This is a genomic window from Streptomyces sp. NPDC033270, assembly GCF_055576575.1.
The window spans coordinates 121,619-171,618 of the sequence record NZ_JBVIRA010000005.1; the positions used below are offsets into that span (position 1 = coordinate 121,619).

At 71.5% G+C, this 50,000-nt stretch carries 46 protein-coding genes (1 of these 46 cut by a window edge); 28 read left to right on the forward strand and 18 right to left on the reverse strand.

Features of this window, described 5'->3' with window-relative positions:
• Together ACZ5XZ_RS10480 and ACZ5XZ_RS10485 are read left to right on the forward strand one after the other, a co-directional pair.
• Positions 1 to 139 carry the end of a DUF5994 family protein gene (locus tag ACZ5XZ_RS10480; protein WP_468976224.1) on the forward strand. The gene continues 296 nt to the left of window position 1, outside the view, so only the last 139 of its 435 coding nucleotides appear in the window; its start codon lies beyond the left edge, outside the window; its stop codon occupies positions 137 to 139.
• A gap of 340 nt (positions 140 to 479) precedes the next feature.
• Complete coding sequence (locus ACZ5XZ_RS10485; protein ID WP_468976227.1) at positions 480 to 1,004, forward strand: DUF6344 domain-containing protein; 525 nt, start codon at positions 480 to 482, stop codon at positions 1,002 to 1,004.
• Positions 1,005 to 1,211: 207 nt separating this feature from the next.
• On the opposite strand, the gene ACZ5XZ_RS10490 is transcribed toward ACZ5XZ_RS10485, so the two are convergent.
• Genes ACZ5XZ_RS10490 through fabI form a run of 3 tightly spaced genes read right to left on the reverse strand, consistent with a single transcriptional unit; the run spans position 1,212 to position 4,006 of the window.
• Positions 1,212 to 2,720 carry a class I adenylate-forming enzyme family protein gene (locus ACZ5XZ_RS10490; RefSeq protein WP_468976230.1) on the reverse strand — a complete coding sequence of 503 codons (1,509 nt, stop codon included), beginning with the start codon at positions 2,718 to 2,720 and terminating at the stop codon, positions 1,212 to 1,214.
• Positions 2,717 to 3,229, reverse strand: coding sequence for a MaoC family dehydratase (locus ACZ5XZ_RS10495; RefSeq protein WP_468976233.1), 513 nt, complete (start codon positions 3,227 to 3,229; stop codon positions 2,717 to 2,719). Before ACZ5XZ_RS10495 ends, ACZ5XZ_RS10490 begins: the two co-directional genes overlap by 4 nt.
• Before the next feature lie 6 nt (positions 3,230 to 3,235).
• On the reverse strand, positions 3,236 to 4,006 hold the full coding sequence (gene fabI, locus ACZ5XZ_RS10500; RefSeq protein ID WP_468976235.1) for an enoyl-ACP reductase FabI: 771 nt from the start codon (positions 4,004 to 4,006) through the stop codon (positions 3,236 to 3,238).
• Between the two features lie 353 nt (positions 4,007 to 4,359).
• Here fabI and ACZ5XZ_RS10505 point away from each other — a divergent pair, with 353 nt between their 5' ends.
• Together ACZ5XZ_RS10505 and ACZ5XZ_RS10510 are read left to right on the forward strand one after the other, a co-directional pair.
• Positions 4,360 to 4,608 (forward strand): acyl carrier protein, encoded by a 249-nt coding sequence (locus tag ACZ5XZ_RS10505; RefSeq protein WP_468976611.1) that lies wholly within the window; start codon positions 4,360 to 4,362, stop codon positions 4,606 to 4,608.
• A 683-nt stretch (positions 4,609 to 5,291) separates the two neighbouring features.
• On the forward strand, positions 5,292 to 5,813 hold the full coding sequence (locus ACZ5XZ_RS10510; protein WP_468976238.1) for a 4'-phosphopantetheinyl transferase superfamily protein: 522 nt from the start codon (positions 5,292 to 5,294) through the stop codon (positions 5,811 to 5,813).
• Between the two features lie 43 nt (positions 5,814 to 5,856).
• Here the strand turns inward: ACZ5XZ_RS10510 and ACZ5XZ_RS10515 are convergent, their stop codons facing one another.
• Positions 5,857 to 7,098: a helix-turn-helix transcriptional regulator gene (locus ACZ5XZ_RS10515; protein WP_468976240.1), complete on the reverse strand. Its 1,242-nt coding sequence runs from the start codon at positions 7,096 to 7,098 to the stop codon at positions 5,857 to 5,859.
• A 415-nt stretch (positions 7,099 to 7,513) separates the two neighbouring features.
• Between ACZ5XZ_RS10515 and ACZ5XZ_RS10520 the strand changes: the two genes are divergently transcribed.
• Together ACZ5XZ_RS10520 and ACZ5XZ_RS10525 are read left to right on the forward strand one after the other, a co-directional pair.
• Entirely contained in the window at positions 7,514 to 8,755 is a 1,242-nt protein-coding gene (locus ACZ5XZ_RS10520) for an aldehyde dehydrogenase family protein (protein ID WP_468976242.1), read from the forward strand.
• On the forward strand, positions 8,752 to 10,473 hold the full coding sequence (locus ACZ5XZ_RS10525; RefSeq protein WP_468976245.1) for a thiamine pyrophosphate-binding protein: 1,722 nt from the start codon (positions 8,752 to 8,754) through the stop codon (positions 10,471 to 10,473). Before ACZ5XZ_RS10520 ends, ACZ5XZ_RS10525 begins: the two co-directional genes overlap by 4 nt.
• Positions 10,474 to 10,855: 382 nt before the next feature.
• Here ACZ5XZ_RS10525 and ACZ5XZ_RS10530 read toward each other — a convergent pair whose 3' ends face one another.
• Positions 10,856 to 11,686, reverse strand: coding sequence for an ABC transporter permease (locus tag ACZ5XZ_RS10530; RefSeq protein ID WP_468976248.1), 831 nt, complete (start codon positions 11,684 to 11,686; stop codon positions 10,856 to 10,858).
• Between the two features lie 14 nt (positions 11,687 to 11,700).
• Complete coding sequence (locus ACZ5XZ_RS10535) at positions 11,701 to 12,369, reverse strand: DUF1707 SHOCT-like domain-containing protein (protein WP_468976250.1); 669 nt, start codon at positions 12,367 to 12,369, stop codon at positions 11,701 to 11,703.
• 369 nt (positions 12,370 to 12,738) lie between these two features.
• Here ACZ5XZ_RS10535 and ACZ5XZ_RS10540 point away from each other — a divergent pair, with 369 nt between their 5' ends.
• Positions 12,739 to 13,986, forward strand: a complete 1,248-nt coding sequence (locus ACZ5XZ_RS10540) for a helix-turn-helix domain-containing protein (protein ID WP_468976253.1) — start codon at positions 12,739 to 12,741, stop codon at positions 13,984 to 13,986.
• A gap of 60 nt (positions 13,987 to 14,046) precedes the next feature.
• On the opposite strand, the gene ACZ5XZ_RS10545 is transcribed toward ACZ5XZ_RS10540, so the two are convergent.
• Complete coding sequence (locus tag ACZ5XZ_RS10545; protein ID WP_384424094.1) at positions 14,047 to 14,226, reverse strand: DUF5708 family protein; 180 nt, start codon at positions 14,224 to 14,226, stop codon at positions 14,047 to 14,049.
• A gap of 542 nt (positions 14,227 to 14,768) precedes the next feature.
• Between ACZ5XZ_RS10545 and ACZ5XZ_RS10550 the strand changes: the two genes are divergently transcribed.
• The 15 genes from ACZ5XZ_RS10550 to ACZ5XZ_RS10620 all read left to right on the forward strand — a co-directional run bounded on the left by ACZ5XZ_RS10550 (position 14,769) and on the right by ACZ5XZ_RS10620 (position 31,468).
• A complete protein-coding gene (locus ACZ5XZ_RS10550) occupies positions 14,769 to 16,028 on the forward strand; it encodes a beta-ketoacyl-[acyl-carrier-protein] synthase family protein (protein WP_468976256.1) in 1,260 nt (419 codons plus the stop codon).
• A 79-nt stretch (positions 16,029 to 16,107) separates the two neighbouring features.
• Positions 16,108 to 16,932 carry a GNAT family N-acetyltransferase gene (locus ACZ5XZ_RS10555; RefSeq protein ID WP_468976259.1) on the forward strand — a complete coding sequence of 275 codons (825 nt, stop codon included), beginning with the start codon at positions 16,108 to 16,110 and terminating at the stop codon, positions 16,930 to 16,932.
• A complete protein-coding gene (gene lanKC, locus ACZ5XZ_RS10560) occupies positions 16,929 to 19,586 on the forward strand; it encodes a class III lanthionine synthetase LanKC (RefSeq protein WP_468976262.1) in 2,658 nt (885 codons plus the stop codon). Before ACZ5XZ_RS10555 ends, lanKC begins: the two co-directional genes overlap by 4 nt.
• A gap of 9 nt (positions 19,587 to 19,595) precedes the next feature.
• Complete coding sequence (locus ACZ5XZ_RS10565) at positions 19,596 to 19,673, forward strand: class III lanthipeptide (RefSeq protein ID WP_355782455.1); 78 nt, start codon at positions 19,596 to 19,598, stop codon at positions 19,671 to 19,673.
• Between the two features lie 117 nt (positions 19,674 to 19,790).
• On the forward strand, positions 19,791 to 19,886 hold the full coding sequence (locus tag ACZ5XZ_RS10570; protein WP_393485503.1) for a class III lanthipeptide: 96 nt from the start codon (positions 19,791 to 19,793) through the stop codon (positions 19,884 to 19,886).
• A gap of 67 nt (positions 19,887 to 19,953) precedes the next feature.
• A complete protein-coding gene (locus ACZ5XZ_RS10575) occupies positions 19,954 to 20,040 on the forward strand; it encodes a class III lanthipeptide (protein WP_199812551.1) in 87 nt (28 codons plus the stop codon).
• Positions 20,041 to 20,133: 93 nt separating this feature from the next.
• The gene (locus tag ACZ5XZ_RS10580; RefSeq protein ID WP_468976265.1) at positions 20,134 to 21,957 is read left to right on the forward strand and encodes an FAD/NAD(P)-binding protein; all 1,824 of its coding nucleotides are present in this window, start codon (positions 20,134 to 20,136) and stop codon (positions 21,955 to 21,957) included.
• A 192-nt stretch (positions 21,958 to 22,149) separates the two neighbouring features.
• Entirely contained in the window at positions 22,150 to 22,626 is a 477-nt protein-coding gene (locus ACZ5XZ_RS10585; RefSeq protein WP_468976267.1) for an SseB family protein, read from the forward strand.
• Between the two features lie 2 nt (positions 22,627 to 22,628).
• On the forward strand, positions 22,629 to 23,240 hold the full coding sequence (locus ACZ5XZ_RS10590; RefSeq protein WP_468976270.1) for a hypothetical protein: 612 nt from the start codon (positions 22,629 to 22,631) through the stop codon (positions 23,238 to 23,240).
• A complete protein-coding gene (locus ACZ5XZ_RS10595; RefSeq protein ID WP_468976272.1) occupies positions 23,237 to 28,057 on the forward strand; it encodes a putative T7SS-secreted protein in 4,821 nt (1,606 codons plus the stop codon). Before ACZ5XZ_RS10590 ends, ACZ5XZ_RS10595 begins: the two co-directional genes overlap by 4 nt.
• A 4-nt stretch (positions 28,058 to 28,061) precedes the next feature.
• Positions 28,062 to 28,385, forward strand: a complete 324-nt coding sequence (locus ACZ5XZ_RS10600) for a hypothetical protein (RefSeq protein ID WP_468976275.1) — start codon at positions 28,062 to 28,064, stop codon at positions 28,383 to 28,385.
• A gap of 308 nt (positions 28,386 to 28,693) precedes the next feature.
• Entirely contained in the window at positions 28,694 to 28,888 is a 195-nt protein-coding gene (locus ACZ5XZ_RS10605; protein WP_468976614.1) for a hypothetical protein, read from the forward strand.
• Between the two features lie 587 nt (positions 28,889 to 29,475).
• Positions 29,476 to 29,862 (forward strand): hypothetical protein, encoded by a 387-nt coding sequence (locus tag ACZ5XZ_RS10610; RefSeq protein ID WP_468976278.1) that lies wholly within the window; start codon positions 29,476 to 29,478, stop codon positions 29,860 to 29,862.
• A gap of 464 nt (positions 29,863 to 30,326) precedes the next feature.
• A complete protein-coding gene (locus tag ACZ5XZ_RS10615) occupies positions 30,327 to 30,656 on the forward strand; it encodes a hypothetical protein (RefSeq protein WP_468976280.1) in 330 nt (109 codons plus the stop codon).
• A gap of 83 nt (positions 30,657 to 30,739) precedes the next feature.
• The gene (locus tag ACZ5XZ_RS10620; RefSeq protein ID WP_468976283.1) at positions 30,740 to 31,468 is read left to right on the forward strand and encodes a glycine-rich domain-containing protein; all 729 of its coding nucleotides are present in this window, start codon (positions 30,740 to 30,742) and stop codon (positions 31,466 to 31,468) included.
• 323 nt (positions 31,469 to 31,791) lie between these two features.
• Here the strand turns inward: ACZ5XZ_RS10620 and ACZ5XZ_RS10625 are convergent, their stop codons facing one another.
• Complete coding sequence (locus tag ACZ5XZ_RS10625) at positions 31,792 to 32,499, reverse strand: response regulator (RefSeq protein WP_468976616.1); 708 nt, start codon at positions 32,497 to 32,499, stop codon at positions 31,792 to 31,794.
• 240 nt (positions 32,500 to 32,739) lie between these two features.
• A complete protein-coding gene (locus tag ACZ5XZ_RS10630; RefSeq protein WP_468976286.1) occupies positions 32,740 to 33,960 on the reverse strand; it encodes a sensor histidine kinase in 1,221 nt (406 codons plus the stop codon).
• 308 nt (positions 33,961 to 34,268) lie between these two features.
• On the opposite strand from ACZ5XZ_RS10630, the gene ACZ5XZ_RS10635 reads away from it, so the two are divergent.
• The 3 genes from ACZ5XZ_RS10635 to ACZ5XZ_RS10645 all read left to right on the forward strand — a co-directional run bounded on the left by ACZ5XZ_RS10635 (position 34,269) and on the right by ACZ5XZ_RS10645 (position 36,619).
• Complete coding sequence (locus tag ACZ5XZ_RS10635; RefSeq protein ID WP_468976288.1) at positions 34,269 to 35,105, forward strand: 4'-phosphopantetheinyl transferase family protein; 837 nt, start codon at positions 34,269 to 34,271, stop codon at positions 35,103 to 35,105.
• Between the two features lie 242 nt (positions 35,106 to 35,347).
• Positions 35,348 to 36,067, forward strand: a complete 720-nt coding sequence (locus tag ACZ5XZ_RS10640) for a transglycosylase family protein (protein WP_468976291.1) — start codon at positions 35,348 to 35,350, stop codon at positions 36,065 to 36,067.
• 177 nt (positions 36,068 to 36,244) lie between these two features.
• Entirely contained in the window at positions 36,245 to 36,619 is a 375-nt protein-coding gene (locus ACZ5XZ_RS10645) for a hypothetical protein (protein WP_468976294.1), read from the forward strand.
• Between the two features lie 85 nt (positions 36,620 to 36,704).
• Here ACZ5XZ_RS10645 and ACZ5XZ_RS10650 read toward each other — a convergent pair whose 3' ends face one another.
• Positions 36,705 to 37,112: a hypothetical protein gene (locus ACZ5XZ_RS10650; RefSeq protein WP_468976297.1), complete on the reverse strand. Its 408-nt coding sequence runs from the start codon at positions 37,110 to 37,112 to the stop codon at positions 36,705 to 36,707.
• Between the two features lie 168 nt (positions 37,113 to 37,280).
• Complete coding sequence (locus ACZ5XZ_RS10655) at positions 37,281 to 37,568, reverse strand: hypothetical protein (protein WP_468976618.1); 288 nt, start codon at positions 37,566 to 37,568, stop codon at positions 37,281 to 37,283.
• 83 nt (positions 37,569 to 37,651) lie between these two features.
• Between ACZ5XZ_RS10655 and ACZ5XZ_RS10660 the strand changes: the two genes are divergently transcribed.
• The 3 genes from ACZ5XZ_RS10660 to ACZ5XZ_RS10670 all read left to right on the forward strand — a co-directional run bounded on the left by ACZ5XZ_RS10660 (position 37,652) and on the right by ACZ5XZ_RS10670 (position 41,207).
• Positions 37,652 to 38,845, forward strand: a complete 1,194-nt coding sequence (locus tag ACZ5XZ_RS10660; RefSeq protein WP_468976620.1) for a site-2 protease family protein — start codon at positions 37,652 to 37,654, stop codon at positions 38,843 to 38,845.
• A 33-nt stretch (positions 38,846 to 38,878) separates the two neighbouring features.
• A complete protein-coding gene (locus ACZ5XZ_RS10665) occupies positions 38,879 to 39,619 on the forward strand; it encodes a PP2C family protein-serine/threonine phosphatase (RefSeq protein WP_468976299.1) in 741 nt (246 codons plus the stop codon).
• A gap of 88 nt (positions 39,620 to 39,707) precedes the next feature.
• The gene (locus ACZ5XZ_RS10670; protein WP_468976302.1) at positions 39,708 to 41,207 is read left to right on the forward strand and encodes a protein kinase domain-containing protein; all 1,500 of its coding nucleotides are present in this window, start codon (positions 39,708 to 39,710) and stop codon (positions 41,205 to 41,207) included.
• A gap of 75 nt (positions 41,208 to 41,282) precedes the next feature.
• Here the strand turns inward: ACZ5XZ_RS10670 and ACZ5XZ_RS10675 are convergent, their stop codons facing one another.
• From ACZ5XZ_RS10675 to ACZ5XZ_RS10705, 7 genes are all read right to left on the reverse strand, one after another.
• A complete protein-coding gene (locus tag ACZ5XZ_RS10675) occupies positions 41,283 to 42,482 on the reverse strand; it encodes a carboxylate-amine ligase (protein WP_468976305.1) in 1,200 nt (399 codons plus the stop codon).
• A gap of 73 nt (positions 42,483 to 42,555) precedes the next feature.
• Positions 42,556 to 44,118, reverse strand: coding sequence for a serine/threonine-protein kinase (locus ACZ5XZ_RS10680; protein WP_468976308.1), 1,563 nt, complete (start codon positions 44,116 to 44,118; stop codon positions 42,556 to 42,558).
• A gap of 177 nt (positions 44,119 to 44,295) precedes the next feature.
• A complete protein-coding gene (locus ACZ5XZ_RS10685) occupies positions 44,296 to 45,687 on the reverse strand; it encodes an MATE family efflux transporter (protein WP_468976310.1) in 1,392 nt (463 codons plus the stop codon).
• A 3-nt stretch (positions 45,688 to 45,690) separates the two neighbouring features.
• Positions 45,691 to 46,719, reverse strand: a complete 1,029-nt coding sequence (locus tag ACZ5XZ_RS10690; protein ID WP_468976313.1) for a cysteine synthase family protein — start codon at positions 46,717 to 46,719, stop codon at positions 45,691 to 45,693.
• Positions 46,720 to 46,778: 59 nt separating this feature from the next.
• Positions 46,779 to 48,152, reverse strand: coding sequence for a type III PLP-dependent enzyme domain-containing protein (locus tag ACZ5XZ_RS10695; protein ID WP_468976315.1), 1,374 nt, complete (start codon positions 48,150 to 48,152; stop codon positions 46,779 to 46,781).
• Positions 48,143 to 49,171 carry an ornithine cyclodeaminase family protein gene (locus ACZ5XZ_RS10700; protein ID WP_468976317.1) on the reverse strand — a complete coding sequence of 343 codons (1,029 nt, stop codon included), beginning with the start codon at positions 49,169 to 49,171 and terminating at the stop codon, positions 48,143 to 48,145. Before ACZ5XZ_RS10700 ends, ACZ5XZ_RS10695 begins: the two co-directional genes overlap by 10 nt.
• A gap of 29 nt (positions 49,172 to 49,200) precedes the next feature.
• Positions 49,201 to 49,875 (reverse strand): TauD/TfdA family dioxygenase, encoded by a 675-nt coding sequence (locus ACZ5XZ_RS10705; protein ID WP_468976622.1) that lies wholly within the window; start codon positions 49,873 to 49,875, stop codon positions 49,201 to 49,203.
• Positions 49,876 to 50,000 lie beyond the last annotated feature (125 nt).

A 50,000-nucleotide genomic window follows, 5' to 3' on the forward strand; every position in this document is an offset into this window, starting at 1 on the left:
CGGCCCGGACACCATCTGCCTGGTCTCCCCCGGCCACGGCCGCTGGGACCTCCTGATCATCCCGCCCGACACCCCCGAACCCGAGGCCGTCCGCATCATGGCCGAGATGGCCCGCACAGGGGAGCCGGCACCGGCCTGAGCCGGCAGACCTGCCATATCCCAGGAATCCGCCGCACGCATCCGCGGCGCTCGCCCCGTGTGCGCGAAGGGGCCGCGAACCGGTCGCCCGAGCGGCCGGCGACCCGTCGCCGACCTGCTGTCCGAGGGCGGCGGCTACTGCGTACGGGTGGTGTTCATCCGAAGAACGCCGATCCGGGGGCGTCGGTCCGTGAATCCTCCCATTGCGTACTCATCATAAGAAAACGCAACAGAAGCGGCGCAACGTAAGCGATACGAGCGGAGCTCCGCAACTGCAGCGGTGCAGGAGAAGTAGCGGCAACGGATCTCACGGGCAGATCCAGATCGAAAGCGAGGGGACCATGGCTGCGACCAAGGTCATGAAGTTCTGGGCGGTGTGCCTGGCGATGCTGGGCAAGCTGCTGGCGTCACTGGGCGTCTCCGCGGCGGCGTCGGCTGCGCGCCGGGACGCCGCGCTGTACGAGCGGACCCTGGGCGACGCGAACGCGGACTCCGACGCCCCGGGCGACGAGACGCCCAAGGCGGTGCACCGCGCCGAGCCGGACCACGACCCGGGAACGGGCACGTGCAAGGTGCCTGCCTCCCGTGCCGTGCCCACCGTGCCCGGACCACGTGGCGTGCCGGTGATCGGCCCCTCCGCGTCCAACCTGCGGATGTTCGCCCGGCCGGAGCTGCCGCCGACGATCAAGCAGCGGATCAGCGCCGAGGCGCACGGGGCCTCGCCCGGCCTGCGCAGCCGCTGCATCCGCGGCATGGAGCCGCTGCCCGCCGCAACGGTCGACGCCGCGCTGCACTCCGACGTGGACGCGCGCTCCGCGGTCATCCCGGCGGCCCGTCGTCACACGCCCATCACCCGCAGCATCTGAGCCGGTCAGCGGCAGTTCTTGAGAACGAGACCGGAAACCGCCCTGGACGCAGAACCGGGCACAGAACCGGGCAGAGCCGGACGCAGAGCAGGCCACAGAACCGGTGAAGGCTCCGAGATGTTTCACGTGAAACGCCCGCAGAGCCGCCCACGGTCACGCAGCAGCAGACACCCACAGACCTGAACCACCCCCACAGCGCCCGGAGTTCTAGCGGCCGCCCCCCTGCCGGGGCACCGGTTCCGGACCCACTCCCAGCTCCAGCCCCAGCTGAGCACGCAACGCGCGCGTGTCCGGCTTGCCGTTGGCCGTGAGCGGGAAGTGGCCCACGACATGAACCGCGTTGGGCTGTTCGTACTCCGCGAGGTGCTCGACGAGCCGCCGGCGCCAGGTGAGCGGAGCCTCGCCCTCGGGGTCCGCGACGACGAAGTGCAGTGCGCTGCCGCGGCGTTGGTCCGCGACCGCCAGCACCTTGACCGGGCGCCCGCAGGCCTCGGCACGACGCTCCAGGCTCTCGGGGTAGAGCGTGAAACCCAGCCGGTGCACGGCCTGATTGCGGCCCACCACCCGTACGGTTCCCTCGGTGTCGACGCTGCCCAGATCGGCCGTCGGATACCAGGCGTCCGGATCGACGGGCGTGAGCGAGCCGTCCTCCTGGAGGTAGCCGGCCATCAGCCCGGGGGAGCGCACCTCGATGACGCCCAGCTCGCCGGGGTCGGCAGCGGTGCCGTCGGGGCGCAGCACGCGCAGCCGCACGCCGGGCAGCGGACGCCCGCAGCCGTGCGGTGCGTCGGGCGTGGCCAGCGCGACGTTGCCGAGTTCCGTCAGGCCGTAGCCGTCCAGCAGCGGGCGGCCCATTGCCGTGCGGAAGGACTCCGCCAGCGGGGCGGGCAGCGGTGCCCCGCCCACGCCCCAGAGGCGGACGCCCGCGAGCCCGGCGCGCACCTCGGGCCGGCGCCGCACCACGCCCAGGAGCGAGTGGTAGGTGGAGGGAGCGGCGTCCACGGCGGTGGCGCCGTGCGCGGCGGCCTGGGTGACGGCCGCGTCGAGCCGCTGGTAGGGCGTGACCAGCAGGGTGCAGCGGGCCAGCCACCACAGCAGGATCACGGAGAGCCCGTACTGGTGGGAGAACGGCAGCAGCGGGGCGAGGACGTCGTCCGCGCGGTAGCCCATGGCCTGGATGGTGCGCAGTGAGTTGTCGAGGACCGCGTGGCCGGGCTTGACGATGCCTTTGGGGCGCCCGGTGGTGCCCGAGGACCACAGGACCAGCGCGTCGGGGCGGCGGAACCAGGGCGTCAGGTCGACCTCGGCCGGGGGCGGCGGCGGAGCGTCGGCGGCGAGCCCGGGGTAGTGGACGACGCGCCGGTCGGGGATGCCGGGGAAGCCGGTGGCGTGGTCGGCGGCGGTGACCAGCCAGCGGGCGCGGGCCTGGCGGGCGGCCGCGGTGGCGTCGGCGCCGGAGAGCCGGTGGTCGACCGGGATGAGCGAGGTGTCCAGCCGCATCAGGGCCAGCAGCGTCACGACGTAGTCGACGCTGTTGTCGCCCTGGACCAGGACCCGGTCGCCGGAGCGGAGCCCGAGGCGGGCAAGGGCGTGGGCGGTGGTCTGCACCCGGCGGGTGAGCGCCGGTCCGTCGAGCCGGCCGGTACCGCCGAGCGAGGGCGCGGTCCCGTCGACGAGCCGGGCGGCGGCGACCGGAGGGGCGATGGTGTCGGTCATGGGTGCTCCGATCCCGTGGGGTCGAGGGGGCGCGGGGGACGGGGCCGTCTTCTGCCCGGCCTGGGCTGGGCGGGAGGCGGGCCGGTGGCGGCCCGGCACAGCAGTGCGGAGGTGGTGGTGGCCACCCACAGGCCGGCCGCGTCATGGAACTCGCAGTCCAGCGTCAGCAGTTCACAGCCCGCGAGGGCGGTGGCCTCGGTGAGGCGGACGGTGGCGTGGAGGGTGTCCCCGGCGTGTGCGGGGCGGGCGTGGCGCAGCGACTGCGAGCGGTGCACGGCGCCGTCGAGGGTGGTGATCTGGGGCCGTGCGCTGAGCAGGGCGTCCTCGGCGCGTGCGGCGAGGGCGGCGAGGTAGGTGGGCGGGGCGATGGTGTCCGGGTGGCCGAGGGCGCGTGCGGCGTCGGGGTCGGTGTACGCGGGGTGGGGGTCGCCGAGCGCGGCGGCGAAGGCGGCGATCCGCTCCCGGTCGATGGCGTACGGGCCGCAGCGCAGGCTCGTGGGCTGCGTCATCGGCCGTCAGTCGCCGATCATGTGGCGGCCGCCGTCCGCGTGCACGATCTCGCCGGTGGTGGCGGGTAACCAGTCCGACAGCAGGGCCACGCAGGTACGGGCCACCGGCCCTGCGTCCTCGGGGTCCCAGCCCAGTGGCGCGCGGGTCGCCCAGCTCTTCTCGAAGGACGGTCCGTCGCCGCCGATGCCCCGTGCGGCCAGGGTGCGCAGCGGTCCGGCCGCGACGAGGTTGGCCCGTATGCCCTGTCCGCCGAGGTCGCGCGCCAGATAGCGCGAGCAGGCCTCAAGTCCCGCCTTGGCGACGCCCATCCAGTCATATCCCGGCCAGGCGCGGGAGGCGTCGAAGTCCACACCGACGACCGAGGCGCCGGGGCGCAGCAGCGGCCGGCAGGCCATGGTGAGCGCCACCAGGGAGTAGGTCGAGGTGTGCAGCGCGGCGGACACCTCGCGCCACGACGCGGTCAGAAAGCCGCCGTCCAGGCAGGCCGCGGGGGCGTTGGCGACGGAGTGCAGCACACCGTCGAGCCCGTCGAGGTGGGCGCCGACCCGGTCGGCGAGCGTGGCGAGCTGGGCCTCGTCGGTGACGTCCAGCTCCACGACAGGGGGCTCCTGCGGGAGCCGCCGGGCGAGCCGGGCCACCAGGCTCGGCCGCCCGTACGCGGTGAGGACGATCTTGGCGCCCTGTTCCTGGGCGAGCCGCGCCACCGCGTAGGCGATGGAGCGTTCGGTGATCACACCGGTGACAACCAGCCGCTTTCCGTCGAGCAGACCGCCCATTGCGGTTCCTCCGTCTGACTCGTCATCGACTTCAGAGTCACTGAAGATAACTCAGAAGCATTGTCCTGGCTTGGTCTTGATAGATCGTCATTGACAACCTATCGGACCTCCAGTTGACTAGAACTGTCAAGTGCAGTCAAAGGAATGACTCTGATGTCACGCCTTCCGGCCGGTGGTGTAGGCGCATGGCCTCGAACCAGCGCCGGACCGCCTCGGACCGCGCCGGCTTCGGCCGCCCCGGCCGCCGTGCGCCGCACGCCTTCACACCCCGTGCGATTCCCGTGCGACCCCCGAGCCTCGCGGCCGACCGGTGACGCACTCCCCCGTTCCGCAGAGAGGTGACCGCCGTGACCATCCCGACCCGCGAAGAGATCGTTGTTCAACTCGCCGAGATCCTGCACGAGGTGGCCGGCGTCCTGCCGGCCGAGGTGACCGAGGAGAAGTCCCTGGTCGAGGAGTTGGACGTGGACTCCCTGGCGATGGCGGAGGTCATCGTCGTCGCCGAGGAGCGTTTCGGGATCGCGCTGCCCGAAGAGGAGATGAAGGACATGCGCACAGTTTTGGACATAGTGCTACGAGTCGAGAAGCAGCTGGCGTCCTGATCCCGGCGGCACCGCGAACACCGCCCGGTACCCGATCGGCGCGCTCCTGCCGGGCCGCCCGTCCGGCAGGAGCAGCTTTGCCCCAGGCGCATGAATAAAAGTCAGTGTCCCCCTTCTCCTTGGCGTATCGGCGGCCCGCCCGCCGCGCACCCCCCGGAAAGGCCGCAGATCACCCGGCGCTCCCGTCGCCGTGAACCGGAGAAGGCGGCCCCCTGACGAGGGCTCGACATGGCGAAATCTGGTAATGCCCGCGAGTAAACCGAAGTTGATTTCCGGTCGTCACTTGTTGACGCAGGCATAGGCCAGGGCTACCTTGAGGATCTCCGGAGGGAAAACCAAATCGACTCACTGCACTGCTTTCCCGGATACGACGGTCCGCGGAAAGGAGACATGGTGCGAGGGGATCTATGCGGGGGGACCAGTCTTTCCATGGCGTGCATTCACTCAACCATGACAACGGCCGCGACGACGGCAGCGCAAGCGGCGGCAGCGGTCACGCCGAGGGCCCGCGCGACACGGCCAACCCACCCGACTGGTACGGAAGTTGGGACCCCGCCCGCTCCCCTGAATTAGCCGACGGCGGTTTACATATCTTCTCGCCCACGACCGGCGATATTCGAGAGAACGACTGTTTGACGGCCTTTCTCGGTCGATTACTGCATTGTCCCCCACGCGATATTCCGGTGATCCGAGACGGCTTCGGCCGGCCGGCGTTCGCCGAACCGCCCACCGGCACCGGCTGGCCCCCGGGCGCCCGCCTTTGCCTCGGCATCACCGCCGACCCCGGACGGCAACTCCTCGCCCTGATGCGGGACCTCCCGGTGGCCCTGTCCGTGCACACCGTTCCATCCGGCCCCGTCCGCGATCTGCTGCTCCCCTTCACCGCGTCGGAACGCCGGCACATCCAGGAGGTGCCCGCGGACCGGCGGGCGCACCGGCTGGCCCAGCTGTGGACCCGTAAGGAAGCGGCCCTGCGGTTGACCGGACCGGGCGGGCTGGCCACCGTCGACGAGATCGACGCGCTGAGCGAGGCGCGGGACGGCAAGGTCGTGATCCCGGCGTCCCGCGCACACCCCGGCGGCGTCGCCTACGTCCACGATCTGCCCGCCGGCCCGCAGACGGTGGCCTGCGCGGCCACCACCGCTCCCGCACCCGGCGTGCGCATGTGGCAGCCCGACTCCCCTGAGGCGCAGCCGAAGACGTGACGCCGTAGGCCGGCCGTCCGGCGCCGGCTCGGGTAGACGCCCCCTACGGCATCAGCACCGCGTGCGGATCCGGCCCCTCGCCCGTGCGGCCGCCGGCGCTCAGCTCACGCCAGCTCTCCAGCGCCAGCCGGAAGGCGCCGGCCTGCTCGTACCCCTCGGCGGCCAGCTTGAAATCGGCCTCCGCGGCCTCCTCGGAGCGGTCGGCGCGATGGGCGCGGGCCAGATGGAGCAGACAGCGGGCGCGGTCCAGGGGCGGGAGTTCACCGGCGCCGAGGTCGATCGAGGCGGCGTGCTCGGCGGCCGCCATGGCGTCGTTGTGGCGCAGTGCCGCGGCCGTCTCCAGCAGGGCCAGCCAGGTCCCGCCGGACGGGGTGTCGACCAGCGCCGCGGCCTGCCGGGCCCGCGCCATCAGGGCGTCCGCCTCGTCGGCCGGACCCGCCGCGAGCGCCAGCAGCGTACGGGCCCGGGCCAGCCGCAGCCGGAGCCGTACGCCGTCCGTCGCGGCCAACTGCTGCTCCGCCTCGGCGAACAGCTCCAGCGCACGGTCCGCCTGCCCGCCCAGATACCGCGCACCGGCCACCGCCCACAGGGCGCTCGCCCGCAGTTCACCGGCCGGCAGGCTCGCGATCTCCTCGCCCAGCTCCGCCCCGAGCTGCTCGGCGCGGTTCCACTCCCCGCTGTCGACGGACGCGGACAGCAGCGCCACCCTGGCCTGCGCCCGCTCCGGGCGGCCGGACTCCAGCTCGCCGGTGACCCGCACCGCCTCCTCCGCGTAGCGCACGCCGTCCGAGAGGCGGCCCGCGCAGCGCAGCAGTTGGGAGAGCTCGACGGCGACCCGGGCGTGCAGCACCGGGGCGGAGCGGGTGAGCGGGTCGTCCAGCAGCCGGCGCAGGGCGGCCTCATGGCGCTCCGGTTCGTCGAGCCGGCCCAGGACGCCGGCCAGCTCCCAGTGCGCCTCCCAGCGCACCTCGTCCTGATCGGCCCCGGCCTGCTCCACCACCGACTCCAGCTGGCGCCGCGCCGCCGGCCAGTCGCCGGCCAGCGAACTGGCGCGGGCGGCCACCAACTCGCCTACCAGGCCCAGGCGCTGGGCGAGCCGGTCCCCGGCATCCTCGGTGGCGCTGAGCGCCTCGACCGTCGTGCCGAGCCGTTCGGCGATGGATCGGGCGATCTTGGCGCTCGGGATTCTGCGGCCGTTCTCGACCAGCGAGACATAGCTGGGGGAGAGATCGTCCCCGGCGAGGTCCCCCTGGGACAGACCCTGAGCGCGCCGGACCTCCCGCACTCGCTTCCCGAAAGCAGGCTGCTCAATCACCAAGAAAATCGCTCGCAGTTGAGTTGGGGGGACGGACAGTGACGCTCTGTGGACGGCTCCGTACGGAGGGAGCCAGATGACGGGGAGTCTACTCATCGGGCGCCCGCGCGGGGGCGCCCGCGGGCGACCTTCCCCCGGTCGAGGAGTCACTTTTTGTCATGCTCGGAGGTCGGTATTCCCCTTGCCTCGGTGCGGGTATTGCGACAGATGAGAGGCCGGTTCGAGGTCCTCGCGCAGGGAGATCGGGGGAGTGGTGGGCGCCGGGCGGCAGCCAGGACTGGCACCGCTTGTCACATGGGCTAGTCGAGTGCATTGACTTTGCTTGACAATAAATGACAATTGGCTGACGCTGACCCTCCATGGACTACGCCCCGAGGAGGGACATATGAGCTCCGCTCCCGCATGGCCGACCGTGGCCGCCGAGCCGGAGGGCAGCATCGAGCGCCGACGTGCGGCGGCCGTGCACCGGGTCCGGGACTTCCTGGTGAACGACACCGGCACCGTGCACGACCTGCTGTGCGAGATCTCCACCCACCGCGCCGCGCGCTACGAGATCGAGTCGACCGTCGCCACCCTCGACGGGGCCTTGGACGAGGTGGCCGCCCACCGGCCCGGCCGGGTCCCCCGCCTGGCCGCCTTCATGCCGTCGAACGTCATCCTCTACTCCTACGCCCTCTACCTCCTGGTACCCGCCCTCTACACCGACCGCCTGGTCTTCCGCCCCTCCAGCCGCGTCAAGGACCAGATGCGCCGGCTGCACACCCTGCTCGCCGAACGGCACGGCCTGCCGATCACCCTCACCGGCGCCAGCCAGCGCGAGTTCCTGCACGACCACGTACTCCCCGCCGACGTCGTGGTCTTCACCGGTGCCTACGCCAACGCCGAGCAGATCCGCGCCCAGCTCTCCCCCGGCCAGCTGTTCGTCTTCCTCGGCTCCGGCGTCAACCCGTTCGTGGTCGCCCCCGGGGCCGACCCCGAGCAGGCGGCCCGCGACGCGATCGCCATCCGGGTCCTCAACACCGGCCAGGACTGCCTGGGCCCCGACCTCTTCAGCGTCCACGAGTCGCTGCTCGACCCGTTCGTCGACGCCCTGGTCAGGGAGCTCAAGGGCCTGCGCTACGGCCCGTACACCGACCCCGAGGCCGACTTCGGGCCGATCTTCTACGACAGCGCGCTCGCGGACGGCGCGCAGTTCCTCGCCGGCAACCGCGGCGAGATCGTGCACGGCGGGCACGTCGACTTCCGCGCCCGCCGCCTCGACCCCACCGTCGTCGTCGGCACGGAGGTCACCCCGCGCACCCACGTACCGGAGTTCTTCGCCCCGATCTTCAACGTCGCCGGCTACCGCGACGAGGACGCCCTCGCCGCGACCCTCACCACCGGCATGTTCACCGAACGCGCCCTGGGCTCCAGCGTCTACGGCCACGCCCCCGCCCTCGTCGAGGCGCTGCGCCGGCGCACCACCGTCACCCTCGACACCACCCTGATGTCCATCGACGACGGCAACGCCCCCTTCGGCGGCTACGGGCGGATGGCCAACTACATCTCCGACGGCCGGGAACTGCACGCCGAGCCCGTACTGCTCTCCAAGGCCGTAGCCGCCCACCGCCCGGGAGGCGGCCGATGACCGCACGGACCCACCCCACCGCCTGGGCCGCGATCGCCGACCACCTCCGCCACCTCGGCACCACGGCGGTCTTCGGGCTGCCCGGCGACGACATGGCGCTGCTCGGCGAGCTGGAGCCGTCCGACACCACCGTGGTGCTCTGCCGCGACCAGCGCAACGCCGTGTTCATGGCGACCGGTTACGCGCTCGCCGCCGGCCGCCCCGGGGTCTGTGTCATCGGCAAGGGCCCGGCACTGACCAACGCGCTCACCGGCGTCCTGGAGGCGCGCTCGGCCGCCGCACCGCTGATCCTGATCGCCGACGGCACCCGGCTCGACCGGCTGGGCACCGGCGCCTTCCAGGAGCTGGACCAGCTCACCGCGGTCCGCCCGTACGTGAAGTGGGCGACCCGCGTCGACCACGCCGAACGGCTGCCCGCCGCGCTGGAGAAGGCCGCCGCCGTCGCCGTCAACGGCACCCCGGGCCCCGTCTACCTGGAGCTCGCCGAGCAGGTCGCGGCGGAGCCGGTCGCCCGCAGCGGGCCCTGGCGCCCGGCCGCGCCCCAGCGGCCGGCCCCCGACCCGGTCGCGCTGACCGCCACCGCGGAGCGGATCGCCGCCGCCGAACGGCCGTTGCTGCTGGTCGGCGGCGGCGCCCGGCACCGCAACACCGGCCGCCGCATCGAGCGGCTCGCCGAGCGGCTCGGCGCCGGGATCTTCACCACCGCCTCCGGCCGCGGCACCGTCGCCGAGGACCACCCCCTCTACTGCGGCGTCAGCGGCCTCTACACCGTCGCCCCGATGGACGCCCTGTGGCGCGAGGCCGGTCTGGTCATCGCGCTGGGCAGCCGTCTGGAGGAGACCGCCACCTTCGGCTGGCCGGACGGCACCGGACAACTCCCGGTCATCCAAGCCGTGTTGGGCGAAGAGAGCCTGGTCATGGAGCGGCCCGGGGCGTATGTCCTCGGGGACGCCGGACGGATCGTGGACGGCTGGGCGGAACTGCTGGCCGGCCACCGGCCGGGTGGCCACTGGCCGCAGCGGGTCCGCACGGCGAAGGCCGCGCTGGCGCGGCGCGCCGCCGACCGGGCGGAGGCGGCCGCGAAGGCGGCGCCCGAGGGCACCGTGCCCGTCGCCCGGGTGCTGGCGGCCCTCGACCGCGCCGTGCCCGCCGACCGGGTCCTGGTCCAGGAGAACGGCCTGCAGGACATGTGGTCGTACTTCTTCCCGCACTACGCGCTCGGCGCCGGCGGCGGCTCCGTGGTCCCCAGCGAGCAGACGCCGCTGGGCTTCGGCGCGGCCGCCGCCGTCGGCGTACGGCTGGCCGAGCCGGCCGGGCGGCCGGTGGTCGCGGTGGTCGGCGACGGCGCGTTCAACCTGTTCCGCGGCGAACTGCCCACCGTGGCCGACGCGGGCGCCGCCGTCCTCTACGTCGTCCTCGACAACGGCGGCTACGGCTGGCTCCAGTCCAACCTCGACCGCGTCTCCGGCCCGACCTCGCGCTTCGCCTTCACCACGCCCCGCCCCACCGGCACCGAGGGCCTGGCCGGCGCGTACGGCCTCGGCTACCGGCGGGTGACGACCGCCGACGAACTGCCCGCCGCACTGGCGGACGCCTGGCGCCGGGTCGCCGCGGGGACCACCGCGGTGGTCGAGGTGGCGGTCGCGTTGACCGACACCCCACCGGGGATGACCGGTTCGGCGGGCGACTTCCCCGAGCGGGAGGGCGCACAGCCTTAGGGGGCTTCCCCTCGGGGGGCGGGGCTTGTCCGAGGGGGCGGGGGCGGGGAGGCCCTGAGGTGTGGGGGAACAGAACCCGTAGGGGACGCGAGGGCCCCCTGCGGGGCCACAACGTGGGGAGCCGAGGCGGTATTCCCGGAGCCCGCATGCGTTCGCCGATTCCCCGGTTCCCCGGTTCCAGGAGGCCCGGAGGCTCGGAGGCCCGGAGGTTCGGAGGCCCGGCCGACATTCACGTGCCGACTTTCGCCTGCCGACGTTCGCGTGACCCGGCTCCCTCTGGCCCGGGGGTGGCCGGGAGGGGGCCGGGTCACGGCTTCTTCGTACGGTGGGTGCCACGCCGGGGGCGTGCACGGGGATGCACCACGTTCCGTACGGATCGGTGTCAGGTCTTGGTGCGGAACTTGGCGACGGCCAGTGGCGCGGTGGCCGCCGTGAGGCCCAGCGACCACACCAGCGTCCAGGTCACCGGGCCGGCCACCGGGCCCTCGCCCAAGGCGAGTCCGCGGGCCGCGTCGGCCATATGGGTCAGGGGGTTGACACGGGTGAAGGCCCGCAGCCAGTCCGGCATGGTGGCCGGCGAGACGAAGATCGAGGAGCCGAACTGCAGCGGCGTCAGGACCAGCACCGACAGGCCCTGGATCGACTGTGCGGTGCGCAGCGTCAGGCCCAACAGCATGAAGGTCCAGATCAGCGAGGTGCCGAAGACGGTGGTCAGGCCGATCGCGGCCAGTACGCCCGGCCAGCGGCCGCTGAAGTCGAAGCCGAGCACCGCGGTGGCCAGCAGCAGGACCGCGATGGCGACCAGCATCCGGCCGGTCTCCACCACCACCTTGGCCAGCAGCACCGAGGAGCGGGCGATGGGCATCGTACGGAAGCGGTCCATCACGCCCGTACGGAAGTCGTCGTTGACGCCGAGGCCGACGGCCATCGCGATGGTCATCCCGAGGATGACCATCAGCCCCGGCATCAAAAACGCGGTGTACTGCGCGTGGGAGCCGCCGATCGAGCCGCCGAAGACGAAGACGAACAGCACCGTCAGCACGATCGGCATCAGCAGGGCGTCGGTCATCGACGACGGGTTCTGCCGGATCTGCAGGAGATTGCGGCGGACCAGCGCGCCGGTGTGCCGGGCCGTGGCCCGCAGGCCGATCCGGCCCTCGTCGGCGAGGTCCGCCGGCGGCGCGGTGCGGGGCAGGGCCCGATACGACGTCACGGCTTCCCCTCCGGTCAGGCCGCCCGGCCGCGGCGCTCGTCGAGCCACTTCTGCCAGTAGGTGCGCCGGTCGGAGCTGGGGTGGGCGACGACGATGTCGCCGAGGACGGCGGAGCCGGTGATCCGCACGCGCGGAGTGACGGCCTCCGGGCCGGAGTGCGCCCGGGTCAGATCGCGTACATCGCCGAAGACGTTGCCGCAGTTCATCTCGACCCGCACGCCCTCGGGGAGGAGGAGATGCACATCGCCGATCAACGCGCGGGCGGTGATGGTCAGTTCGCCGGTCGGTGGCGCGGGCGAGGCGCACAGGTCGAGGGTGACGTCACCGAAGACCGCGGTGGCCTCGATGCCGTGCGTCAGCGAGGGGCTGTGGTGGACGAGGTCGCCGAACAGGGCGCGGAAGGTGCGCTGTCCGGTCTCGGAGCCGGCCGACTCCGGGGGTGTCACATGCGGCAGGTCCTCGCCGATGGACAGCAACTCCTCGCGGGTGCGCGCCAGATACGCCGCCTCGGACCGCTCGGCCAGTTCCTCCAGGGTTAACCGGCCTTCCGCGGTGGCCTCCCTGAGCCGTTCGACCATGTCCTCGCGCTCGGCGTCCGAGGCCAGTACCGCACGCGAGGAGGTGCCGGCGGCGGGCGGGGAGGCCGGATCCTTGTGCAGATCGGGGCGTTGGGGCTGCGTCATGGAGGGTGCCTCCGCAGGTTCCGGCGGTGAAGGGGTGGTGAGGGCTTCATCCGACCACGTCAGGGCGGGCCCGGGCATCGCCGTGGGGTAGTACATCGAAAGGTTGACCCCGGGATCCGGCGCACACAGTTCGGTGTACTCGACGGCCGGTTTTCCGGTCCCGGTCGAGGCCTTTCCGACCCCGACCCATCGGCCAGGCCCTAGTCGGCGAAATGATCTCGGTAGCCCTGGTGAAGACCGGTGAAGGAATCAAAACTTCGGTCGACTTCTTCTTGACTCGTTGGTAAAGTGCCCAGCACTCATTGTGACTCGCCGATTTGGTGCAGCCGGCAGGAGTCATCCACCGTTGAAATCCGGAGGGTTTGTCGAATGCCTGAGCTGGCGGACACCGGGCGGCGGATCAAAGAGCTTCGGGTCAGCGCGGGAATGACACAGCACGACCTTGCCGGGTCCGAAATGTCGTCCAGCTACATCTCGCTCGTCGAACGCGGTAAGCGCATTCCCAGTGGCCGGGCACTCAGGATCCTGGCGGCCCGCCTCGGGGTCGGGGTGGACGAAATATCCGCGGCCGGTGAGCCGGTGGAAAGCCCCGGCCGGGTGCGCAGGCTCGACCTGGTCGGACGATTGGTGGCGGCCCGCCGGCAATGGGAGGGCGGCGACGCCGAGGGGGCGCTGTCGGAATTCCGCGCACTGGCCGAGAGTGATCCGGCCGGCCGGCAGGACGACGTATTTACCGAGGCGCAGCTCGCCATTGCCGAAATACTGGGCACCCTCGGCCGCGCCGACGAGGGCGCCGAGGTCCTGCTGCGGATGCTGGACGCGCTCGCCCCCGCGCCGTACGCCGAGGCCCGGCTGCGGGCCCTGGTCGCGCTCGCGGACCTGCTGGAGTCGGCCGGCCGGGTCCAGGACGGCCTGCGCTACGCGCTCACCGGCTCCCTCGAATGCGCCGACCGGCACCCCGGCACCGGATTCCACTCGCTGCTCGTCCTCGATGTGCTCACCCGCTGCGCCTACTGGAGCGGCTGCCCCGACTGGGCACCCGACACCGATCACGGCCGGCCCCCGGCGGACGGCGTGTTCCCGGGGCCGCGGGCCGTCATCGATCTGCACCGGGCGCTCGACCTGCGCGACCGGGGCGAGACGGAGCGCGCCGCGGCGCTACTGGGTGAGTGCGCCCGCCGGGTCACCCCGGCCGCCGGCTTCCCACTCTGGGAGAAGATCAACGGGCATTACGCCCTGCTGCTGCTGGACCGCGGCGAGACGGCGGCGGCCCACAGCATCGTCGAACGCGGCCTGGTCGTCGCCTCGGTGGCCCAGGAGCCGGGCTTCCCGCTGTGGCTGACGACCGCGCAGGCGGTGTACGCGGAGGCGGCCGGCGACCGGGGCCGGCTGGCGGAGCTGGGCGCGGAGGTGGCCGCGCTGCCCGACACCGGCCGCCGCCATGAGAAGGCCGCCGCGCTCCTGGAGATCGCGGCGGCGTGTGAGCGGGCGGGGGACCGGGAAAGGGCGGCCGGGCACTTCCGGTATTCCGCGGAGCTGTTCCGCCGGGCCCAGGCGTACCGGCACGCGGAGCGGGCCCGGGAACGGCTGGCGGACCTCCTCGAAAAGCGGGGCTGACGACCGCCCGGCCCCATGTGCCCAGGCGACGCAAATGCCGTTATTGCGCGCAATGCGCAATTACTTATTGGCCTTCTTTCCCAGCCCCAGTAGCGCGAACAAGGCCTCCGCGCCACCGACGATCGCCAGCACCAGCCCGACCTTGGAAAGCGAGACGTACGGCGTCTCCACTTCCTTTGTGGTCAGCCACATGATCAGGCCGACGATCGCCAGAACAATACCTACCGCAATACCCTTCATGAGTTCCCTCGTCCCTTGAGGCGGGGCCCCGCGCAAGCGGGCGGAGCCGGTTGTACGGACCAGCGTCCCGGTCGACCGGGGCATTCGGATCATCCGCAGGTAGGCACTTTCCGCCCCGCCGTCTGTCACTTTCTATGTACACCGGGCCCTGCCGGGGGCGACGAGCGCCGACGAGGGGCCCGGACGCTGGCTGCCACCAGCTGCCACCGGTCGCCACAGGCCGCCGGTTCCCGCCACGCGGCCGTGCGCCCGACCGGGCAACCAGGCCGCGACGGACACCGCCCCCGGCCGACCAACCCGGCCCTCTCGATCCCTCCCCAGGGACCCCATAGTCAATTTTCATGACTCTACAAGTCACGCGCCTGAGAGCGTTTTCGCTGGTACGTGGCTTGGTGACCGCCCGCACCGCACCTCCGATGAGAGCGCTCACCTGACTCTCCGCAGACCGACCTGTTGACAACCCAATGACTCCCCTGTCATGTTTCTGGTCATGAGGACGCCCCGGCGCGACAACAGGGGCTGAAAATCAGGAGGCGGGTTTCATGGAGTTACGCACGGATCGGCGGCGCGTTGTCGTCACCGGCTGCGGCGTGGTGTCCCCCGTGGGAAACACCACCGCGGACTTCTGGGCCGCTCTGCTCGCCGGCCGCAGCGGGGTACGCGCCCTTTCCCGCTTCGACGCCTCCGGCCTCCCGGTCCGTATCGGCGGTGACCTCACCGGATTCGACACGACCGGCCACCTCACCCCGCAGGAGGCCCGGCGCAGCGACGCCTTCACCCAGTACGCGGTCGTCGCCGCGGCCCAGGCGCTGCGCGCCGCCGGCCTGGAACCGCCGGCCGGCATCGACCCGCACCGCTTCGCCGCGGTCATCGGCTCCGGCTACGGCGCCGCCCCCGCGATCCAGCAGCAGTACGACGTACTGAAGGAGCACGGCCCGCGCCGCGTCTCCCCGTACCACTCGGTACTCACCGCCATCGACCACCCGACCAGCCTGCTGTCCATCAAGTACGGGATCGCCGGCCCCAGTCACGCGGTCTCCGCGGCCTGCGCCACCGGAGCGGTGGCCATCGGCGAGGCGGCCGCCCTGATCCGCAGCGGCCGCGCCGACCTCGCGCTGGCCGGTGGCACGGACGACTCGCTCACCGCCGTCGACCTGGCCGGCACCGCCAACGCCCGGGCCCTCTCCCGCCGCAACGACGACCCCGAAGGCGCCAGCCGGCCCTTCGACCGGGACCGCGACGGCTTCGTGATGTCCGTCGGCGCCACCGTCCTCGCCCTGGAGGAGGCCGGGCACGCCGAACGCCGCGGCGCCCGGATCCTCGCCGAGGTGGCCGGTTACGCCGCCACCACCGACGCCCACCACGCCACCGCCCCCGACCCCACCGGAGCCGGCGCCGTCCGCGCGATGCGCGGCGCACTCGACGACGCCGGCTGCGCCCCCGAGGACGTCGGACAGATCAGTGCGCACGGCACCGGCACCGTCCTCAACGACCGCATCGAGGCGGCCGCCCTGCGCGAGGTGTTCGGCCCCGACCACCTACGCCGTACGCCGGTCACCGCCGTCAAGAGCATGACCGGGCACATGCTCGGCGCCTCCGGTGCCGCCGAGGCCGCCGCCGCGGTGCTCTCGCTACGGGACCGCCGGATCCCACCGATCCGCAACTGCGACCACCCCGACGAGGAAGACCTCGACCTGGTCGTCAAGGGCGCCCGCGACTGGGACGGCGACGTGGTGCTGAGCAACTCGTTCGGATTCGGCGGCCACAACGCCGTCCTCGTACTGAAGCGCCACACCGCGTGAGGCGCCCGGCTCCCGCTGCACCGCACCCCCCGATCCACGCCACCGAGATCCACGACACCACCGAGGAGGTAGACGCACCGTGCAGGGACGACTGGTGACCTTGGAATGGCCCGGCGACGACGACTGGGCCGCGATCGCCTCCTGGCTGCGGCCAGGCTCGCCGGCGGCCGTGCTCAGCGGTGACTGGGAGCTGCTGGGCGCCGCCGAGGTCGAGCAGGCCAACCGCTCGGGGCGGGTCCACCACCTGGTGATCCGCACGAAGGACGGCGAACGCATCGGCACCGTCAGCTATCAGCGCTCCGGCCGGATCGGCGGCTTCACCGTCGGCGGCGCGATCGGCTCCCCCGAGCTGTGGCGCCGCGGCTACGGCGCGGAGGCCGTGGTGCTGCTCGTCGACTACCTCTTCCACCAGCTCGACGCGCACCGGGTGCAGGTCACCACCGCCGGCTACAACAAGGGCATCATCCGGCTGATGACCAAGACCCCGTTCACGGTCGAAGGCATCCTGCGCGACCACTGCTACCTCGACGGCCAGTACCACGACGCGATCGTGTGGGGCCTGCTCCGCGACGAGCACTACGCCTCGCTCAAGCCCAGCGACGACAACCGCGTACTGAACGTCGGGCTGGACGACTTCGTCTCCGAGGACGACAAGACCCAGGCCCGCGCCATCCTGGCCGAGCATCTGTCGACGGCCGGCCGCCGCACCGCGCTGACCGCCTACCTGAACGACTCCACCAGGACCACAGAGACCACGGCGCCCACAGAGACCACGGCGCCAGCAGAGGCCACAGTGCCTATACAGTCCACAGCGCCCACAGCGCCCACAGCGCCCACAGCGCCCACAGCGCCCACAGCGTCCGAAGAGGCCAACGGCCCCGCATCCGCCCGAGGTGCCGCATGAGAGACGGCGCCGAGAGCTTCGCCCTGGCCGACCGCACCTTCTTCGACTGGCCCGGCAACTGGGACCTGGAAGCCACGCGCTTCCCCGCCCCGCCCCTCCCCGACGGCTGGACGCACGACGAGAACGAGGCCTGGGCCTTCTGCCGCCCGCCCGAGGACCGACTCCCCGACCAGGGCTGGAAGATCCACATCAGCGCGGCCCCCGACGACGCCCCCCGCACCATCGCCGACGTCGCCGCCTACTGCACCCGCCACGGCCTGACCTTCAAGTACCTCAAGAGCGCCAACGTCCTGCGCGCCCTGAGCCGCAAGTACGCCCAACGCTCCTCCGCCGGCAAGCTGCTGACCGTCTACCCGGCCGACGAGGCCGAGTTGGCCCGCACCCTCGAAGGGCTGGACGCGATCGTCGGGGGCCGCCCCGGCCCGTACGTCCTGACCGATCTGCGCTTCCGGCAGGGCCCGCTCTACGTACGCTACGGAGGCTTCCGCACCTTCTACATGGAAGACGCCGACGGCGACCTGGTCACCGCACTGCGGCGCCCGGACGGCTCCCTGGAGCCGGACCGCCGCACCCCCGTCTTCCACACCCCGGACTGGGTCGCGCTGCCCGACGTCCTCAAGGACTCGCTGGCCGCCCGCCAGACCGTGGACGACTTCCCGTACCGGATCACCGGGGCGCTGCACTTCTCGCACGGCGGCGGCGTCTACCGCGCCGAGCCCGTCGGCGACCAGGCCCTCGGTGCCGGGCAGCGCAGCGTCGTCCTCAAGGAGGGCCGCCCCTACTCCGGTACGGACGGCGTCGGCCGGGACGCGGTCAGCCGGCTCGCCCACGAGCACCGCATCCTGACGAAGCTGGCCGGACTGCCCGGCATCCCGCGCACTTTCGGCACCCTCCAGGTCCGCGACCACCTGTTCCTGGTCCTGGAGGACATCGAGGGACAGGACTTCCAGTCCTGGCTCGCCGGCGTCTACCCGCTGACCGTTCCCGAGCCCGACGAGGCGGCCGTGGCCGCCCACCGGGACCGCGCCCTGGCCCTGTTCGGCCGGATCGAGGCGCTGATCGCCTCGGTGCACGGACGCGGCGTGCGCATCGGCGACCTGCACCCGGGCAACTTCATCATCCAGCCCGGCGACATCCCCGTGCTCCTGGACTTCGAGGTGGCCGACGACGTCGACCGGGCCACCCCCAGCAGCCTCGGCGCCCCGGGCTTCCACCGGGCCGACGCCACCGGCGCGGACGGCGACCACTACGCGCTGGCCGCCATCGCGCTGTGGCTGTTCCTGCCGCTCGCCGCGCTCGGCGGCCTGGCCCCCGACAAGGCGCCGGCGCTGCTCGACACCGCGGCACGGCGGTTCGGCCTCCCCGGCCACCTGGTGTCCCGGCTGGCCCCGCAGCTCGCCCCCAACGACAACACCACCGCCAAGATCCGCAGCGTCCAAGGCCCGTTCCCGCCGCCCGACGTGCTGGCCTCGATCGGCCGCGGGCTGCGCGACAGCGCCACCCCGCACCGCCCCGACCGGCTCTACCCCGGCGACTTCGCACAGTTCGCCGAGGGCGGCGCGGGCTTCGCACACGGCGCGGCCGGCGTCTTGTGGGCCCGGCACACCGTCCTCGGGGAGCACGACGAGGAGGGCACGGCCTGGCTGCGCGCCGCCGTCGACCGGGTCCCCGCCGAGCGCACCGGCTTCTACGACGGACTGCACGGCATCGCCTACGTCTTACGGGAGTTGGGCGAGAACGAGGCGTCCCTGCGCGCCCTCGACCGGGCCGCCGGCCGACTCCCCGTACGCCACTGCCCCAGCCTCTACCGCGGCCTGTCCGGCGTCGGCCTGAACCTGCTGCACTTCGCCGACGCCCTGGACGACGACGCCCTGCGCCGCCAGGCCCTCGACCTCGCCGACCGCGTCACCGAGCGGCTCACCGCGGCCCGCCGCGAACCCGTCGAGCGCAAGCGCCGGCGCGGCTCCACCCACGCCGGCGGACTGATGTACGGCTGGTCGGGCCCGGCGCTGTTCCTGCTCCGCGCCCATCAGGCCACCGGCGACCCGGCCCTCCTGGACGAGGCGCTCCGCGCCGTCCACCGCGACCTGGACCGCTGCGCGCCGGGCCCGCAGGACACCCTCCACGTCGACGAGGGCTTCCGTCTGCTGCCCTACCTGGACAACGGCAGCGCCGGCATCGCCCTGGTGGCCGCCGAAGTCCTCCGCCACCGCGACGACACGCGGATCCGCGAGGCCCTACCGGGCCTGCTGCGGGCCTGCTCCTGCGACTTCACCATCGAATCGGGCCTGTGGGGCGGCCGCGCCGGCCTCATCGGCACCCTGGCCACCCTGCGCGCGCACGTCCCGCTGCCCGCGGCGACCGCCGCACGGCAGCTGCACCGCCACCTGGCCAATCTCCACCAGCACGCCATGACGCTGAACGGCGCGACGGTCTTCCCCTGTGACGGCCGGGCCCGGATCTCCATGGACGTGGCCACCGGCGGGGCCGGCGTACTGCTGGCCCTCGCCGCCGCCGAACGGGGCACCGAGCTGCTCCCGTTCCTCACCGACCCGCGGTCCGCCGCGGCCGTTCACTCGGCCGTCCCGGAGCGCGCCACCACCGCCCCGTCCGGGGCGGCGGCCACTACGGACGACGGAAGGGAGGTGTCGTAGATGACCATCATGGATCTTCAGGGTCTGGAGGTGCCGGGCGAGCGTGAGGCCCAGGCGCTCGGCTCCACCGTCAGCACCGGCTGCTGACGCGGCGCCCGGCGGCCCGTGCACCGCTGTGCACGAGCCCGGGGCTCCAGGTGCCCCGCATGGCACCTGGCACGTCAGTACCGCTGTCCACTGTCACTGCCACTCCCCCGGAGGGAGGTGTCGTCAATGACCATCATGGATCTTCAGGGTCTGGAGGTGCCGGGCGAGCGTGACGCTCAGGCGCTCGGCTCCACCGTCAGCGGCGGCTGCTGACACCGAGTTCGGTGTCCAGTACGCACGGTACACATCGGGACCGGACAACGGAAGGGAGGTGTCGTCAATGACCATCATGGACCTTCAGGGCCTGGAGGTGCCGGGCGAGCGTGAGGCCCAGGCGCTCGGCTCCACCGTCAGCACCGGCTGCTGACCCGGCGCCCGGTGGCCCGCGCCTCGGCGCGGGACCACCGGGCCCTTTGTTGTTCGGGGACGGAGGTCTGAAAGCCTTACGGACGGAGGCCAGTTGAACAGCCCCACGGGCCCGGCCCGCTCCCTCTGCGTCATCGGCTGCGGTCCCCGCGGCGCCTCCATCGTCGAACGGATCCTCGCCAACGTCCCCGCCCTGTACGGCGACCGCCCCCTGGACCTGCACCTCGTCGACCCGTACCCTCCGGGCGCCGGCCGCACCTGGCGCACCGACCAGCCCGGCCTGCTGTGGATGAACTCCGCCGCCGAGCACGTCACCATGTACCCCGACGAGAGCGTCACCTGCGCCGGCCCGCCGCGCCCCGGCCCCACCACCGCCGACTGGCTCGACGCCCCGCTGCACGACGGCGCCTACGCCGCCCGCCGCGACCAGGGCCGCTATCTACGCCACTTCTTCGCAACGGTGACCCGCGACCGGCCCACGTCCGTCCGGCTGTTCCTCCACCGTGCACGCGCGGTCGACCTACGGCGTACCGATCCGGACGGGAACTCGCCCTCCGGCCGTCGCCAGCAGGTGATCCTCGACTCCGGCCACCCGCCCATCCTCGCCGACCGGGTGGTCCTCGCCCAGGGCCACACCCAGGCCCTCGCCGAACCCGCCCCACCGGGCCTGACCCGCATCGGCCCCGGCCCCGCCGACCCCGACGCACTGGACCGGATACCGCCCGGCGCACCGGTCCTCGTCCGCGGACTGGGCCTGGTCTTCATCGACTGCCTGGCACTGCTGACCGAGGGCCGCGGCGGCCGCTACGACCGTACCCCCGACGGCCGCCTGCGCTATCTGCCGTCCGGCCGCGAGCCCCGCCTCTACGCGGGCTCCCGCCGCGGCGTCCCGCTCCCCCCGAAACCGGCGCCCACCGCCCCACCCTCGCCGGCCCCGGTCCCACCGCCCCTGCGCTTCGCCACCATCACCGCCTGCCGCGCCCTGCTCGCCCGTCCCGGCGCCTCCTTCACCCGCGACATCTGGCCGCTGGTGCTGGCCGAGTTGGCCTGGTGCCACTACCGCGCGCTCTTCGCCGAACAGCCCGACCGCACCCGTATGACCTGGGACGACTTCGATGCCCAGTACGCGCTGCTGCTCACCGACGCCGAACGACTGGCCAAACTCGCCCGCGAGGCGGTCCCCGACCCGGCCGACCGCCTCGACCTGAAGCGCCTGACCGCCCCCCTGGACGGCCTGCGGTTCACGGGCAATGACGATCTCCAGCAGCGACTGCACGGCCATCTCGCTGACGTCCTCCGTAGCCGTACGGGACCCGCGCGCGGCGTCGCCACCGCCCTGGTCGACGCGCTCGCACGACTCGGCACGATCATCGAGGAACTATGGCGCTCCGGCGACCTGCCCGCCGACCAAGTAGGCGACGCCCTGTCCAAGTTCACCCTCGGCACCTACCTCAGCTCGGGCCCGCCGCCCCTGCGCGCCGAACAACTGCTGGCGCTCGCGGAGGCGGGGGTGGTGACGTTCGTGGGGCCGGAGATGCGGGTGGAGATCACCGAGCCGGGACCCTCAGGTGCGCCCGCGCTCTTCCGGGCGACCAGCCCCGCCCTCCCCAACACCGCTCACGAGGCGGCAATCCTCCTGGACGCGCGCCTGGCGGCCCCCGACCTCGCCCGGCCCGCCGACCCCCTCCTCCGGGCCCTGACCTCCCGAGGCGAACTCGTCCCGGAACGCGACGCGGAAGGCACCCCGACGGGTCAACTCCACCTCTCCGGCGCGGACCTGCACCCGGTCGACACACAGGGTGTCGAGCACACGGACCGCATCATCGCCGGCCCGGCCCAGTTCCCCCGCCCGGGGTCAAACGCCGTGTACTTCCGGCAGAACGACGCGATAGCGCGACGCTTGCTCGCGGATGACTGAGGCGCCCCAAAATCACCAGTCTCTCCCAACTCGCCTCATTTGCCGCCTACTCCGTACCCCTATTTGAAAATAAAAAGAACCGGCGGCCGGTTTTCCTGCCGAGTGTCCCCGGCGGCATTGTCAGTGCCGTATGCCAAAGTGGGTGGAACAGTTGAGCGGGGAATCGGGTATCGGGGGAGGGGACGGACCGCCATGTCTTTGGCCGAAGAGGTAGCGGCAATTCACGCGGGACGGCCGGATCCGGCCGCGTTGGTGGGCGAATTCCGCCGCACCCATGTCTTGATTCCGACGGTCAACGACACGCTCCTCTCGACGGAGTGGGACGGCATCCGCTGGCTGTACGCCTTCACCGACGAAGGCGCCCTCTCGCGCTTCGCGCTTTCCCGTGGCAGCGAGCCCGGCGCGGAGTGGCAGTACGTCACGGTGTCCGGCGCCCGCGTCCTTGACGTGCTGATTCCTGACATCGAGGGCCCTGCGGGGGTGGCCCTGGACGCCGGCAGTGAGCAGGGCGCGCTGTTCCCGCCGGTCACCGGGATCGTCCCCGACAGCGCGGCCATCGACGTATCAACGACTGACGACATTTCAGCGGGTGCCGACATATCGACAGGCGACGACATGTCGACGGGCGGCGGAACGGAAGCCGTCGCACCGCACAAGGGGGAGGCGTAGAAATGGGCCTGATAGGCGGGAACGGGTACCAGCTGGAGCCCGAGGCATTCGAGCAGCTCACGAAAGGCCTGAAGGCCGCGACGGCCGAACTCAAAGAGTTGGGCTTTGACGTGGAAGCCCAACTTGGCCGCGGTTTCGACAAATTGTCCCTGGACAACATGGAATGCGGCGACGACGGTCTGGCCGCCGTCCTGGAGTCCTTCTGTGACCGTTGGGGCTGGGGCGTCCGCACGTTGATGCAGGACGCCAACCAATTCTCCAAAAAGCTGGGCCTGACCGCCGGCATTTACTACGAGCAGGAGCAGTACGTCTCGGACGCGCTGAAGCAGACCGCGAACGCCGCCATCGGGGATCCGTCCAAGACGGCCGAGCAGCTGCACAAGACGTCCTGGGGCGACATAGCCGCCGACAATCCCTTCAACGTCGACTTCGACCCGACGTCCGCGGAGTCGTTGGAGTCCCGTGACCGGATGCTGCAGACGGCCGACAAGCTCGGTCAGGACGTCCAGTCGGTCCCGGACCGGATGAAGCGCCCCTTCGACGATCCCGCCGACGTCACCACGGAGTTCCACGAGCCAAGGGGTTCGCAGGGTCACAGGGGTGAGGGCAAGTGAACTGGCTCGGCGATGGTCTGAACGCGATAGGCGAGGGCGCGAGCAAGTTCACCAACGCCGTGGAGCGGGGCGCGGGCGAGCTGGTCGAGCACGGCTCCGACCTGGCCGGCGATGCCCTGGAGACGGTCGGCCTCGACGACGCCGGACACGCGGTCCGCTCCGCCGGCGCCGACGTAGCCGGCGCCCTGGGCGCCCACGTCGACGAACGCCAACTGGGCGAGACCGAGGATCCCAAGGAACTCATCCACGGCGACGTGGCGAAGATCAACGAAACGGCGTCCCACCTCAAGGACTTCTCCGCCGCCTTCGACCGCGTCGCCGAAGGCATGCGCAAGATCGGTTCGCACCAGCACTGGAGCGGCAAGGCCGCCGACGCCTTCCGCGAGAAGTTCGACATGCACCCCAAGCAGTGGATGCACGCCGCCGACGCCTGCGACGACGCCTACAAGGCCCTGAAGTCCTACGCGGAGACGGTGTCCTGGGCCCAGGGCAAAGCCGCCGACGCCATCGACAAGTACCGCGACGCGACGGAGGCCACCCGGCGCTCCCTCGACGCCTACAAGTCCAAGCTCGACACGTACAACGCGCAGGTCGATTCCTACAACACGGCCGTCGACAACGGGCAGAACCCCGGCGCCCAGCCGCAGAAGCCCGGCGCTTACGCAGATCCGGGTGGCGAGGGCCGCGAGGCCGCCCAGGACATGCTCAAAACCGCCCGCAACCAGCGCAACGAAGCCGCCGAGCGGGCCCGTAACGCCCTCAAGGGCGCCCTGGCCCACGCCCCCGACAAGCCCGCCTTCACCGACCTCGCGGGCGCGGCCCTCACCGACGGCGGCAAGGCCTTCGTCCTCCAGAACGCGCACATGGTCGGCGGCGCCCTCAAGGCCGGCGCCGAGACCATCAAGCTGGCCCGGACAGTCAACCCGCTGGACCCCTACAACATCACCCACCCCTGGAAGTTCGCCAACAACGCCTCCACCCTGCTCATGGGCCTGGCCCAGGCCCCGCTCCACCCCATCGACACGGCCAAGGGCATGCTCGGCTCCGGCTGGGGCAGCGACCCCGGCGACGCGTTCGGGGCCCTGGTCGTCAACGCGATCGGCGGCAAGGGCGCGGGGGGACTGGCCAAGGGCGCGGCGAAGGCTGGCGCAAAGAACGCCGCCAAGACCGCGGCCCGTACCGCCGCCAAGGAGGGCGGCAAGCGCACGGTCCGGGACCGGCTGCGTACCACTTGGTGCAAGACCTTCGGCAGCGACCCCATCGACATGGCCACCGGCCGGATGCACCTGCCGCAGACCGACATCACCCTCCCCGGCAGCCTCCCCCTCACCTTCTCCCGCACCTTCGAGTCGTCCTACCGCCAGGGCCGCTGGTTCGGCCCGACCTGGATGTCCACGGTCGACCAGCGCCTGGAGATCGACTCCGAGGGCGTCATCCTCATCGGCGAAGAAGGCAACTTCCTCCTCTACCCCCACCCCGCCGTCGGCGTCCCCACCCTCCCTGTCGAGGGTGACGGCGCACCCCTCGAACTCACCCCCGACGGCGACTACCTCCTCACCGACCCGGCCACCGGCATCCGCCGCTACTTCACCACCTACACCGAAGACCTCGCCGTCCTGGACGAGATATCCGACCGCCGCGGCAACCACATCACCTTCGACTACACCGAAGACGGCACCCCCACCGCCCTCACCCACAGCGCCGGCTACCGCCTCCTCCTCACCACCGAAGAGGGCCGCATCACCGCCCTCCACCTCGCCGGCGCGGCCCCCGACGGCACCGACCAGCTCCTGAAGACCTACGGCTACGACGAGCTGGGCAACCTGGTCACCGTCACCAACTCCTCCGGCCTCCCCCTCCGCTTCACCTACGACGAAGCCGCCCGCATCACGTCCTGGACCGACACCAACAACAGCAGCTACCACTACGTCTACGACGACCAGGACCGCTGCATCTCCCAGGGCGGCATCGAAGGCCACCTCCGCGGCAACTTCACCTGGGGCGAGCCGGACCCGGAGACCGGCCTACGCACCAACCTCCACTACAACTCCCTGGGCCAGCTCACCACTTACCAGGTCAACGACCACCACCAGATCGTCGCGACCACGGACCCGACGGGCGCCACCACCCGCACCGTCCGCGACGCCAAGCACCGCATCCTCTCCACCACCGACCCCCTGGGCCGCACCACCCACATCGACTACGACGATGACGGCCGCCCGGTCGCCGTCACCCTCCCCGACGGCTCGACCTCCACCACCACCTACAACCCCGACGGCTACCCGCTCAGCGCCACAGGCCCGGACGGCACCACCTGGACCCACACCTACGACACCGCCGGCAACCGCACCTCGTCCACCGACCCCACCGGCGCCACCACCACCTACACCCACGACACCCGAGGCCACGTCTCCTCCATCACCGACGCCCTCGGCCACACCACCCGCCTCTACTGCAACGAGGCCGGCCTGCCGCTCTCGGTCACCGACCCCCTGGGCGCCACCACCCACTACCGCCGCGACGCCTTCGGCCGCACCACCTCCATCACCGACCCCCTCGGCGAAACCACCCACATGCTGTGGACAGTGGAAGGCAAACTCGCCGCCCGAATAGACCCCACAGGCGCCACCGAGGAATGGACCTACGACGGCGAGGGCAACTGCACCACCCACACCGACGCCATCGGCCAGACCACCCACTACGAGTACGGCCACTTCGACCTGCTCACGGCCCGCACCGACCCCGACGGCGTCCGCCACGAGTTCACCCACGACACCGAACTCCGCCTCACCCAGGTCACCAACCCCCAAGGCCTGACCTGGAACTACACCTACAACCCCGCAGGCCGCCTAGCCTCCGAGACCGACTTCGACGACCGCACCCTCACCTACGCCCACGACCCCGCCGGCCAACTCACCACCCGCACCAACACCCTCGGCGAGGTCACCACCTACACCCGCGACACCCTCGGCCGCATCACGACCAAGGACGCCGCGGGCCTCATCACCACCTACGCACACGACACCAGCGGCAACCTGGAGCAGGCAGCCAACCCGGACGCGACGGTCACCTACACCCGCGACATCCTCGGCCGCGTCACCGCCGAATCGGTCAACGGCCGCACCATGACGTTCACCTACGACGCCCTGGGCCGCCGCACCTCCCGCACCACCCCCACCGGCCACACCACCACCTACACCTACGACGCCGCCGGCAACCGCACCGCCATGGACATCGCCGGCCACGTCCTCACCTTCGACCACGACGCCGCCGGCCAGGAACTCACCCGCACCATCGGCGACACGCTCCAGCTCGCCCACACCTGGGGCCCTACCGGCCGCCTCACCACTCAATCCCTCACCACCGTGGGAACCGGAGCCGTCCAGGCACCCGACACTGCTGCCGCGGAAGTACAGAACGTCCTCCACCGCGCCTACACCTACCGCCCGGACGGCAACCTCACAGCGATCGACGACTCCCACACCGGGCGCCGCACCTTCGACCTCGACCGCGCCGGCCGCGTCACCGCCGTCCGGGCCACCGACTGGACCGAAACCTATGCCTACGACGAAGCAGGCAATCAAACCCACGCTACTTGGCCGGACCACCACGCCAGCCCAGTAGCCCGAGGCGACCGCGCGTACACCGGCACCCGCATCACCCGCGCCGGGCGCGTCCGCTACGACCACGACCCCCTCGGTCGCGTAACTCTCCGCCAAAAAACCCGGGTTTCCCGAAATCCAGTTTCCTGGCACTACACGTGGGACGCCGAAGGTCGCCTTGCAGGTGTCGTCACACCGGACGGTACCAATTGGCGATATCTGTATGACCCTCTCGGTCGCCGTATCGCGAAGATGCGTTACGAAACTGATGGCCTGTCAATCGCCGAGGAAACGGATTTTACGTGGGACGGGATGGCCCTTGCTGAACAGACCACGCTTGCCTCAAGCGGGCTGATGGGAATTACCCTAACGTGGGATTTCAAGGGCCTGACTCCGGTCACTCAAAGTGAGCGGAAGTTTGTATCCGACGTGGAATCCTCATCTCAACGCATCGCGGATCAAAGGTTTTTCGCAATTGTTACCGACCTCGTTGGTGCGCCCAGCGAACTGGTCGATGAGAAGGGGGATATCGCCTGGCAGATCTGCCGCAGCATCTGGGGTGGTGCCACCTGGATACCTGGTGGCAACGCCTACACGCCACTACGTTTTCCGGGACAATGCTACGATCCTGAGACCGAGCTTCACTACAACTACTTCCGGCACTACGACCCGGAAGTAGCGCGGTACGTCACCCCAGATCCGCTCGGCCTCGCCCCGGCGCCGAACCCGTCGACGTACGTCCGCAATCCGCACAGTGGTATCGATCCACTTGGTCTGTCGCCATGCCCCTCGCATCTGTTCCGCGGAACTACAAGAGGGTTCGAGGGAAGTCCCGGCGTGCAGCGGCATGGCATCACTCCGACTTCGTCCGACCCTGGTGTTGCCACCGTCTTCGCGACGCAGGCGGAACGGTTCGGCGATGCAGTCGTCGAAATCTATCCGCGTGGAGCCCTGGACGGGGTTCCTGTCCATCAGGGGTATATCGCACGAGAGGCGGAGTGGCCGGTCGAACTGAGTCCGGCGGACCTATCATCCCGTGCGTCCGTGCAGATACCGTCATCTACGGCACGGGATATCCTCTCTGAGATGGGCATCCATGTCCCTGGCAAGATCGGCAACGGCGACATTGATCCGCTTCTCGAATACGATGTTCCCAAACTCTCTCCGGAACAGATCGCCCACTTCGTTGAGGAGGCCCACGGACGTGCAGGATAATGGTTTGCAGAAGGTGATCCTGAGCATCGAGTCAGTTGATTCTGTGACACCAGGTACTCCCGGAGTCGTGGAAGACAGGGCGGTGTGCGTGGTCCGCTGTATTGAGGGGACAGCGCGTTTGGGCATGGTGTTTCACCGCTTCGGTGCCGGGGGTGACACAAGCATGGACGTGTCACATCTCACGCTGACCGCTATCGAGTGGTATGGAAGGCAGGTTGAGCAGCTGGACACCGTCCACTCCGGCAAGGTCACGCTCGTTGGAGCTGGAGCGGACGTACTGGCCAAGCGGGACGTCCTTGACTCGGCACCCGGCATTGTCACAAGGTGAGGGTTAGGCGGTATCGCGGCGATCGGAGCACGCTTCCACCAGGCCCTGTCGGGCCAGCTAGGTCCTTCTCGCCAACGGAGATCTCTCCTGGCGCAAGCTCCGGCTTCCCCACCTGACCGTCGCCTGCTGCAACTGGGTCGAGAACTCTCGCCGGGCAGTGTCGGGTCCGCTTACTATGCATCTGCCCACGGTCCTCGTCCCGCCCCTACGCAGGCCAGGACAGCCACGCCACCAAGGGGGCGCGCATGGATCTGCCAGACGAGCTCAGTACCGGCGAGCGGATCAGAGTTCTTCGGGAGTCGCGTGGCATGACGCGTGCCACGCTCGCCAATCTCTGTGGGCGAGGCCCTGACTGGCTGAAGAAGATCGAGACGAGGGAGCGTGAACTCCGCTCGCATTCCCTACTGTTGAGTCTTGGTGCGGCGCTTCAGGTTTCTGATCTGCCGTACTCACAGGGGACAGCGACGGTGGTCCGGCGCAGCTGGTCCCGCTCGGCAGGATGAACCATCCGGCGATGCCTGAGATCTGGGCTGTGGCGATGAACCGCTCCCTGACTTCGGCGGTCATGGGTCCCACAGGGCCGGCGGTGCTGCAAGGCCGCGTCGAGCAGACGTGGCGCCTGTGGCACACCTCCGATCGCAAACGTACTGAGGTGGGAGCTTTGCTCCCCCGGGCTCATCCGCGACGGCGAAGCCGCCGTGCGGGCTCTCGACGGTGAGCAGCGGCGTGCCGTCCTGGCGGCGCTGTCCGACGTCTACCGGCTCACGGGGCAGGCCACCGCCTATGTGGCTCCCGCCGAGCTGGCGTGGGTCGTTGCCGACCGTGCCCTTGCCGCGGCGCAGGACGCCGACCGGCCTGCCGCCATAGCCGCTGCGGCATGGAACATGGGCAACATCCTGCGCGAGACCTCGTACCCCGAGGAAGCGTTGCGCATCGTCGCCGAGGCCGGTGACCTCCTCCGGCCCCACCTTGATGGTGCTCCGGACGACTGGCGTGGCATTACGGCGCGCTTCAGCTGCACGCCGCGGTCACGGTGGCGCGAGAGGGCCGTGAGGGTGACGCGTGGCGGTACTGGGACAAGGGCGACCAAGTGGCGAAGTCCCTGCCAGCCTCGTACGTCCATCCGTCCACGGTGTTCGGTCGGGCCAACGTCGATTTCCACGCGGTCAGCGTCGCGACTGATCTGCGCAAGGCGCAGAAGGCACGTGGACTCGCCGACGACATCGATCCCGATGTGATGCCCTCCCGCGAGCGGCGCGCACAGCTGTGGGTGGAAGTCGCCCGAGGACACCTCCAGCGTGGCGACCGGACTGCCGCGCTGCATGTGATGCAGGTGGCTCACCGGATCGGCGCGGAGACGGTCGCCTACACCCCGTCCGCCCGTGTCGTGGCCGCCGACTTGTGGCGTTCCGCGCCACGCGCGATGCGCAAGGACGCCGGCCGGCTGGCGGAGGCGGTTGGAGTATCGACCGTCTGACTAAGGCGACAAGCAGGGACAGGGGGACAGTCTGTCCCCCTTCTTTGTTGCACGGGCCCATACGGTGACGCACCTTGCCTTCGCGTAGACCGAACGGGGTGACACATGGAAAGGCATCTGGGCACCCGATTGCACCCATCGACCTGTCGGGACGAACCGCACGTCATCGACTGTGTTTCGGGAGAGATTCGCGTTGCCCTGGCCTTGTACGCCGTGGATGAGCAGTGCGGCACTGTTGACCTGGTTCTGTCGCGCGCGGATGGCGCATCGCTTCTCGCCTCGCTCGTAGAGGCCCTCGGCCCCTCCGTGCACGTATCGAGGCCCCTTTGCCCGGAAACCGCGAGGTGAGGGGCTGACCCGGCTTGGGCGTCTCGTAGATGCCCCGAGTCACTGCGGACAATGCAGACCCCCGCGACGCGCCAACGTCCGGGGGCGCGGCCACCAACCCCTGGGAGGTTGACGACATGGCGAAGACTATCGCCAAGATCTTCGAACTGACGGTCCGGCTGTTATTGCCCGCGCGAGGGCGTCACCGGTCCAATGCCGCTGTGCCCGCTGTGCCCGCTGTGAGGTGCAGCGAGGCAGCGACACTCGTGCCACCCCGGGTACGTGGCGAGCGACCGGAGCTGCTGCAGGGTGAGGATACGGCCCTGCTCCGGCCGTACGTGCTCACGCCGGAAGAGCGGCGGGAGCGGCGGTTGCAGCGTGGGCGACGGCGGGCGCTGTTGTTTGCGGAGTACGGGCTTGATGCCGGGCCGCGCTGGATTCACGGTGTGGAGGTGGCGGGCCGATGAGTCCCACTGACTCCGCGCGGCGCCTGCCGTGGTTGAGCCTGGACGGAAAGCCGTGCTTCCTTGTCGGTGACGGGACGGGGGTCTTGTCCCGGCTTGCCGATGAAGTGGAGGTGGTGCAGCTCAACGCGGCTGCCGAACTCATCGAGGAAGCGGGTGGCGTCCTGGCAGCACGGTCGTGGGCACCCAGAGAAAGCCACTTGCTGGCGGTCGAGTTGACCGGATCTCTGGCCGATGTGCGCCGGGTGGCGGAGAGTAGGGGAGCGAGACTGCCCATGCCGGGCGAGGACGGCCCGGACCGCGGGTACGGCCGCCCGGACGACGGCGCCACCGAAGGGCACGCGCAGGCGTCCGACCCTCGCGACCTGGTCTCTCCAGCCGCATTCGCAGGCGTTACGGACACGGTGTTGACCAACAACCCCGGCATGGAACGTGCCACCGCTGAACGCATCGTCGCCGAGGCGATCAAGTTCGAAGCGGCCTGCGCCCAGCGGCCGCGCCTGCGCCTCAAGCCGTCCCGCGTGGTCGACGAGGGGTGGCATGCTCTGATCCTGCACACTCGCGTCAAGGCCGACCTGGCGCGCAGGCTCGGGCTGTTTGTGCACCACGTACCGGAGCCTCCCGGCCCCGAGCGTCACGACCCCGGGGCCCTCGCCCGGACCCAGGACGCGATCCGAGTCGCCGGGTACGTTCCCGATCCGGATCTGTGGACCGGTCCGACCGACGGCACGATTCCCGTAGCGGCGACCTGCGAACACTCCGAGCCACCACCCGCCGGGTGCGGCGCCGACTGCTCGAACACCGGGCCCAACTGATACGTCACCCTGTGCCCGCTCCCCCCGACGGCTCTAGTGTCGTTGGGGGGAGCGGAGGAGAAGCCAGCATGAGCGAGTGGATCAGTGCACGGTACGTGGCGACGGTGGCTGCGTATCGGAAGGCCGTTGGCGTGGGCAGTCACCCTCGGCGGCCTCGGAGCGAGTGGGGGCGGCAACGGCCTCGGCGGTGTTCCGGATGTGTGATGGTGGTGGATCCGGTGACCGGGATGACGTACACAGTGGGTTGTCCCTGCCCGGCCGGGCCCGCGTAGCCCGTTAGGACCGCATAGCTCATAGGGTCCGTGAGGCCGCCGCGCCCCCCCTCACCCCCGCAACACAACCCCATGCTGCTGGGCCAGAATCGCCGCCTGTACGCGGCTGCGCAGGTTCAGCTTGGACAGGATGCGGCTCGTGTGGGTCTTTACCGTGCCCTCCGCCAGGTTGAGAGTCTCGGCGATGGCGCTGTTGGCCAGGCCCTGGGAGATGCAGGCCAGGACTTCCAGTTCGCGTTTGGTGAGGGTGGCCAGGGCCTGGGCGGAGCCTTCGGGGAGGGTGGGGCCGGGGCATGTTGACGGGGGGCGGTCGGCGAATTCGGTGATCAGGCGGCGGGCGATGGCGGGGGTGAGGAAGCCGTCGCCGTGGGCGACCTCGCGTACGGCGCCTACCAGGACGGCGGGCTCGGCGTTTTTGAGGATGAAGCCGCCGGCTCCGGCACGTAGGGCGCCGAAGATGTACTCGTTGAGGTCGAAGGTGGTCAGGACCAGGACCTCGGCGAGGCCGCGCTCGACGATGCGGCGGGTGGCGGCGACGCCGTTGAGCTGGGGCATCTGGACGTCCATCAGGACGACGTCGGGGCGGAGTTCGGCGGCCATGCGGACCGTCGTCTCGCCGTCGCCGGCCTCGCCGACGACCGTGATGTCCGGGTCGGTCTGCAGGACCAGGACCAGGCCGGAGCGTACGGCGGCCTGGTCGTCGGCCACCAGGACGCGGATGGGCGGGGTGGGGCAGGATGGCGGCCTGGGGGCCGGCATCGGCTCGGAGACCGGCATCCGCGCGGCGGCCGGCATCGGCCCGGGGGCCGTCATCGGCTCGGGGGCCGTCATCGGCTCGGCGGCCGTGACAGGCGCGGGTGCTGCCGTCGGTCCGTTCGTGGCGTAGTCGTTCACTAACTCGTCCACCGGCTCCTCCACTTGCTGCTCCATCTCTCGTCCTCAGTGCCCCCGTTCTGGCATCCGGAGTGGTTCCGCCCCGGGAGTCGATCTGTGTTGCCCCTAGGAGTTCTGTGTCAGGGGCAGTACCGCCCGTACCCTCCAGCGACCGGGGGCGGTGCGGTCCGGGCCCGCGTCGAAGACGCCGCCGACCAGGGCGGCCCGTTCGGACATGCCGGTGAGGCCGGCTCCGGCGCCGGTGGCCAGGCGCTCCACGGGGTGCTGCCGGGTGCGGGGGTCGGGGCGGGCCAGCGGGCTGTCGACGGTGATCGTGAGCTGTTCGACGCCGGCCTGGCAGCGGATCCGTACCCGCCCCGCCGAGGCGTGCTTGAGGACGTTGGTCAGCGCCTCCTGCACGATGCGGTACGCCGTCACCTCGATGACGGAGGACACCTCGGGGAAGTTCTCGGGGAAGTCGGTGTGCAGGGTCAGGGCCGCGGCGTCGGCGGCCGGGCGGGCCTGTTCGACCAGGGCGCCCAGGGCGTTGAGCTGCGGGCGGTCCCAGTCGTCGTCCACGCCGCGGTCGGAGCGCAGCAACACCACCATGCGGCGCATTTCGGCCAGTCCCTGCACGCTGTTCTCACGGATCACGGCCAGGGCCTGCAGTATCGGGTCGTCGTCGGCCGCTGCCTTGGACCCCGCCTCCCCTTCAACGGCACCGTCGCTCTCCGCCGCCCGCTTGGCCTCCGTAAGCGACAGCACCGCGCTGGAGTGGATGGCGATCGCGCTGAGGTGGTTGGCCACCAGATCGTGCAGCTCGCGGGCCATGCGGGTGCGCTCGGTCTGCAGGACGGTCTTGCGGTCCAGCTCCGCCAGGCGGTTGATCTGTGCGGCGCGTTCCCGCTCGGCGTCCGCCCGCTCCTTGTGGTTCCTTATCAACAGCCCGGTCCATACGGGGGAGATGAGCAGCATCGCGACGATGACGCCGGTCGTCACCCCCTCCGAGCGGTCGCTGATGGCGACCAGGGTGACGGTGGTGGCGATGGTGACGGCCACGGTTCCGAACTGCAGGACGCGGCACAGCCACTGGGCGCCGTAGAGGGCGGCCGCGTAGAGGAGGTCCGTGTAGATGAGCACGGGTCCCAGGCCGCCGCTGGAGGTCATCTCCACGGTGACGGTGACGGTGCCGACGGCTACCGCCAGCGGCGGCTGCGCGCTGCGGAACGCCGTCGCCGTACACAGCACGAGCACCGGCAGGACCGCCTGCCAGGCGGGGATGTCGCTGCCCATGACCCGGGGGCCGCCCAGGACATACAGAATCAGACAGCCGGCGAAGAAACCCACCGCCATTCTGAGGTCACGGAGCGGTATGGGCCGGCGGCGTGCGTGCGTACTTGTGAAAGGGCGTAACCACACACCAGGACAGTACTTCGGCGCGCTGCCCGTTCTCTTGGCCCTGGCGCCCGAATTTGGGGCGGTCTCCCGTACATCGAAGTATGTAGCCGTACATCAGCAGGAGGGATGACCCGCAGGCTCCGGAGGATCTGCAAACCTTGGGCTGTCTGTATCGATCGATGTAGGCGAAAAAGGGGGAGACACCATCTGTATGACGGGCCGCCACTCACCCAGTGCGGCCTTGGCACCGTTCAACTGTGGAGGACGGAAAGTACGTGGAAACGAACGCCGCTCTTCTCGAACTCTGTCCGGAGCGCCTTGACCAGGACGCTTCTGACCACCGGCACAACGAGCACCACCAGCACTACCGGCACCACCGGGGCCCGGCCCGTCCCGCATCGCTCGCCCCCGCGCAACCGCCCGCTCGGCCGCACCCGCATCCGCACCCGGGCGTGGCAGCCACCCCCGTACCCGTATTTGTCGTCCCCATGGGTTCCCCCTCCGTGGCGTCCTCCCCGCGCGGCGGAGCCAAGGGCACGCTGTCCCCGGACAACTGCCTGGGCCTGAACGGCCATTCCAGAGCCACCCTCGACACCGCGTCCCGCCGCTGGCTGCTGGCCCGGCTCCCCGACCGGGTGAGCACCGCGATGGCCGCCGCCGGTCACTGGGAGCTGTACGGCACCCGTGGCCTGCTGGTCGTGGCGTGCGGTGACGACGCCCGCCAGATGGGATTCTCCGTGGAATCCGTCCGCCGTGACAGCTGCCCGCCCGACACCCCGTACGAGGTGCTGACGGCCCGGGAGTCGCAGCTGGCGGCGAGCTGCCCCGCCGACGAGCGGGAGCGTCTGATCACGCGCTTCTGGGTGCGCAAGGACGCCGCCATGCAGGCCGTCGGCCGTGGTCTGTCCGTCTGCCCCGAGCGCATCGAGGCGGGTTTCGCCGCCGACCACGGCACGGTCACGGTGCCCGATCCCTTGGGGCTCGAAGTTCGGGTTTCGGTAAGGAACTTCGCCTTCTCGGCCGCTTACGAGTTCGCCGTGGCGACCCCCGAACCGCTTCCGCTCACCCCCTCCTTCGCCTATTCGGTCACGTAATTGCCCGTTTCCGGTCGTGTCCGGGACCGCACCGCGGCCAATTCCCCAGTGGTGGCCTGAATTCGGTCCTTGACGTTCTATCGGGGCGACGGCGCAGACAATGGCCCACCCGGGTGAATCGCCCGCATGTCGCGCTCTCCCGGCATGCAGAAAACCATATTTCCGGGTTAGTTGGTGTGTGCCCACCGTCGTGGCGTGCACTGCGCCGCGGCGCTGCCGGAGCACTGCGGAGGATGCCCGTGATGCCGTCGCCCCTCGCCAAGCGGTCCGCCGAATCGGTCCTGTCCGTGCTGCTGGCCGTGCTGGGCATCTTAGGCCCGGCCGGTCCGAGCGCGGCGCAGGACGTGCCGTCCGGGTCACCGGTGCCCGACTGGGAGCGCATCGCCGCCTGCGAGAGCAACGGCCGCTGGCACATCAACACCGGCAACGGCTACCACGGGGGCCTGCAGATCGCCCTCAGCACCTGGCGCGCCTACGGCGGCCGCCGCTACGCCCCGCGGGCCGACCTCGCCACCCGCGCCGAACAGATCGCCATCGGCCGGCGCATCGTCCGCGATCAAGGTCTGTCCGCCTGGCCCAACTGCGGCCACGCCGCCACCCGCACCACGCAGCAGTCCCCCGCGAGCGCCGACAAGGACGGCAGGGACGGCCAGGATGGCAGGGACGGCCGGGATGGTGGACACACGCGGGAGTGCCGCCGTGAGAGCGCCGAGCGCCGTGAGAGCGCCGAGCGCGGCGAGAGCAACGGGCGCACTGAGAGCGCCGAGCGCACTGAGACCTCCGCACGTACCGAGACCTCCGAGCGCACCGAAACCGCCGAGCGCACCAACGTCTCCGCACGTACCGACACCGCCGCACGCGGCGACACCCCCGACGGCGCCAGGACCCGCCAGGAGCACAACGAACACCGGCTGCCCGAGGGCCCGGACCACCTCTACCCGGGACACCAGCTGCGGGGCTGAACGGGGCGGCCGGTCGCGGGGCCCTGGGCAGCCGGAGGGCCGTCATGGTGAATCCGGTGGTCGGAGAGGGTGAATACGGGCAACGGGCCGTTGCTCAGGCTTGGCGGAGACCGGCCCGCCCGGTAGCAAGTCCGCGGGTGACCAAACCGCGAGGTGCAGGAGCACACAGTGAAGAACATGGCACGCGTCAAATATGTGATCGCAGGAGCTTGCGGCCTGCTCCTGGCTGTCGGTGGGGCGTCGCCGGCACAGGCCTGGGACGGGTTCGACGGGTACGGCGACGGGGTGTGGAACAGCGACACCATCGCCAGCTTCCATGCCATCCTCCGCTGCGGCCCCCGGGCCAAGATCTGCGTCAACGGGCCCGTGAACAGCGGCAACGTCAAGTACGCGCAGAACGTCGACCTCAAGGGCAACCCGAACAACAGCGGCAGCCCGACCAACGTCAACGGCAACACCAACGACGACGCCGGCGGCACCACCGGCGCCGAGAACAAGACCAGCAACGACATCCAGCACATTGGAAATGCCACCGGCTCCACGCACTTCTGACACGCACGTGAAGCGGCCCCGCTCCCGGAACGTTCGGGGAGCGGGGCCGCTTCGTCGGGGCCGCTGTGACCGTGCCCGCTCGGTCTCAGCGGTGCAGGCCGAGGATGCGCTGGATGTTGTTGCCGCTCCCCTGTGAGGCGCCCTCGACGGAATTGCCGCCGTTGGTGGTGCCGTTGGTGCTGGAGAGGTTGCCGCTGTTGTTCGGGTTGCCGCGGTTGATGAAGTTGCCGCTGTTCTTGCTGTTGCCGCTACGTACCGGGCCGTTGATGCAGGGGTGCGGCGCCTTGTGGACCGGTGACTTGTAGTTGAAGTCGGCGAGGCGGTTGTTGCAGACCACCCCGGAGACCATTCCGGTGATGGTTCCGACGTCCGCGCCCGCCACGGCCGACAACAGGGATTCGCCCGGGACGGTCACGGCCTGCGCGGCCCCGGCGCCGAACAGCACCAGTCCGCATGCCCCGATGACACTTCCCGCCTGCGCAATTCTTCTCACGGTGCTCCTCGCCTGTTCATCGTTTCGATGCCAGACGTATCGTGCTGCCGTTGTGCATGTGCATCGTCGTTCAACCCGCAGGGAATAAAACGCTCGAAGCCGAGAATCAGCCGGGTGGCCCAACCCCTCCTCAGAGCATCAGCCCCTCCTCAGAGCGCGAGCCCTTCCTCAGAGCACCAGCCGCTCCGGCATCGGCTGCTCCACGCCGTCCAGCTCCAGCGTGCAGCGGGGCACGGACGGGACGAGGTGCGGCTGGCGGAGCAGGACGCGGAAGGGGTGGGCGGGCTGGTCGGGCAGCTCGCCGGCCAGGACGTTCATGCCCGGGCCGTGCTCTTTTCGGTAGGCGACCACCTTGCCGTTGACCAGCAGCTCGATCTCCCCGTCGCGGCCGGGGCCGACGTTCACGGTGATCGAGTGGCCGCCCTGATCCAGGTGGAAGTGGTGGCTGTGCCCCATGACGCACCTCCGGCAGTCCAGCGCTCCCGTCATTACGTCCAGCGTAGATTCCGCGAGCGACAATTGGGGTGGGTGAGACGACGATGAACGGATCGGTCCAGGTCGGACAGGTTGTCGGCGTACCACTGCGGATGCACTGGAGCGTTCCGCTACTGGTGGGCCTGTTCGCGGTCGGGCTGGGGCGGCAGGCCCTGCCCGTCTGGACCCCCGGCCGCTCGGGTGCCGTCTACGCCCTCGCCGGCGTCGCGGGAGCCGCGCTGCTCACCGGCAGCCTGCTGCTGCACGAGGCGGCGCACGCCGCGACCGCCCGCCGGAAGCAGATCTCGGTCGAGGACGTCACGCTGTGGGCGCTGGGCGGGATGACGCGGATGGGGCGGCCCAAGACCGCCGCCGCGGCCTTCCTGGTGGCCGTCAGCGGCCCGCTGACCAGCCTGGTCATCGGCGGCGCCGCGCTCGGCGCGGGTATCGGCCTGCAGCTGCTGTCCGGCTGGGCGGAGATCCCCGCGGTGGTCGCGCTGTGGCTCGGCTGGGCGAATCTGTTCCTGGGCGCGTTCAATCTGCTGCCCGCGGTGCCGCTGGACGGCGGGCGGGTGGTGCAGGCGGTCCTGTGGTGGCGCACCGGTGACCGGGAGCGGGCCGATCTGGCGGCCTCCCGCAGCGGCCAGGTCATGGGCGTGCTGATGGTGGCCGTCGGCTGGATCTCCGTGCTGCGCGGGGCGCCGGGCGGACTGTGGATCGTCTTCGTCGGCCTCTTCATCATGATCGTCGCCGGTGCGGAGCGGCGCCGGGCCACGCTGCACACCGCACTGCGCGGCATACGGGTCGCCGACGCCATGACCAGCCCGGTGGTGACGGGCGCCGACTGGCTGACCGTCCAGCGCTTCATCGACGAGGTGGCGGTGCCCTCCCACCACTCCGCGGTCCCCCTGCTCGACTTCGAGGGCCGCCCCAGCGGCGTCGTGCAGCTGCGCAGGCTCGCGGTGGTACCGCCGGCCGAACGGGAGGACCTGCGGGTGCGCGACGTGGCGACCCCGCTGTCCCAGTGCGCGGTCGCCGCCCCGGACGACCTGCTGAGCGAGGCCCTCGAACGCCTCACCCTCCGGACCGGCACCCGTCTGCTGGTCGTGGACGGGGGCCGGCTGGTGGGGATCGTCACCGGCAAGGACGTCTCCCGGCTCATGCGGCGGCACACCCTGGGCGGCCGGGGAGCGCCTGGTCCGACGTCCGGCCCGACGTCCGGTCCGACGTCCGGTCCGACGACCGAGCCGGGTGACTGAGCCCGACGACGCAGAGAGGCGGCGCATCCAGCCATGCGGTACATCACCGTGACGGCCCTCAGCCACCCGGGCCTGCTCCGCGACCACAACGAGGACAGCCTGGTCGCCGGCCCGTGGACGCTGTGCGGCACCGTGACCGAGAACCCGCAGACCCTGGTCTTCCCGCTCGGTACCCCGCTCGTCGTCGCGGTCGCCGACGGCATCGGGGGCCAGCCGGGCGGCGAGGTGGCCAGCGCCCTGACCGTACGGCAGCTGGCCGCGCTCGGCCCGTCCCTCAGCAGTGAGAAGGCCGTCCGCGACGCCCTGAACCTGTGCAACCGCGCGGTGTACGCGGCGGCCGGCCGCGACCCGGAGCTGCTCACCATGGGGACGACGGTCGCCGGCGCGGTCGTCCTCGCCGAGTCGCTGCTGGTCTTCAACGTCGGTGACAGCAGGGTGCTCGACGCGACCGGGGACGGCCTGCGCCAGGTCAGCGTGGACGACAGCCCGCCCCTGCCGCCCGGCCGCCGCACCACCTCCCTCGTCACCCAGGCACTCGGCGGCGCCTCCCTGTTCAGTGCCATCACCCCGCACGTCGCCACCGCCCCGCTCACCGCCGGCGACCGCTACCTGATCTGCACCGACGGGCTGACCGACCCGGTACCCGAGGACGAGCTCGACGACCTGCTGCGGGCCCACGAAGACGGCCGGGCCGCCTTCGAGCTGTGGAAGTCCGCCATCGAGGCGGGCGGCCCCGACAACATCACGCTGGCCCTCCTCGGCATCGGCGAGTGACCCGGCACTGCCCCTGGCCAGGGGGAACCCGGCCGCGCTCCAGTCCGTCTTCCGCCGTGTTGGTGTTTTCGGCCCGGGGAGGAATCCGGTGGAGCACAGAATCCTGGGGGAGCGGTACGAGCTGGTGGAGCAGCTCGGGCACGGCGGGATGGGGACGGTCTACCGGGCCGTCGACCGCCGGCTGCGCCGTACCGTCGCGGTGAAGACCCTCTCCGCCGAGCTGGCGCTGCAGCCCGAGTTCCTCGCCCGGTTCCAGCGCGAGGCGCACGCCGCGGCCGCGCTCAACCACCCCGGTGTGGCCACCGTCCACGACGTGGGTGAGGACGCCGGGGGCGGCGCCGCCGAACCGTACCTGGTGATGGAGTACGTGGCGGGCCGGACCCTCGGCCAGGTGCTGAAGGACGGCGCGCTGCCGGTGGCGCAGGCGGCCGACATCGTGGGCCAGGTGCTTCAGGCCCTCGACCACAGCCACCGGCACGCCATCGTGCACCGGGACATCAAGCCCGCGAACGTCATGCTCACCGACGGCCGGCAGGTCAAGGTCGTGGACTTCGGGATCGCCAAGGCGCTCAGCGAGGCCGTCACCCGGCTGACCGGAACCGGCGTGGCGGTCGGCACCCCCGCCTATCTGGCCCCGGAGCAGATCAACGGCGCCGAGACCGACCACCGTACGGATCTGTACGCCGTGGGCTGCCTGCTGTACGAGCTGCTGACCGGGCGCCCCCCGTACACGGGGGACTCGCCGTTCTCCGTCATGCACCAGCATCTGGCCGCGGAACCCGTGCCGCCCTCCCGGCTGCGCCCGGAGCTGCCGCCCGCCGTGGACGAGGTGATCGTCCGGGCGCTGCGCAAGGACCGGGGGGACCGCTTCGCCGACGCCGCCGGGATGAAGGCGGCGCTCGCCGCGGCGGTCGCGGCTCCGCGGGCCGTCCCGCCGCGGACCCCCACCACCGTCGACCCCGCGGCCGGGGCGGCGCTCGCGGCACCGTCCGGCGCCGAGCGGGCGGCCGGCGGTGGGCAGTCGTCCGGTGGCGAGCAGTGGTCCGGCGGTGGGCAGCCGTCCCGTGGTGAGCAGGCCCCGCAGGCCCGGCGCCGGAGCCCGGCTCGGGTGGTGTTCCGGCCGACGGCGGAGGGCGCGGTGGCACTGCTCGGCTGCCTGCTGACGCTGGTGATCTCCCGGACCGACATGATCGAGGTCGGCCGGTTCTCCCAGGTCGCCCTGCTCGCCGGTGTGGCGGGGGCGGTACTGCTGCTGTGGTCGGCGCGGCTGGCGTGCGCGGTGGTGTGGGGGCCGGTGGCGGAGGCCGTGGCGGCCTGGTCCGAGCTGGCCCGCGGCTACGTCGGCTGGGACACCCACTACGTCATCATCGCCCTGGTCCTGGGCGTCGTCGCCGCGCTCTGCCTGGCCGCCGGCTACAAGGACGAACGGGCCGGCGGATTCCCGCTGGTGGCGTTCTGGTTCACCGGTCTGGGGTCGGTCTGGTTCTTCCTCGACGACCTGAACAAGATCGGCGTCTTCTACGTCCTGCTCCTGGGCGTCACGCTCGCCATCGGCACCCAGGTCCTCAAGGCGCGCATCCGGGCATGACGTCCGCCCGGCGGGGCGCACCTGCCGGGCGGACACCCCCTGGGGCCTGTCCGATGGGTCAGGGTCGGACAGGCCCTAGTCCGGTGCGTGGCCGGCAGGCGTCGTGGAGGCGATCAGGTGGTCTACGACATCGGGCAAGCCGGAGCGGCGCCGGAAGGCGGTGCGCTGGCGGTCTGCGCCATTGCCGTGGGCGCGTAATCGTGACCACCCGGCGCGCACCGGCTCCAGGTCGCCGTGGTGTCGCAGAGCAGGCTGAATCCACGTCAGGAGCCGATCGATCCGGGCTGCCACGGGAACCAGGCGGCTGGAGGGCAGATCGACGCATTCCCCCGTGAGGCCGTCGCGTGCGGCTCGCCAGCAGGCCGCGCGCAGGATCTCCGGCTGCGGACGCGGTGCCGGTTCCCTCGCGTCGATGGCCCTGAGCGCGGTCGCGGCCAGGGCTCTGACGATGGCGGCCAACAGGAGGGCCTCCTCGCCGGTGGCGGTGGCGTCGGCCACTCGGATCTCCAGGGTCGGCACGTGGCTGGAGGGTCTGATGTCCCAGTACAGACCGCCGCGGTCCATGATGGCGCCGACCTCGATGCCGCGGCTGACGAGGTCGTCGAAGTGCGCGGGAGACTCGAAGTACGGCGGAGGCCCTGATACCGGCCAGCGGGCCAAGGTCATCGTGCGCCAACTCGCATAGCCGGTGTCTCGACCCGCCCAGTAGGGCGAGTTGGCCGACATGGCGATGAGCGCCGGGAGCCAGGGGCGGATGTGGTTGCTGACCTGGAGGGCCCGCGACAGGTCCGGCATACCGACGTGGATGTGGCAGGCGCACGCGGTCTGCTCGTCGTCCAGGGCGCGGAATGTCGCGAGGCTCCGCGCGTACCGAGGCCCCTCCGAGAGGGGCGGGGGAACCAACTGGCCGAGGACGGGAGTTCCGCTGGAGACGATGCGTAAGCCCTGCTGGCCGGCGGCACGTGCGACGGCGGCTCTCATCGACCGGATCTGCTCGCCGAGGCCCGTCATGGTGGTGTGCGGTTCCGTTCGCGCCTCGATCTGATAACGCGTCAGTTCGGTGCTGACCCGGTCATCGAGTCCGGAAGAGGATGCCTGCGTCACCACCTTCTGCGACTGCGGGCTCACCTCCCGGGTTACCGGATCGACCAGCAAGTACTCCTCCTCCACCCCCACTGTCAGCAGGTCCGGTGGCGGCGCGGCGGCATGGTGCCGGCCTCCGGCACTGGGGAGACGGTCCTTCGCGTCTGCCGTGCCGACGGATTCACTGTCCACAGGGGCCATGTCAGCACACGCACGGGGCCAGGAGAAGAACCACTTTTGAGTCCGGCGAGCCATCGGCCAGGCCCTAGGCCCGCAGCCGGATCCCCTTGACCGCGTTGTCGAAGACCGGCCGGTACTGGTTCCACTGGGCGTTCGGTGCGGAGAGGTAGACCACGTACTGCGTGCCGTCCGTGCCGCTGAAGGACAGCTCCACGGCGCGGAAATCCCGTGCCTGGCCCGGGAAGGTGAACTCCCAGTACCCGGCGGGCCGCCCGCGGAAGGTCGTCGGGCCCATCCGGACCCGCTCGTAGCCGGGGTTGTCCCGGCGCGTCTGCTCCTCTTCGGTCTCCTCCCAGTGCCGCACCGGATCGGACCCCGCGAACTCCACGACGTCGACCCGCAGTCCCACCAGCCGGGTCGGGTCGACGTAGGCGACCTCGCCGCCGGGCACGTCCTTGGGCATCCAGCCGTCCGGTACCGGCACGGAGAAGCCCTCCCCGGCCTTCTCCAGGTGGTATCCGGCGGGCAGCGGTGGCGGCGAGGGGCTGGGGCTCGGGCTGCTGGAGGCGGAGGCGGGGGTCTTGGACGGTGCGCTCGCTGTCGCATCGGCGTCGCCCCGGGGCCACAGCAGGGTGCCGCCGGTCACGGAAGCGGCGACCGCGGCCGCCACGGCCAGCCACAGCGCCGCCCGGCGGCGTCGGCCCCCGTGCGCCGGGGCCACGGGGTCCGCCACCGGCTCCGGACGCGTGGCCGGGTCGGCGGCGGTGGGGGAAGTGAAGGCGGCAGGGGCGGCGGGGGCGATCCCGGGCGACGGGGCCCCGCTGCTCGCTCCGGCCGCGTCGGCCAGGAGGCGTTCGGCCTCGTGGGCGTCCATCCGCCGTCCCGGCTCCTTCACCAGCAGTCCCTCGATCACCGAGGTCAGCGGTCCGGCGTTGCGCGGCGGGTGGTACGCGTCGACGGCGATCGCGTACGCCGTCTCGATCGCGGTGTCCCGCTGGAACGGGTGGCGGCCCTCGACCGCCTGATACAGCGTCGCTCCCAGGGACCACAGGTCGCTCGCGGGGCCGGGCTCGGCGATGCCTGGCCGCAGGCGTTCCGGCGCGAGGTAGTGGATCGACCCGACCAGCTCGCCGGTCTTGGTCAGCGTGGGAGTGCCGGACTCCACGGCGATGCCGAAGTCGGTGAGGACGAGGCGCCCGTGGTGCCCGAGCAGGACGTTGGCGGGCTTGACGTCCCGGTGGAGCACTCCGACGTCGTGTGCGGCGCGCAGCGCGGCGGCCATGGCGCGGCCGATCCGGGCCGTCTCGCCCGGCGGCAGCGCGCCCTGCCGCTTGACCACGTCGCTCAGCGTGACGGAGGGGATGTACTCCATCACGATGCAGGGCAGGCCCTCGTCGTCGACGACGTCGTGCACCACGATCACGTGGGGGTGGGTGATCCGGGCGGCGCTGCGGGCCTCGCGGCGGGTGCGCTCGTGGAGCGTGAGGACCTCGTCGTCGTGCAGATGCGGCGGGACGTGCAGCTTCTTCACGGCGACGTGCCGGCCGAGCAGCTCGTCCTCGGCCCGCCACACGGTGCCCATTCCGCCGCGGCCCACCCGCTCCACCAGCCGGTAACGGCCGGCTATGAGCCGCCCCAGATCGGACACCGCCAGACCTTCCCCTTCATCGCACGCCTGAACAGTTCGCGGGAGCACCTTAGCCGGTGCGGTGATCCGGCCACGATGGCGGATTTCCTGCGATCCGGCAGGGCGTTCCACGCGCCGAGACGCGGCCGGGCGGTGACGGAGGCGCGCCACCACCGCACGTGATGTCACGCTGGGTGATCAGGCCGGGATCCGCCGGCTCAGGCGGCCGGGCAACTGCCTGTCGTAGCGGCGCAGGAGGAGCACGGCGGTGGTGGCCAGGCCGGTGAGCAGGCCGAGCCAGATGCCGAGGGTGTCCAGGTGCAGGGGGTAGGCCAGGAGCCAGGCCGCGGGCAGCCCGACCGCCCAGTAGCCGACGAGGGTGATGCGGAATCCGCTCCTGGTGTCGTCGAGTCCGCGCAGCAGTCCGACGCCGATGTTCTGCGCGCAGTCGAAGAACTGGAGGACGGCGGCGACCAGGAGCAGCTGGGTGGCGATGGCCAGGGCCCGGTCGGAGCCGGCGTCGAGGAACGGCGCGAGGACGAGGTGGGGCACGGTCAGATAGCCGGCGGCGACCAGGGTCATGACGGCCGCCGCGCAGGCGAGCGCGGTGTTCTTGATGCGGCGTGCGGCGTCGGTGCGGCCGAGGGCGAGCTCCCGGCTGACGTGGATCGACGCGGCATGGGAGAGGCCGACGGCGACCTGGAAGACGATGTAGACGAGCTGGTTGACGGCGGTGTGCGCGGCGAGGGCGGCGGGGCCGAAGGAGCCGGCCATCAGCGCGGTGAGGGAGAAGAACCCGGCTTCCGATCCGTACGTCGCGGCGATCGGTACGCCGAGGCCGACGAGCCGTTTGACGGCGGCCGCGTCGGCCCCGGCCGCGTTGAGCGTGAGCAGGGGGGCCAGCCGGCCGTCCTTGCGCGCCGAGGCGTACAGGGCGAGGAAGGACAGCAGGTGGACGGTGGTCGTGGCGACGCCGATGCCGGTCAGGCCCAGCCGGGGCAGCCCCCACGTGCCGTGGATCAGCAGCCAGTTCAGGCCCGCGTTGACGGCTGTGGAGGCCAGCGTGATCCGCAGCAGGGCCTGGGGGCGGCGCATGCCGACGGTGAACTGGCGGACGGCCTGGAACCACAGGCAGGGCAGCAGTCCGGGGGCCAGCGCGAGCAGCATGCTCCGGGTGTGTGCGACGACGGCGGCGTCCTGGCCGAGCCAGGTCAGGCCCTGGCCGATGAGGCCCAGGACGACGGCGCCGGCGAGACCGGCGAGGGTGGCCACCGCCAGGCTCGCGCGGACGATCGCACGGACCTCGTCGTGTTCGCCGGCCCCGTGCGCGCCTTCCGCGTCCGCCCGCTCGGCGCGGGCCGCCGCGGCGGCTGTCTGGTTGCCGACGGCGGTCACCAGTCCGACGCCCATGGTGCGCAGCTGGTTGAACAGGACCAGGGCCAGGCCGCCGGCCGCCAGCTCCTCGGTGCCGAGCAGGCCCATCATCACGGTGTCGGTGGTGGTCAGGGCGACTTGGGCGAGTTGGGTGAGGATGAGCGGGACGGCGAGCGTGGCCAGGGCGCGGCTGTCGCGCAGCACAGTGGTCGGCATGGGTCAGCGGCTCCCGCGGAGCTTGCTCAGCAGCTCTTCGATCTCCCGCTCCGCCGCGGGGTCGAGGAGGCCGCGATCGTGCATCCAGGTGTCGTTGAAGACGGTGTCCAGGTACTTCTCCCCGCCGTCGTTGACGAGGGCGACCATGGTGCTGCCGGGCGGCAGCAGGGGCAGCCGGACCAGGGCCTCGTGGACGACGCCGCCGGCGGAGCCGCCGATGAGCAGACCGGTGCGGGCGACGGCCCGGCAGGTGGCGAACGCCTCGACGTCGCCGACCTTGACGCCCTCGTCGATGAGGCGGAAGTCGACCAGGGCGCCGATCTCCGCGCCCTCGGGGGTGCCGGTGCCGGACTGGTAGTAGTCGTGGGCGGGGCCGCCGAAGGCGATCGACCCCTTGGGCTCGACGCCGATGGTGGTGAACGACGGCAGCAGCGTGCGCAGTTCGCGGGCCGTCCCGCAGAGCGCGCCGCCGGTGCCGACCGCGCCGACCAGCACGTCGAGCCGGCCGTTGAGGGCCTCGTACAGCTCGTGTGCGACGGGGAAGTAGCCGACGCCGTTGCTGGGATTGTTGTGCTGCTCGGTGAAGACGGTGTTGTCCCGGCCGCGGGCGAGGCCCTCGGCGAGCTCCTCCCGCGCGGCGGTGGCGAGTTCCTCCGTGCCGTCGTCGGCGACGTGGACGAGTTCGGTGCCCAGGGCCTTCATGGCGCGCAGCTTGTCCGCACACGCGTGGTGGTCGACGACGGCGGTGAAGGTGTAGCCGCGCTCGGCGGCGATGACGGCGAGGCCGAGGCCGGTGTTGCCGGACGTCGACTCCACGATGCGGCCGCCGGGCCGCAGCGCGCCGCGCTCCTCGGCGTCGAGGACCATCTGGCGGGCCATCCGGATCTTCGCCGTACCGGTGGGGTTGAACATCTCCAGCTTCAGCAGCAGCCGGCTGCCGGTCTCGGAGGCGGCCAACTCCAGCAGCGGCGTGCGGCCGATGAGGTCGGATATACGGGAGACCACGGCGGGGCGGGAAAGTGCTCCGGGCATCGGGCGACTCCTGTGCATCGGGTACTCCTGCGAGGGGGGCGTACGGGCCGCGGCCCGGGTCAGCTGCGCTGCCGGTCCAGCCGCCAGCGCGGGCGCGGGCGTTCGGTGTGGTCGATGACGACCTTGGGCGGCAGCGGCAGGTCGTGGAAGGGCGACTCGTTGGAGTCCATCTGGTAGCCGGCCGTATTGGGGTAGACCAGCAGGTCACCGATGCGGGGCCGGCGGGGGAAGGGGATCTTCCGCCAGCTGAGCAGGTCCGACTCCAGGCAGGTGGCCGCGCCGACACTTGCGGGGTGGATGCCGGCGGGGGCGCCCGGGTCGCGGGAGAGCAGGTAGGGGTCGGGCAGGTACTCGCTGTTGAACCACTGCTCGGACAGGCTCAGGCTGGTGCCGTCGACGGTCAGCAGCTGATAGCCCGCGCGGTCCTTGGCGCCCTGGATCCGGAACACCGTCGCGCCCGCCTTGTCCAGCAGGGCGCGGCCGGGCTCCACCAGCAGGGTGAGGCCGGCGTCCTTGAGCAGCTCGGTCAGGCTGCGGTGGTGCCCTTCGGGCCGGGCGGCGAGCAGGGCCCGCAGCGCCCCGGCTCCGGCGGCCGGGCAGTGGTAGGGGTAGAAGTCGCCGGCGGTGAAGGACTTTGCCGCGTGGTAGTGCCCGCTGTGCTGCCCGGCGAGGAAGGTGCGCCAGCTGACGGCGTCGGTGTAGCTGACCGCCAGGCCGCCGCCGATGCTGATCCGGTCGGCCACCAGCCCCCGCGCGCGGGCCTTGAGGCACCGCTCGACCAGGCGCCCGGCCAGGTCGGCGCGGGGCTGTACGGCGTATCCGGACAGGTGGAAGCTGAAGCCCTCCATCCGCACCGCGTCGCCCGCCCGGGCGCAGCGTTCCAGGGCGGCCTCCAGCTCGGCGTCGTGCAGGCCGAAGCGGCTGTGCGGCTGGGCCGGCGGCAGGCAGCGCAGCACCACCCGCGCCGGGCGGACCGGGTCCGGCCCCACCGTGGCGATCAGCGCGTCGAGTTCGTCGAGCGCGTCCACGGCGATCAGCGCGCCCTGCCGCACCGCCAGGCGCAGCAGGGCGCCGTCCTTGGCCGGCCCGGTGACGACGAGGTGCTCCCCGCGGACCCCGTGCCCGAGGGCGTCTCGCAGCTCGCCGACGGAGGCGGTGTCGACTCCGGCGCCGTTCGCGGCGCAGCGCTCGCTCCACACGGCGGCCTTGTTGGCCTTCTTCGCGAAGTACACGAAGCCCGCCACGCCCGCGTCCGACAGCGCGGCCCGCAGGGCCCGCAGATTGGCGTCGAACGCGTCGGGCAGCAGGAAGTGGAACGGCCCGCCGAGTGCGTAGGAGAGCTCCGCCGGCAGTCCGCTGTCCAGCACCGCTCGGGTGGCGGGGTCGGGCAGGGCGGGCAGCGTCGGCCAGGCGGACGCTTTGCTCACCGCCACAGCGGCACCTCGGTTCCCAGGCCCCGCGCCAGCGCGAGCTGCGCGAAGCGGTGGCCGAGGGCGATGTCGGTGACGACCAGGCCGCTGTTGTACGCGAAGATCCGCTCCTTGTCCGAGACCCGGCCGAGCGCGGCGCCGGCGAGCACGGGCGGGAACTCGGCGTCCACCGCCGGGAGTCGGCCGTCGGCGTCGGCCATGTCGGTGCCGGTGACGTTCATCTGCGCCTCGCTGGTGGCGATGACCCGGTCGGCCCGGTGCAGTGTCGAGGGGGCGAGTCCGTGGCCGACCAGGACGGCCAGCGCACCGGGCCGGAGCCAGTCGGCCTCGACGGCGGCGGGCGTGTGGGGCCCGGCGGTGGCGACGACGACGTCGGCGTCCGCGGCGGCGGCCCGCAGATCGCCGACGACCTCCACGTCGCGGTCGGGGAAGTGCGCGCGCAGCCGCTCGCGGACCGCGGCGATGCCGCCGGGGTGGGTGCCGGACAGCATCAGCCGGTCCAGGTCCGGCAGGGTGGTCAGCAGGAACGGCAGGGCCAGGCGGCCCTGGGTCCCGGTGCCGATGACCAGGGCGCTGCGGGCGCCGGGCGCCGCGCATTCGCGGGCCAGCAGCGCGGAGGCGGCCGGGGTGCGCAGCGAGCCGATCCGGGAGCAGTCCATCATCGCCAGCGGCAGGCCGGTGACGTCGTCGTAGAGCGTGAGCGCGGTGTAGTAGTGCTGCTCGGTACGGCCCTTGTCCAGGCCGTGCTTGTAGGAGGTCTTGATCGCGACGACGTCGCGGGAGCCGTCGCGGCCCAGCATCGCGTAGGAGACCGAGTGCCCGTCCGGCGGTTTGACGGTCAGCTTGCGGGGGTTGTCGGACCGTCCGGAGTGCAGGGTGCGGTAGGCGCCCTCCACGGTGGCGACCACGTCGGTCAGGGAGATGTCGATCCCGGCCAGGTCGGTGGTGGTCAGGATCCGCAGGTGCCGGTCGTCGCCGGGTATCGGGGGGTCGGCGGGGGCGGTGATCGAGGTGTCGGTCATCGTGTGGTGCCTCCAAACCGTACGCGCGGTCAGCTGGTGTGCGCTTCGAGGGCGGCCTGACCGTAGCCGTGCTCACGGGCTTCGGCCAGGGGACGGCTGCGGCGTCCGGGGACGCGGACCAAGGCGCGTTTGAGCCACCGGTCGCTGCCGTCGTAGCGGGCCCGGAAGGGCACCCGTCCGTGCACCACCAGGTCGTTGTCGACGACGAGGACCTCGCCGGGGGCGAGCCGCACGGTGACCGACACCCGGGCGAGTTCGGCCGTGAGCCGGTTGTAGGCGGCCCGGTAGGCCGGGTCCGCCTCGTCGAGCGGGGTGTACGCCGGGTCGAAGCGCAGGGTCAGGCCCGCTTCGGCCGCGAAGAGGGCGGGTACGGCGGGCGGTGCCTGCTCGGCGTAGTGCTGCGCGTCGGCGTAGGCGTCGTCGGGGAGGATCGGCACCACCGGCCGGGTCAGCACGGCGATGTCCTCGTCCGCGAGGCGGGTCCGGCGGATGCTGGCGGCGGTGGTGGCGACGGCGTCGTGGTTGCGCAGGCAGCACAGCATCAGCAGGTGTGCGCGGCCCGGGTGGAAGGCGTCCTCGGTGTGCGGGCTGAGCAGCACGGTGCTGCTGGCACCGGTCTGCTCGCTCTCGTGCCCGGCCGAGGGGACGATGTTGTGGACGAACCGGCCGCCCTGCTGGCCCTTCCAGGCGAGGGGGGTGCCCATCACGGTGGCGAGCAGCAGCAGTTGGATGTCGTAGCGGGCCCCGGGGGGGGGGGGGGGGGGGGAGGGGGGGGGGGGGGGGGGGGGGGGGGGGGGGGGGAGGGGGGGGGCGGGGAGGGCGAACAGAA

Bases quoted from the DNA above. Each gene is read 5' to 3' on its own strand.
- fabI (WP_468976235.1), bottom strand. From the start codon at position 4,006: ATGGGCGGTCTGCTCGACGGAAAGCGGCTGGTTGTCACCGGTGTGATC.
- ACZ5XZ_RS10700 (WP_468976317.1), bottom strand. From the start codon at position 49,171: ATGACCGACACCTCGATCACCGCCCCCGCCGACCCCCCGATACCCGGC.
- lanKC (WP_468976262.1), top strand. From the start codon at position 16,929: ATGAGAGACGGCGCCGAGAGCTTCGCCCTGGCCGACCGCACCTTCTTC.
- ACZ5XZ_RS10645 (WP_468976294.1), top strand. From the start codon at position 36,245: ATGGCACGCGTCAAATATGTGATCGCAGGAGCTTGCGGCCTGCTCCTG.
- ACZ5XZ_RS10625 (WP_468976616.1), bottom strand. From the start codon at position 32,499: ATGCCGGCCCCCAGGCCGCCATCCTGCCCCACCCCGCCCATCCGCGTC.
- ACZ5XZ_RS10665 (WP_468976299.1), top strand. From the start codon at position 38,879: ATGCGGTACATCACCGTGACGGCCCTCAGCCACCCGGGCCTGCTCCGC.
- ACZ5XZ_RS10535 (WP_468976250.1), bottom strand. From the start codon at position 12,369: ATGACGCAGCCCCAACGCCCCGATCTGCACAAGGATCCGGCCTCCCCG.
- ACZ5XZ_RS10615 (WP_468976280.1), top strand. From the start codon at position 30,327: ATGGCGAAGACTATCGCCAAGATCTTCGAACTGACGGTCCGGCTGTTA.
- ACZ5XZ_RS10585 (WP_468976267.1), top strand. From the start codon at position 22,150: ATGTCTTTGGCCGAAGAGGTAGCGGCAATTCACGCGGGACGGCCGGAT.
- ACZ5XZ_RS10490 (WP_468976230.1), bottom strand. From the start codon at position 2,720: ATGACCGACACCATCGCCCCTCCGGTCGCCGCCGCCCGGCTCGTCGAC.
- ACZ5XZ_RS10660 (WP_468976620.1), top strand. From the start codon at position 37,652: ATGAACGGATCGGTCCAGGTCGGACAGGTTGTCGGCGTACCACTGCGG.
- ACZ5XZ_RS10590 (WP_468976270.1), top strand. From the start codon at position 22,629: ATGGGCCTGATAGGCGGGAACGGGTACCAGCTGGAGCCCGAGGCATTC.
- ACZ5XZ_RS10550 (WP_468976256.1), top strand. From the start codon at position 14,769: ATGGAGTTACGCACGGATCGGCGGCGCGTTGTCGTCACCGGCTGCGGC.
- ACZ5XZ_RS10545 (WP_384424094.1), bottom strand. From the start codon at position 14,226: ATGAAGGGTATTGCGGTAGGTATTGTTCTGGCGATCGTCGGCCTGATC.
- ACZ5XZ_RS10520 (WP_468976242.1), top strand. From the start codon at position 7,514: ATGAGCTCCGCTCCCGCATGGCCGACCGTGGCCGCCGAGCCGGAGGGC.
- ACZ5XZ_RS10640 (WP_468976291.1), top strand. From the start codon at position 35,348: ATGCCGTCGCCCCTCGCCAAGCGGTCCGCCGAATCGGTCCTGTCCGTG.
- ACZ5XZ_RS10525 (WP_468976245.1), top strand. From the start codon at position 8,752: ATGACCGCACGGACCCACCCCACCGCCTGGGCCGCGATCGCCGACCAC.
- ACZ5XZ_RS10685 (WP_468976310.1), bottom strand. From the start codon at position 45,687: ATGCCGACCACTGTGCTGCGCGACAGCCGCGCCCTGGCCACGCTCGCC.
- ACZ5XZ_RS10565 (WP_355782455.1), top strand. From the start codon at position 19,596: ATGGATCTTCAGGGTCTGGAGGTGCCGGGCGAGCGTGAGGCCCAGGCG.
- ACZ5XZ_RS10485 (WP_468976227.1), top strand. From the start codon at position 480: ATGGCTGCGACCAAGGTCATGAAGTTCTGGGCGGTGTGCCTGGCGATG.
- ACZ5XZ_RS10605 (WP_468976614.1), top strand. From the start codon at position 28,694: ATGACGCGTGCCACGCTCGCCAATCTCTGTGGGCGAGGCCCTGACTGG.
- ACZ5XZ_RS10705 (WP_468976622.1), bottom strand. From the start codon at position 49,875: ATGGGCACCCCCCTCGCCTGGAAGGGCCAGCAGGGCGGCCGGTTCGTC.
- ACZ5XZ_RS10690 (WP_468976313.1), bottom strand. From the start codon at position 46,719: ATGCCCGGAGCACTTTCCCGCCCCGCCGTGGTCTCCCGTATATCCGAC.
- ACZ5XZ_RS10655 (WP_468976618.1), bottom strand. From the start codon at position 37,568: ATGGGGCACAGCCACCACTTCCACCTGGATCAGGGCGGCCACTCGATC.
- ACZ5XZ_RS10495 (WP_468976233.1), bottom strand. From the start codon at position 3,229: ATGACGCAGCCCACGAGCCTGCGCTGCGGCCCGTACGCCATCGACCGG.
- ACZ5XZ_RS10575 (WP_199812551.1), top strand. From the start codon at position 19,954: ATGACCATCATGGACCTTCAGGGCCTGGAGGTGCCGGGCGAGCGTGAG.
- ACZ5XZ_RS10540 (WP_468976253.1), top strand. From the start codon at position 12,739: ATGCCTGAGCTGGCGGACACCGGGCGGCGGATCAAAGAGCTTCGGGTC.